Origin of the sequence: Fictibacillus solisalsi, assembly GCF_900103485.1 — a bacterium.
GTDB lineage: Bacteria > Bacillota > Bacilli > Bacillales > Fictibacillaceae > Fictibacillus_C > Fictibacillus_C solisalsi.
In genome coordinates, this window is record NZ_FNHW01000001.1 from 443810 (window position 1) to 500323 (window position 56514).

Below are 56514 nucleotides of genomic sequence, written 5' to 3' on the forward strand. Positions count from 1 at the left end.
AATAGTATATGGTATCACGGGAAAAAAGAAGGGTTGTGAACCAATGATTAAAGTAGGGCGTTCACGGTTTGGCAGAGGCATATTTGCAACCCGCGATATAAAAAAAGGAGAGCTGATTCATGAAGCTCCCGTCATAGCGAGTCCGAAAGAAGAATGCAAATATATGCTAAAAACGGTATTGGCAGACTACGTATTCAATTGGGATGACGGATACGCCATCGCATTGGGATATGGATCCCTGTTTAACCATTCGTTCAAACCAAATGCCAGGTATATCTTAAAAAAGAAGGACTTGGTTATACAGTTTTATGCCTATAAAGACATAGCAGACGGAGATGAAATCTTCGTCAACTACAATGGCGATCCAAAAGATAAACAGAAGTTATGGTTTAACCCGGAGTAAAGTTCTTCACACGAAAGCCCCTTGCGATCAAACGATCGAAGGGGCTGTTTCTTGTTTCTATTTCGTGTGGCTTTGGGACAAAGAAGGACTGTTCAGTTTTTTTTGTTTTTGATGGTTCGTATTTTGCCAATCCGACCGCCATGCCACCGCCATTGCAATCAGGAGAAATACCCCGGTCACAAGGAAGACGCTGTGAACGGTAAATATGCCTCCGATGAATCCGCCAAGAATTGGGCCAAGCATTCCGCCGATTTGGTTGGCCGTCTGGTTCAATCCGAAGGCTCTTCCTCTGAATTCATCAGGTGTTACTTTTACGACAAGGCCATTAATGGCCGGAAACACCGCACAGAAAAAAATACCGTAGACAAAGCGGATGATGGAAAATCCCCAGATGTCGTGAAACAGCAGCTGAGCGAGGGTTCCAATTCCGCCGCCAAACAGCCCAATGATCAATACGGTTCGAAAACCGATTCTGTCTCCGAGCTTGCCCCAAAAGGCTCCGAACAAGACACTGGCAATCCCGGGCAACGAAAAGATAACTCCCGCCAAAAAGGAGATATTGTGCTCAGCGCTTCCCAGTTTTTTAATATACAACGGAAGGACAGGTTCTATGGTCATAAGAGAACATACGGTGACCATCGTCAAAAGTAATACAATCATAAACGGCCGGTTAGAAGCTGCGGTTTTAATATCCTTAGTGACTGATCCCTTCACCTTACTGGGAGTAAAGTTGTCTTCGGTTACTAAAAAGATGACAAGCAGGGTAGAAATGAGCACCATGAAGCCACCGCTTGCAAAGGACCACCGATTTCCGGCGAGAGCTGATATACTTCCGCCAAGCAGCGGGCCAACAATACCGCCAGAGGCCGTTGCTGTAGAAATCATTGCTAAAGCGTAGCCGACATGTTTCTTAGGGGTATTGGTTCCGATCAATGCAATGGAACCAGGTATAAATCCGGTCAATAGCCCCTGCATGATTCTGAGGGCGAGGAGCTCATAGGCATTGGTAACAAAGGCAGTAAGCGTATAAATGACAAAAAGTGCAATCCCTGCGCGGATAATCATTGGCTTTCGCCCATACCGATCCGCAAGCAGACCCCAATAAGGGGAAGAGATGGCTCCGGCTAAAAAAGCGGCACTGAACAACACTCCTGACCACATCTCGGTGTTTTCATGAACGCCGATCTGCAGAAGGAAGAGAGGCAAAAACGGAATGACCATTGAATAACTGGCCGAGGTAAAGAATACACCGATCCATAACACCCACATATTTCTTTTCCAACGTTCCACTAAATTCACTTCTTTCGCTCATAATTAACATTTAGCTATTATAGCATTAAAGTTTATGAAATAACCTATAAAAATCTTACTCTTTTCTTTCAAGTGGAAGCGTGGTGGAATGCTTTATTTCTTTTAAAGCCAGGCTGGTCTGAATTCGGGAAATGCCAAGCTTGTTTAATTTTTTTATAAAGGCTTCCAAATCCTTTCGCCCTTTATTGGCAACTTTTAAAAGGTAATCATATTCTCCTGTCAGGCAATAACACTCCAATACTTCCGGCATGTCATGCAATGCCGCTTCCAGCACCTCCAGCTTGTCGGTTTGATGAAGGTTGGTGCTGATAAAAATAAAGCAGAGTAAGTCAAAACCAAGTTTCTCCTGATTGAGAATGGCGACTTGGCGTTCAATATAGCCTTCCTGGGTCAGCCGTTTAATCCTCATATGAACAGCCGGAGGGGATAAATTAATCCTCTTTGCAAGCTCGGCATTACTAATCCCGTCCACTGTTTGCAAAATATTTAAAATCTGCAGGTCCACGCTGTCCAAAGCTCTGATGTCATCCATTTTTATCACTTCCTAATTTTATTTAGCGGGAATAGCTATAGGTTAGATTGAAGTTAATTAATTTTTTTGATTCGCCTTATATGTTGAATTTTATTTCGATTATACCATATTATTTAAAATTTTATTATCCATTTTATTATTTCGTGTTAACATTTTAAATAAATATTTGCAGGGGGTGTTTCATTGTGCCAATGATCTATGTATTACTTCTTCTGTTAACAAGCTTGTTTTGGGGCGGCAACTTTGTAATCAGTAAATCGCTGATCGGGCATGCTTCGCCAATGACATTGACCAGTTTACGGTGGATGATTGCCATCGTATGTCTTTTTCCGATTGTATGGCGGAAAGAGAAGAGACTGCTGCCTCCCAAAGCGGCAATCCTTCCTGTTTTCTTGATGGGCATGACGGGCGTTGTTCTTTTTAACGTGTTTCAGTTTGTGGCACTTCATGAAACAACAGCTACCAATGCAGGGCTAATCTCTACGTTAAATGCCATTTCCATCGCCTTATTTTCTTCTGTGTTCTTAAAAGAACGATTGAACAAGCTGCAGTTACTGGCTATGCTTGTATCGCTTTCAGGCGTTCTTCTCGTTTTGACGAAAGGAGAGCTTCATTCTTTGCTATCTTTGACATTTAACAGGGGTGATCTATGGATGGTTGGAGCGGTATGCATCTGGGGAATCTATTCGGTATTTAGCAAGTGGGCCATGATGAAAGCTTCTCCACTAATCTGTACGCTGTATTCCGGTGTGTTCGGCTTAAGCATTTTGCTCCCGTTTAATGCCGGGGATTTTACGGTAACAGAGTGGGATGCTTCCTTTACCGTATCTCTGCTCTATACAGGTGTGGTCTCAACGGTTTTATGCATGCTTTTTTGGAATATTGGTGTGCAAAAACTCGGGGCTGGTTCATCGGGAATCTTCTTGAATTTCAATCCTGTATTTACGTCCGTACTTGCGTATTTTCTATTAGGTGAGCAACTGACATGGATGCAGGGAGCCGGCAGCTTGTTGGTTATCGGGGGCTGTCTTCTTTTTTCATTAGTTAAGAACGTTTCTATAGAAAAAATAAAGCAACAAGAGTCTTTGGCATAAGAAGGTTCCGTAAACGGACGTGTTTGCCTATAATAGGAACAAGCTACTTATTGAGTAAAGGGGCGTCCGCTTTTGGAATCGGAAAAACAATTAATGAGTTTAATCAATGCGGCACGTGTTCTGACGTCCACGCTGGATCTGGACAAGGTGTTGCATCAACTGATGCAGGAAGTCGTACGGGTGATTGAAGGAGCGAATTCCGGTATTCTGTTCATATATGATGAAAACAGGAATAAGCTCGTCGTAAAAAGCGGGATCGGCTTTGACCTGGAGTACTTGCAAAAAATTGCGCTGGATGTGCATGAGGGGATGACGGGTAAGACCTTCAGTACAAAAAAGGGTCAAATCTTCCGGCATATGAGGGATACAACGCGGGCGATGGAAAATATCCAAAGCGAGAATCAAAGTCTGTTCAATAAAGCAGTCGGTGCCCATCAATATCCGGTGAGCACCATTTGTGCACCGCTTTTGTCCAAGGAAGGCTGTATTGGTGTTTTGACCATCGACAGTTTTTCGGAAGAAGTCTATTTCAATTCACGAGATCTTCTGCTTTTGGAAACCTTTGCGGCACAGGCGACCATCGCGATTGAAAATGCCAGTCTGTTCGCCCATCAGGAGCGATCGGAACGCATTCACTCGGAAATGGCAGCTGCATCCCTGTCTCATACAGGGATGAAGGGAATCAACACGACCCTTTCCAGGCTCGTCCAAAAAGAGACCTGTGTGTATAATGAGCATCTTGAGATCACAGCAAGTTCTTCAGATGAAGCAGAAAACAGGGGCAATGGACTCAGAGTCCATCAAGAAGATGAGCTTAAAGATATCATGTATAATCTCCAAGGGATCTCCGCCCGGCATGAAGCAGACGGGGCTGCATTTTATTTGTTTCCGATACAAACCGATACCATCACCATCGGAATTCTCGTTGTATTCGCCAAGGAACTCGATACGCTCGATCAGCTGGCGATTGATTTGGGCTGCAGTTTGTTTGCCCGTGAGATGATGGGTCAGGAGCGCATCAGAACCGACCTCTATAATTATGAGGGGTATCTTCTTGAACAGCTGTTCGACCAAAGAATAGATATGTTTTCTCTCCCTCAGCGCAGTCTTGTGGGCATTTCGGAAAAAAGCCGGTTTTTGTGCATCAATCTGCTGATTTCCAATGATTTTCTTCCGTTCCATGAACTTAACCGAAAAAGACAGGTGTTCAATCGGCTGCTGTACCGGGAAGTCAAACATTCACATGATAAAGTTTTGATATTGGACCGGAACATGGAGTATGACTTGCTGGTGATTATTAATGACTCAAGAAGCGAAGGAGCAATTCTTGAGGAGTTTATCCGTTTTTTTAAAGACTTTAACGAAAAAGTCCAGGAACTTATGACGTTTGTCTTTCATGCCGGGCTTGGGAGGGTGTTCGGACAGATTTCTGAAATTCAGAGCTCTCACCGTGACGCCAAACGCTGTGCCCAGTACATCCGCTCACGGAATAACGACGAGATCATCTTTTCCTATAAAGACCTCGGAATCTATCGTCTTTTTTTAAAACATGAAAGAGATGAACTTCAGGAATTCGTCCACGATATGATTGGGCCGCTCTTGGCTTATGATGAAAAACATGACTCTGAGTTGTTCAAAACCTTAAAAACGTATATTGAATGCAATCAGAATATGACGTCAACTGCGAAAGCTTCATATGTTCACTTGAATACGATCAAATACAGGCTCCAGAATATCAGGGATTTGCTGGGGAAAGACAGTATGGAGGGCAAACGGATTTTCGAACTTCAGATGGCTATTTATATGAAAGAATACTTGGCATCTTCATAAATTGTCAACATTGGACAAAAAGGGACAATCCTTTTTGTCCTTTTTCTATATATTAATAGTTGACTGACTATTCTATACTTTCTAATAACCAAATCGAAGGAGTTTTCATATGGCCGTATTACAAAAAGGTACACTCAAAGAACGACTGTTGGAAAACTACTCGGGTGAGCTGGATCATTCGGGTGTTTCTGGGGAAAGGGTAGCAAGCCGTCTCTCTCTTTTATCAGAGATCGGAGCCACAGCAGACGGAGGATCCTGTAGAATCGGGTTTTCAAGAGAAGAGCGACAGGCGAAGGAGCTCGTAAAAAGCTGGATGCGGGAGGCTGGCCTAAAGGTGAGGGAGGACGCTGCAGGAAACGTCATCGCCGTTTTTGCCGGCAGCCACCCAAATGAGCCGGTGGTGTTGTCTGGATCCCATCTGGACAGTGTTCCAAACGGCGGGCATTTTGACGGGCCGCTGGGTGTCCTTTGTGCCCTGGAGGTGGCAGAGGCCTGGAAAGAAAGCGGGTACCAGCCGCATCGATCCTATGAAATGATTATCTTTTCAGACGAAGAGGGTGCCAGGTTTAACGGCGGATTGACAGGCAGCCAAGCATTTACGGGAGAGCTGGAACTGCAACAGCAGCTCAAGTTGAAAGACGGTGAAGGAAAGCCGTTTGAACAGGTGGTCAGGGAGTACGGGCTGGCGGCCGACCGTTTTTTAGATGCACAAAGAGATTTAACGGAGATTGCTGCATTCATAGAGGTACATATTGAGCAAGGAAAGGTCCTTGAGAATAAAGATGTTCCAGTCGGTGTGGTAACAGGTATCGCTGGACCCAAGTGGATAAAGTTTTCTTTTAAGGGGTCCGCAGACCATGCAGGGAACACACCCATGAATGACAGAAAGGATGCGCTTGTCGCTTCCAGCTGGTTTGTGTATGAGCTTTCGGGTATCCCGAAAGAGGTAAGTCCCACAGCAGTGGCAACAGCGGGGAAAGTGGAAGTGTTCCCAAACGGCATCAATGTAATTCCCGGCCAGGCAGACGTATACGTAGATATGCGGGATATCAGTGAAGCGTCCGTCACGACTTTAAGTGAGAAGATTATTCAAAAGGCACAAGAGGCAGCACAACTGCATGGAATGGCTGTTGAATACAACGAAACGCTTAATGTGGCCCCGGTCCCCATCCAAACGGAGATGCAGCATTTGCTCCTGCGGGCTGTGGAAGAGATGAAGCTGACGCCGGTCCTTCTGCCCAGTGGAGCGGCACACGACACCATGGTACTCGCACGGTATGTTCCTGCGGCCATGCTGTTTGTCAGAAGCCAAGAGGGCATCAGCCATCATCCGGATGAGTGGACCACTCTGGATGATTGCGTACAGGCGGTCCATGTATTGAAAAAAGCAATTGAATCGTTAGTATCCAGATAGATAAACAAGAAAAGATGGAGTGATCAGCATGGAAGTACAGACAAAATCAATGAATCTTTTAGTGGATGAAGTAAAAGAAAACGTAGTGAATTGGCGAAGGCATTTGCACCAGCACCCCGAGCTATCGTTTGAAGAAGTGAATACCTCGAATTTTGTATATGAAGTACTGAATTCATTTGGCAATATTGAACTTTCGCGTCCGACAAAGACGAGCGTGGTCGGCAGAATCATCGGTGCTAGGCCTGGAAAAGTGCTGGCCATACGAGCGGATATGGACGCACTTCCTATTCATGAAGAAGTAGAATCCGAGTTTTCTTCCGTTAATCCGGGAGTGATGCATGCCTGCGGCCACGATGGACACACTGCCATGCTGCTTGGAGCAGCTTCAGTATTTTCTCAATTAAAAGATCAGATTCAAGGAGAGATTCGTTTTCTTTTTCAGCATGGTGAAGAATTGTTCCCTGGAGGGGCAGAGGAAATGGTAGCAGCCGGGGTGATGGACGGTGTTGATACCGTGATCGGAGCACATCTTTGGGCCCCCCTGGAAATCGGCAAAATCGGAATTGTGTACGGAGCGATGATGGCTGCCCCGGATACCTTCACCATTACGGTCAAAGGAAAAGGGGGCCACGCTGCGCTGCCTCATCAGACCGTGGACAGCATTGCGGTTGCTTCACAAGTGGTGACGAACCTCCAGCATATTGTTTCAAGGAATACGGATCCGCTTGACCAGCTCGTGCTCTCTGTCACGAAATTCATCGGAGGCACAACACATAACGTGATTCCGGGAAGTGTTGATATTATGGGAACCGTTCGAAGTTTTGATGCCTCACTTCGGGAATCCGTGCCAGCTACCATGGAACGGGTGATTAAAGGCATTACGGAAGCACACGGTGCTGGATATGAGTTTGGTTATGAGTTTGGATATCGTCCAGTCATCAATGATGAGCAGGTGACAGCCGTTATGGAAGAAACGGTAAAAGAGCTTTATGGCGAAGAAGCTGTTGACCGTATGAAGCCGAATATGGGTGGAGAGGATTTCTCTGCGTTTCAACAAAAAGCAGCGGGGGCCTTTATTTATATCGGAGCCGGCAACGAGGAAAAAGAAGCGGTGTATCCTCATCATCATGCGAAATTTTCCATTGACGAAGATGCACTGGAAAAAGGGGTGCGCATCTTTGCCCACGCAGCAGTTAAACTGCTGAATTCATAAGAGAAAGAAGGAGAGATTGTTATGAGTTTAATCAAATGGCTGGCGCTCATTCCGTTTATCGGACTGCTCGGCGGTACGTATTTTGCCAACAAAGTGACACCGTATCTTTTCGGAATGCCCTTTTTACTTGGTTATTGCGTGATTTGGGTAGTAATTACAACTGTTATCATGGTGGTCATCTATAAATTGGATCCAAAAAACAGGGAGGGGGATGCATAATGAATGCAGCATTGATTATAATCTTTGCCGTGATGGTCATGTCGATTTTTCTTGGAATTCGGGCAAAGAAAGGAAAAGATATGGACCTGGAGCAATGGTCTGTTGGCGGCAGGGGATTTGGAACCATTTTTGTGTTCCTTTTGATGGCAGGAGAAATCTACACGACCTTCACGTTTTTAGGCGGAAGCGGATGGGCTTATGGAAAAGGGGGCCCAACCTATTATATTATCGGGTACGGGTGTCTGGCCTATATTATGTCCTACTTCCTTCTTCCAAAAATCTGGAAGTATGCCAAAGAGAATCAATTATTATCGCAATCTGACTTTTTTGTAAGCAAGTACAAGAGCCCTTATTTAGGCATACTCGTTTCGCTTGTTGGTGTAGTAGCTATGATTCCTTATTTTGTTCTTCAGCTGAAAGGGCTTGGCATCATCGTTTCAGAGTCTTCCTATGGGACGATTTCATCTACAGTCGCCATCTGGATCGGACTGGCGGTAGTGACCATTTATGTTATGGTTTCGGGAATTCACGGTTCTGCCTGGACAGCGGTTGCCAAGGATATTCTTATTCTGGTCGTTGTGCTATTTCTCGGAATTTATCTGCCTATACACTATTATGGCGGCATTCAGCCAATGTTTGAGGCGGTTGAAGCGGCCAAACCAGGATTCCTGGCACTTCCGGACAGCGGTATGAGTCCATCCTGGTTTGTGACGACTGTCCTTCTGACCGCGCTCGGATTTTACATGTGGCCGCATACGTTCGGCTCCATTTATTCAGCACAAAACGAAAAAGTGTTCAGAAAGAACGCAATTTTTATGCCGATTTACCAGCTTGTTCTGCTGTTTGTCTTCTTTGTTGGATTTGCAGCCATATTGCAGGTGAAAGGGTTGACTGGGGCCGATGCCGACCTTGCTCTTCTCAGGCTGTCCATTCAAACCTTCGATCCTTGGGTAATTGGCGTGATAGGAGCGGCGGGGATTTTAACAGCGCTAGTTCCGGGTTCAATGATCCTTATGGCCGCTTCTACTATTCTGGCCAAGAATGTGTATAAAGTGGTAAAACCAGATCTTTCCGATGCGCAAGTTACTCGAACGGCACGTTATCTTGTTCCTGTTGTTGCTCTTATCGCCGTTTTCTTTACCTTTAAAGGAGGCAATACACTTGTTGCCCTTCTGTTGATGGGATACAGTCTTGTTACTCAGCTTTTCCCAACTCTTATATTCAGCTTGATGAAAAATAATTTTGTGACTAAAGCGGGAGCCTTTGCGGGTATAGGTTCGGGTGTGGCAACAGTGGCTTATATCACCATCACGGGTAAAACGGTAGGTTCCATTTTTCCTTTTCTGCCACAGGCCATTCAGGACTTTAATGTAGGAATCATTGCCATGATCGTGAACTTGATTGTTTTGTTTGTCGTATCAGCAGTTACTAAATCCTCTGCAGTGGTGAATACAAAAACAGAAAAAGCATTATAGGATGGAGGGAGAATGACGTAATTCTTCAGTCATCTGTTCTACAAGATCGGGACGGCCATGGAATTGGGCAGGTGTATTTTGAAAAAGCTGGATTTTCCAGGTGTTATCCATTTTTACAGCAATAAGAGTTTGGTGGGCGTTGAGCGCAGGATTCAACGCCTTTTCGCCATGAGGAATCATCCCTGCTATGGCACGTAAAAGGGCGCTGTTTTCGCCTAACAGTTTGATCGCCTTGACCTTGCAGGTAAAGGGAGGAGTAGGGTGGTCATTGAAAATGGGTGACAGGTGAGAGCGGATGTCTTCCCGGCCGATGATCTGGCTGCCGTCAAATCCTATCATTTCCCCATCTTTTAAAAATTGTGCGGCCATTTCATCTGAATTACGATTGTTCCAGGATATAATCAGTGTTCGATAAAGCTTCATAATCTCTTGCAGGTTTGAAGAATTCATAGTTCTACCTCCTTCTTTTCTAATTCTAGCTTGCACTTCCATTAGGGTTATCGTCAAGAGCCTGCGTAAAAAAATGGACACCGCTTTTCTATTACAAAGGGTTTCTGCATAAGATGATTCTGATAGAATTGCATAAGATGTGGTATAAGGGTCCTCCTCGTCTATAAATCTTGTATCCATCGTTATTGCATTACTCCTTGTGCTTGCGTTGTTAGTGGCTGTGCTCCTGGGAACACATGAACAGCAAGCAATTATCCGGGATGCTTTAACAGCAATTCTTGGTGCTTAAATGTAACCATAGAATGATAGTGGTGCCCCTTATATGAATCTTCGGAGACTTGATCTTCCGAAGATTTTTTGTTTTGATTTCTTAATGCTTGTCATTGGAAAATCAACAGATAAAACGATAAAATAGGTTTCTACACGAAATGATGTTTATCGTTTTGTTTCCCTAATAACCCCTGATTCTGATGCAGTTTTTGATCGGAATCATCCGAAATAATACGAAAGGATTTTAAAGGAGTAAGGGCGCAGAACGTCAAACCTATCATGTGTAGTTGCCAACCTAAAAAATTTGGTGCAGGAGGGATCAGCATGAAACGCATTGTAACATACGAGCCCAACAAGCCCGATGCAACTGATATTGCAGATATTATTAGAGACGCTACGGAATATACGAACGATGATTCATACAGAACGGACTTGCTTTCAGTTAACCATATTAATATCCTGCTGCATGTGATTGAATTACTGCAAGAGGAGAAGCAGGAACAGGTTCAATACGCAGAGCGGCATTTAAAAAAATGGAACGAACAATGGGAAGAAGGTGACCTTCGCTTCATCCCCGAGGTGCTTACTATGCTGAATAGCATGGTAGAAAACCCTTCTCCGCTGTTGGAGCGGGTGGGCAGCCTGGCCTCCCATGAATAAAACGTTTAAAACAGCATTCCGTTTTTTGGAATGCTGCTTTATTATGCCGTAACATCCTCCGCATGTTTTGCATAGGCTGTAAAGACAATAGCCCAATCCATATTGGGAACAGAAGGAGCGGATCGGCATGGCAGAAGAAAAAAATCTCCCGATTCATCAGGAAGATGAGGCACTGGATGGAAGGAATGAAGCCTTCGACGCGAGCGGGTTCATGAATCTTGCTGGAAGCGTATTGAATAATAAAAAAGACGACGAGGTGCTGGATCTCGGGGGCATGATGATGATGGCGGCAAACCTCCTCAAAGATGAGAATCTTCTCGGAAATCTTGGTTTTGCTCAACAAACCGAACTGATGGGGGAAGATCAGTCAGACAGTGAAATGGAGTGGCTTTCCCGTCAACTTCATGATTTAACAGTTCAGAATGCAGAATTAAAGGGAGAACTGTTGGCGATTAAAGAACAGATTTCAGAAACGAAAGAAGCGATTTCCCGGTTGGTTGAGGCCTCTCAAAAGAAACGCTGGTGGCAATTGGGATGAACCTGACGAATGAAAGAAGGAAGACCAACATAAGGTCTTCCTTCTTTATTGTTTTTTAATCTCTTCATATTTTTGAAACCATTCAGGAAAAGCTTTGTTAAAAGGCACAGGCCTGAAGTTTGTGCCATGTACCACAATATGAGTCGTCGTCCCGGTTGCACAGATGTGTTCCTCTTCGCCGTTTCTTTTTACAATTTCAAAGCCATAGACCGTTTTCGACCGCTTATTTTCTTCCACCCATGTTTTCACAAACACCTGATCACCAAATCGAATCGGTTTTTTATATGTAATTTCAAGATTGTATACCGGGGCATAGTAGCCCAGTTTCTCCATCTCAAGATAATTAAAACCGGCATCAGCGATGAGAGCGGATCGGCCGAGTTCCAGAAATTTGACATAATTTCCGTGGTAAATGACACCCATCATGTCGGTGTCGGCATAAGTAAGTTGAATCTGTGCAGTTGATATGTACATCCTACTGTCTTTCCTTTCTCTATGAGTAACTTCTTTTTATATTGTATATCCTTAACCAAAAGAGAGGGAGCAGGGAGCAAATATACTCGTATAGCATTTTGTGCTAGGTCTTTTGGCATGTGCAGTCCGTGTTGTGGCATTTAGCCACAGATAATCATAGTGTAGTCAGTTATTATTAAAATAACTCTAAAAAAAATAGACGGTGAAATATATGCGGCATTGGTTAGGAAAACTAAGAAAAGATAAAGGATTTACACAGGCATATGTAGCCAGGGAGGCGTTTATTGACAGAAGCTACTATGCCCAGATAGAAAGCGGGAAACGAGATCCAAGCTACGAGGTATCATCTAAAATCTCAAATGTTCTTGGATTCCATCCAGCCGTTTTTTATTCCGAAAGTATAAGCGAACCCTTTAACAGTTCATTGGATAAATCTCCGGTGATTGTGGCACAATGCGACCTGGAATTACGGTATACCTGGCTGTTTAATTCACATAGTGATTTCAGCAATGAAGAAGCGATCGGCAAGTGTGATGATGAACTGGCAGTCAACCAGGGAACGGCAGAGTTAATGGAATTAAAGCAGCAGGTCATTTCAACAAACCAATCAGCAAGAAAGATTATATCCTTTCCTTCATCAAATGGGCTAATATCCTACGATATTTATTGTAAGCCATTATTAGGTGAAGATGGAAGCGTAATCGGCGCTGCCACTATTTCGACAGAAATTAGCGGGTATTATAAAGAGAAATAATAAGTGAGAACCTTAATTACAGGTTCTTTTTTTAAATGATTTAGTGAACCTGTTGTAAAACGATTGTTTAAGGATAAAATACCTGGTAAATCTAAAGGATTTTTACATAAATTGAAGAAGTGATAAAAGGTGAAGTATAAGCAGAAACCTTTGAATCAAAATCTTTTTCAGAGCATAAAAGAAGGTATTATATGTATCTGGTTTTTAGTAAAAAATATCTAGTAGTGGCTAATAGCCACGTCAAGCATGTAGAGGTTTTGCGTAAGATGGAATTAATACAAGATTAGATTAGATGGTGAGCAAATGAGAAAATGGTTAGTGAATTTGCGGAAAGAAAAGAACATGACACAGGCACAGGTAGCGGGAGCGGCTTTTATAGACAGGGGGTATTATGCTCAAATCGAAACGATGAAACGTCACCCGAGCCCTGAGGTTGCCCTTAAAATTTCCAAGGTACTGGGCTTTAACCCTGCAAATTTTTATTCCGAACACATTAGTGAGCCTTTTAATATTACCCTGGAAGATTCACCGGTAACAGTGGCTCAGTGCGACCTGGATTTACGATATACATGGATTTTTAATCCGCCACCTGATTTTGCGCCATTTTCAGCAATTGGAAAACGCGATGATGAATTGGGTTACCACCCCGGCTCTATGGAATTTATGGAATTAAAGCGTCAGGTTATTCAAACAAAGGCACCTTTAAGGAAGACCATTCACTACTCGTTATCAGACGGGCTTCATACGTATGATATATTTGGCAAGCCCTTGTTTGATGCAAAGGGGAACATTGTGGGGGCAGCCATGATTTGCACGGATCTGACCCAAATCTTAAAAGACAATGATAGAGATAGGGGAGATGCAAATGAGAAGGTTAAAAATCGATGAAGTGGCTCAATTGACGGGTCTTACAAAACGAACCATACGCTATTATGAAGAGATAGGCCTGTTTCGCACACCTGAGCGAAGCCATGGGAAAATACGGTTGTACACCGAAGAAGATGTGGAACATATCAAAAGGGTGATGGACGCAAAAGAAATCCTTGGTTTTTCCCTTCAGGAGCTTCAGGAGTTTTTATCCTTAAAGGAGCGGGTTACTTCTCATAAATTTCACTATCAGAAAGCATCGGAACAAAAGGATAAAGAACAGGATCTGGCTGAAATGGCTGCAGGCCTGACAGAGCAAGCCTCCATGCTTGAGGAGAAAATGAAAAAAATGCTTGCTTTTCATCAAGAACTGACAGAGCTTATTCAGAAAGTCGACCGGCTTTCTTCAAAAATGACGAATGAAAAGAATCTGGCGTGAGCCGGATTTTTTTCGTTCCCGGGAGAAAACTTCAACGATCAAAAAATGGAACAGAAGGCGGATATACGGTCAAGTTATCTTTTGCTAAAATTACGGTGAAACGTTTCGATAAAATCGAATTTGCAAAGGAGAACTCATGAAAAAAATTGTCTTCACTACTCTTGCCGTATTATTTGCCCTGTTTTCTGCTCTGCCTGTTGGTAATGTTCATGCCTCGGAACAAAGTAAGTCTTCTTTTCAGAAAGAATTGAAAACGATTGCAAAAGATACTTACAGCTTCTTTGAGCAGTATACCGATTCCAAAACAGGACTGACGAGCGACATTGTTCGATTAAATGATGGAAAAGTGGAAGAAGCAAAGCATACATCTCCAACCAATATTTCCATGTATATGCTCAGTACCATTTCAGCAGAAAAAATGCACATGATTTCAAGGAAGGAAGCGGTTCTGCGCCTGAAAACCACACTCCACACGCTTGATCAACTGAAAAAATGGAATGGCCTGTTCTATAATTGGTACAACACAGATGGCACATTAAAAACCGATTGGGGCCAATTTATTTCACAAGTGGATAACAGCTGGCTGACCGCCGGGCTTATCACAACTGGACAGGTTTATAAAGAGCTCTATCCCCAAACAAGCAGGCTTGTGAAAAAAATGGATTATTCGACTCTCTATGATCCTGAGGTAGGACAGTTCCGGGGGGGATATGATGTGGTGACCGGAAAGTTAACGGATCACCACTACGGAATGTTTTACACAGAACCGCGGCTGGGAAGCTATATCGCTATTGGGAAGGGAGATGTGCCGCGTGACCATTGGTGGAAAATGTACCGCACACTTCCTAAAGAATGGGACTGGCAATCACAAATTCCTGAAGGCCCGACTGTTGAGTATGATGGAGTTCCTGTTTTTGAAGGACATTACGAATACAAGGGAAAAAAGTATGTACCAAGCTGGGGCGGCAGCATGTTTGAAGGCCTGATGCCCGGACTTGTATTAAATGAAAAGAAATACAGCAAAAACGCTTTAGGACTAAACAACGCCCGCCATGTACAACTGCAAATTGCATTTGCCAAAGAAAAGGGATACCCGGTTTGGGGGTTCTCGCCGTCGGCCACTCCTGATGGCTATAGTGAGTTTGCGGCAACACCGCTTGGAACATCAGGATATAAGGATGATGGCACAGTTACGGCGCATGCGTCCTTTTTAGCCCTTGATTATGCTCCGGATGCAGTGGCGAAAAATATAAATCAACTTCGGAAAATGAAGGCCTATGGCAAGCATGGCTTCTACGATTCATTAAGTGTAAAGAGCGGAGAAGTGGCTAAAGCGTATTTGGCACTTGATCAGGGGATGATCATGGTATCCATTGCCAACCATGTCCAGCACGGTGTGATCCGTCATTATTTTCATAGCGACCCGATCGCCAGGAAACCTGTTGATCTGCTCAAGAATGAAGTCTTTTCCATAAAGTAATATTGAATAAAGCGCAAACCACATGAGGTTTGCGCTTTTTTTAACGTTATTTCATTCCCGAGATGGTGTAGCCCTCGATAATGTGCTTTTGGAACAGCATGAAAATGATAACAATAGGAACGACCATAAACGTTGAACCGGCCATCTGAAGGGCGAAATTTCCGCCATACTGTCCCTTGAGCAAGGAGAGCCCGACAGACAGGGTGTACAGGTTTTCGTCGTTGGCAATGATTAATGGCCATAAGAAGCTGTTCCATCCGGCAATAAAAGTAAGAATTCCCTGAACCGCCAAAATTGGTTTGGAGATCGGCAGAATGATTTGTAAAAACAGTCTGAATTCACTTGCTCCATCAAGTCTCGCTGCTTCGAGAAGCTCATCTGGGATGGTTGACATGAATTGGCGGAACAAGAAGATACTAAATGCTCCAACCAAACCGGGAAGTACAATCCCTGCCATGGTGTTGGTCAGGTGAAGCTGGTTTAAGATCAAATAGACAGGAATCATGGTCACCTGTCCTGGAATCATCATGGTTGCCAGTACGAGATAAAACAATTTTTCTCTGCCTTTAAATTTATACTTGGCAAATGCATAGCCGGCCATGGCATTTAAAAACAAGCCAACGAAGGAACAAAGCACCACGATAATGGTGTTGCGCAGATATATGGTAAAATTCATGTTTTCAAACAGGTTAACAAAGTTCTCCAGTGTAAATTCCTTTGGCAGGAAGGTTGGAGGAATCTGCATGACTTCCATTTCCGGTTTAAATGCGGAAAGGATCATCCAGATAAAAGGGATCGAAATAAGAAATCCGCCGAGGGCCAGAATAATTCCGGTAATCCATTGCTGCATCCTGTTTGTTCTGCGGGCTTTTACTGATGATTTCCTTTGCGGTTTTGCTTTTACAGAATTTAGCTTCATGGTTTCCATATTAATAGTCCACCTCTTTTTTCTGCAATCGGAACTGAAGCAGGGTTATGACGATAATGGCGATAAACAGGATGAATGAACCTGCTGCAGCATAGCCGAAATTGCTGAGCTGAAAACCGTTTCGATAGATGAATAAAGCGACGGATGTAGTGCTGTCCAATGGACCGCCCTTGGTCATAACAAGCGGCTCCTCGAAGAATTGAAGCCAGCCGATCATCGTTGTAATCGAGACGAAAAAGATGGCATAGCGCAGGAGCGGAATCGTAATTTTCGTCAGTTGTTTCCAGTTGGTAGCCCCGTCCAGCTGTGCGGCTTCATAGTAGGTCTTCGGAATACCTTGCAGAGCCGCCAAAAAGATAATCATGTTCACCCCGACGCCTCTCCAAACCGCGAGTGCGATCAATGAAACCTTGGACATGGTCGGATCGGTCAGCCATGGAACGGATGGCAGGTGAAGAAAATTCAGCACGTAATTAAACAGTCCAAGCTGTGGATTGTACAGATAGCTCCATACCACGGCCACAGCCACGACGTTTGTTATGGAAGGCATATAGAAGATGACTCGAAAGGCTCTGAATATACGGGCCTTTCCGAAATTGATCAAAAGCGCAATTGCCAACGAACAAATGATGACCAAAGGGACACCAATGATAACGTAAAACAGGGTGTTAAACAGGGATTTCATGAAAATAGGATCTTTAAAAACCTCGAGGTAATTTTCAAGGCCGACAAAGCGAATGCTCGACCAGTCCCCAAGGCTCTCAAGGCTGATATCGGTAAAACTGATGACAAGAGCCACCACAATGGGGAATAAGGAAAATAAACCTAAAAGAAGCAGGGCTGGGGCAATGAAAAAATAAGGCGTTTTAGTATTCAGAGCTTTCATAATGAGCTCCTTTCTTTACATTGTTTCTGTGGCAGTAAAGGGATAACTAGCAGAAGTTTCTGCTAGTTATCTGGTTTGAGGCTTTATTTATTTAATAGTTCTTCGGATTTTTTGTTAAAGGCATCCATTTCCTTTTTGGCAGTTGTTTTGCCCCGATAGATTTTCTCAAAAGAGCTCAAGTAGGCCTGAGCAATTGGCTCCCATTGCTTAATAACAGGCATAGGCTTTGATTCCTTCATCTGTTCTCCAAATGTGGTGTAAAAGTTATCTTCCTTCAATGACTTGTCTTCCCAGGCTTTTTTCGCAGCAGGCAGGGAATTGGTCATATTCATCCACTTAAGCTGGGTTTCGGGTTTGCTCATGAATGACAAGAATTTCAGTGATGCATCCTTTTGCTTCGTATACTTGAAAACAGAAAGGTTGGATCCTCCGAGTGATGACAGGTTATTTTCCTTTTTAGGGAGAACAGCAGTGGCCCATTTTCCTTTAAGGTCGGGCGCCTGGTCGTTAATCAGCTTAACCATCCACGGTCCGCTGATGAACATTGGCAGTATTCCATCGCCCCGGAAGCCTTGAACGATATCAAGTCCAGAATCTTTTGGTGCAGAACCGTTTTTAAAGAAGCTGTTTAAATAGTCCACTGCTTCAACAAATTTGGGATCATTAAAATGCGGTTTACCTTTGCTATCCAATAATTCTGCTCCGTTTTGGCGGGCAAACATGAAGCCTAAGCTTTGCTCCTTCGTATCGAGGCTGATGCCGTACTTGTTATCTCCACGTTCCGAAAGCTTTTTCGCAGCTGTACTAAGTTCTTCCCACGTTTTTGGAGCCTCATTAAAACCGGCTTTCTTTAACAGGTCAGTACGGTAAAATAGAACACGTGTATCAATATACCAGGGAACACCGACGGTTTGATCTTTGTATTTCGTTGTTTCCACAGAACCTTCATAGTAATTTACCGGATCAAGCTCCGGATACTTTTTCACATACGGTTTTAAATCCAACAGTGCATTAGCTGAACCAAACTCTGGAATCCACGTGGTTCCCATTTGCACAACATCCGGGCCTTTTTTCGCTGCAACTGCCGTCAAAAGCTTATCATGGGCGGTTTCCCAGGGAATTGCCTGTACCTTTACATCGATCTTGGGATTTTCCTTTTCAAATGCTTCGGCAATCTTTGGCAAGGACTTGGCTTCTTCACCCATTCCCCATACATTAATGACAGTTTTTCCACTGCTGGATGAACCGGACGAACAGCCTGTAAGTGCTCCAGTCAGCAGCAGGGTGCCGGCCAAGGAACCAACCATCAGCTTTTTGTTCAGTTTTGGTAACCAGTTTTTCATATTTTTGCTCCCCCTATATGGTTGTTTTTTTACGCCAAGGTCTTAAATGCTATTTTAAAAATGTTAACAATAAAGTGAAACGTTTCTATTAATGGTAAAAAAATATAGTTGCTTTTTTTAAGCTGAATTATTGAAACGTTTCGACAGGGATATTATAATCCAATATGTAATCGTTTACAACACAAATTTCATTTTTCGATTGAAAAAAATAAAAATTCAAATTATTTAGTGTAGACCATTCCTTATGTGGCAAGGGATTGGGCGATCCCATACGGTGAAACGTTTCAATTGGGTTATTGACGCTTATTCTTTATCACCGCTATAATCCACTATGAATGAACATCGAAACGTTTCTATCAAAGTTTTTCACTATATATATGGGAGAAGGAGGAACAAGGATGGCAGATCTGTCGTTGCATTCCATTCTGGAACAAATGACATTAGAGGAAAAGATCGCACAGTTTATGCAGCTGGCTACTCCTTTTTTTGAAGGAGCAGAAGAACAGGGAGAAATTACAGGCCCTATGGCAGAAATGGGGATTACAGAAGAAATTGTAAAAAACAGCGGTTCAGTTCTTGGTGCATCTGGTGCCAAAGAGGTTAGGAGCATACAGGAAGCTTATCTGAAGAACAACCGCCTTGGCATACCTCTCCTGATTATGGCAGACATCGTACACGGATTTAAGACGATCTTCCCTGTTCCACTTGGAATTGGTTGTTCCTGGGACACGGAACTAGCAGAAAAAAGTGCAGAAATCGCAGCAAGGGAGGCAGCGGTTTCCGGTGTCCATGTCACCTTTGCGCCAATGGTTGATCTAGTCCGGGACCCAAGATGGGGAAGGGTAATGGAATCAACGGGGGAAGACCCTTTTTTAAACAGTGAATTTGCAAGAGCATTCGTAAGAGGGTTTCAAGGAAGAAATCTTGCGGAAGACACGGACCGTGTTGCAGCGTGTGTGAAACATTTCGCCGCTTATGGGGCAGCAGAAGGAGGGCGTGACTATAATACGGTGGACATGTCCGAACGCCAGCTCCGTGAAATGTACCTTCCTGCGTATAAAGCGGCCCTGGATGAAGGCTGTGAAATGGTCATGACGGCATTTAATACAGTGGACGGAATTCCTGCATCAGGAAATAAAAAGCTGATGCGGGATATTTTACGCGAGGAATGGGGATTTGAGGGGATTCTCATCTCCGACTGGGGAGCCGTCAAAGAATTGATTCCTCATGGCGTGGCGAATGGTGAGAAGGAAGCTGCCGAGAAAGCAATGAAGGCAGGAGTCGACATTGAAATGATGACAACCTGCTACGTGCATCATCTGAAGGAACAGGTGGAAAGCGGAACCGTTTCCGAAAATCTTATCGATGAAGCAGTACTTCGAATATTAACACTTAAAAATAAGCTTGGCCTGTTTGATCATCCTCATCGAGGAACCGATGAAAAAAGAGAACAAGAAGTGATTATGAGTGAGGAGCACCGTCATGTGGCAAGACGGCTTGCTGCTAAGTCATGCGTCTTATTAAAGAACGACGATATTCTACCGCTGCAAGCGGACAAAAAAGTCGCTTTGATTGGTCCGTTTGCGCAAAACGGAGATATTCTTGGTCCATGGGCTTGGAAAGGATCAAGAGAAAAAGCGGTACAGCTTTATGACGGAATCGCCAAGAGAGAAGGGGCTGGCTCTATATCAGTTGCCAAAGGGTGTGATGTCGCTGCCGGGACTGAAGATGAGTTAAATGAAGCACTTGCGGTGGCAGCCGAAGCAGAGGTTATTATCCTTGCCCTCGGTGAGAGTTCGGAGATGAGCGGAGAAGCTGGAAGCAGAAGTGATATCAGACTGCCGGAGATTCAAAGGAAGCTTCTTGCAGCGATCAGCAAACTGGGTAAGCCAACAGTTGCGGTACTGTTTAACGGACGCCCGCTGGATCTGACAGATGTATCTCAGCAGACCGATGCCATACTCGAAGCCTGGTTCCCGGGAACAGAAGGAGGCCATGCCATAGCCGACCTGCTGTACGGAATTGAAAATCCGTCAGGAAGGCTGACCATGTCATTTCCACACTCCGCCGGACAGGTTCCAGTTTATTACAACTGTTTTAATACCGGCAGGCCGCAGGGAGCACCGGATGCCCAGGAACGCTATGTTTCACAGTATCTCGACATACCGAATGAAGCACTCTATCCATTTGGTTACGGGCTCAGTTACTCTTCTTTTACGTATGATGAGCCTGTTCTGTCGAGCGGTACGCTAAAAGTTGGAGAAACCATTGACGTAACGGTCAGGGTAACCAATACAAGTGAGCGCGAAGGTGAGGAGACCGTACAGCTTTACGTAAGAGATCTGTCCGGGGAAGTGGTTCGGCCACTGAAAGAACTGAAAGATTTCGCAAAGCTCACATTTAAACCTCGTGAAACGAAGGAAGTTACCTTTACGCTGAGAGAAGAACAGCTTCGTTATCATCATTCTGATTTGCAGTTTACGAGCGATCCCGGGGATTTTATCGTTTATGTCGGCCCGAACAGTGCGGAACTTAAAGAACAACCTTTTAAGCTAATCAACTAACTTTAGAAGATTTGAGGGGAACCCATGACCACCAAAACAAAGTCTACTTTTAAGATTCAGGCAGGAAACACTACTTTTACCTTTTGGAACAGCGGTGACTTGTTCGAAGCGGCTAACCAGGGGATTATGATTAACCAATGGCAGTCGAACCCCATTGACGGAGGATTGAACAACCTTTATTTACGGATTCATAAAACGGAAGGGATAACAGCATTTCCCCTGCTAGGCAGCCAGTCAAAGAGCAGGGTAAAGTATTCAAACTCCCAGGTTATTTGGGAAGGAACAGCGGACGGCATTGCTTATACCGTTACCTTTTCTCTGACCGAGAAGGGTATTTGGTTTTGGGAAGTTGAAACAAAAGGTGAAGCGGTTGAGATTGACGTGATATATGCGCAGGATATTGGTCTTGCCGATAAAGGAACTGTCCGGACAAACGAAGCTTATGCTTCGCAGTATGTGGACCACAGCGTATATCATGACGAGGAAAAAGGATTCGTTGTCTGCTCCCGCCAAAACCAGCCGAGTTCCACTGGCTTCCCTTATCTGCAGCAGGGTTCATTAACAAAAACAGCAGGCTATTCCACAGATGGCTTTCAATTCTTCGGCTTGTCCTATAAGGAGACCAATGAGCCTGAGGCATTAAAAGCAGAACAGTTGGCAAATGAAAACTATCAATATGAATTTGCCTATACCGCGCTTCAATCGGAACGAGTATCGCTTTCAGGAAAAGAGCGTTTTGTTTTTTACGGGCTTTTTAAAGAGAATCACGAAAACGCGGTAACACAACTGGAGTTCAAGGAAGAAATCGAAGGCATGTGGAGGAACGTTCAGTCGCTTCCCTTATTGACCTTTGAAGAGGCTGCAGATGTAAACCGGTCATCAGCGTTTGGCCGGCCACTGCAAACCTTGCCGTTGAGTGCTGCCGATATAGACGAACTCTTTCCAGAGCGGCAGATGGAAGAATACGAGGGGGACGAGCTGCTTTCCTTCTTTACGAAAACGCATGAACATGTTGTGTTTAAAGAAAAAGAGATGATGGTAGAACGCCCGCACGGCCATATTCTTGTTTCAGGAAACAACGTGGGGATTACTGAAGAAGTGATCACCTCCACTTCCTATATCTATGGTGTATTTAATTCTCATATTGTAAAGGGCAACACGTCTTTCAATAAAATGATGACAAATACAAGAAATCCATTGAATGTGATGAAAACATCCGGTCAGCGGATATATGTCGAACAAAACGGAGAGTTCCAGCTGCTTACCATGCCCTCCCTCTTCGAAATTGGGTTCAACTATGTGCGCTGGTATTACAAAACAGATAAGGATACGCTGAAGATAACCAATTATACAACTGTATCTTCCCCGGAAATTAACTTGGAAGTGCAGTCATTGAACGGAGAAGCTTACCGATATCTTGTTACTAACCAAATCTCCATGAATAATAATGAATATGTAGTGGAATACAGCATGGAAACACACGGAAATGTTCTTACGTTTAAGGCGGGAAGCGAAGCTGACAGCGCAACCGTTTATCCTGGGCTGAGGTATGATCTGCATGTCACGGGGACTGATTTTTCAGTGAGAGATGAACGAGTGTTTGGAGCTGACTTGGAGCCGGGTTGCAGCTCCCTGGTCGTACTGGAGCTTCAGAAGACAGCGAACTGGAAGCTATCTGTTCAGGGACAGCTTCATGACGGGGAGCCTGTGTTTGAAATTCGAGATATTGATGAAGAGATTCAAGCGTTCCGCGAATTTTATCAATCCATTAACAATGGCTTTAACTTAACCCTCACAGGGTATGACAGTGAAGAGATCCAAAAAGTCAATTCTATTTCCTGGTGGTACACGCACAATATGCTCATCCATTATTCTGTACCGCACGGTTTGGAACAATATGGTGGAGCGGCATGGGGAACACGGGATGTCTGCCAGGGACCGGCTGAATATTTCCTGGCGACACAAAACCATGAAGCGGTTCGGGAAATTATTCAAACGGTTTATTCACATCAGTATGAAAGTACAGGCACCTGGCCGCAGTGGTTTATGTTTGACCGCTATTCTCATATTCAGCAACATGAAAGCCATGGGGATATTATTGTCTGGCCGTTGAAAGCCCTCAGTGATTATTTAAAGGCTACCAACGATTTTGGACTGCTTGAAGAGTTGGTCCCGTATACAGCAGAGAACGGTAATTTTACAGAGACGGCAGTTCCGCTTTTTGACCATGTGAAAAAGCAAATTGCCTATATCAAAGATCATTTTCTCCATGGGACGTTCCTGTCGTCGTACGGAGATGGAGACTGGGATGATACCCTGCAGCCTGCCAATGCACAGTTGAAACAATACATGGTGAGCAGCTGGACCGTTTCTCTTACCTATCAGGTTCTTTCGCAATTCGCTTCCCAGCTTCGTTCTGTCAATGAGGAGGAGGCTGCCTTCTTGGAAAGCATGGCTAAAGGTATTAAACAAGACTTTAATACGCATATCCTTTCTGCTGGCACTATCCCTGGTTTCCTGTACATGGAGGAGCCGGGAAAAGTGGAATGGATGCTGCATCCAACGGATGAAAAAACAGGTATTCACTATCGTCTCCTCCCAATGACACGCAGCATGATCAGCGAATTGCTGAGTCCGGAGCAGGCTGCCCATCATTATGAGTTAATAGAAGCCAACATGCTCTGCCCGGATGGAGTGAGGCTGATGAATCGTCCTGCCCACTATGCAGGCGGTGTGAGCACCCGGTTTAAACGGGCCGAGCAGGCCGCGAACTTCGGGAGAGAAATTGGGTTACAGTATGTTCATGCTCACATTCGATTTGTGGAAGCCATGGCGAAGCTTGGCAAATCGGAGCATACATGGGATGGTTTGGCAATGATCAACCCGATTACGATTCAGCAAGTCGTCCCAAATGCAGAAAGACGGCAAAGCAATGCCTATTTCAGCAGCTCGGACGGCAAATTCAATACACGTTACGAAGCACAGGAGCGGTTTAACGAGCTGAAAGATGGTTCCGTTCCCGTAAAAGGCGGATGGCGAATCTATTCAAGCGGCCCGGGAATCTTTATGAACCAGCTTATTTCCAATTGTCTCGGCATCAGGCTGGAAGATTGCGCGGTTATTATGGATCCGGTGCTGCCTGACAGGCTGGATGGCCTGGTATTTGACTATCATGTCAACCATCTTCCTGTCTCCTTCCGTTATGATTTAAGCGGAAGCCAAAAGAGCGGTATTTGGATTAACGGAAAGGAAGCAAAGTCAGAAGTCCTTTCCAACCGTTATCGAACAGGTGGTTTTAAAATCAGTCTTGACGAATTCAATGCGGCTTGCGATTCAGCCAAAGAAATCAATATTATTGAGATAAGAATATAAGGTGCACCAGTGCTCCTCAATGACAAAAATGACCATAGGTGTGTGAACATTGTATAATAGAGATAACGTTTTCACGACAGATTGGAGTGTGCCCGGGTGGTCAGTATTAAAGATATTGCGAAACAAGCTGGCGTTTCCATTTCCACGGTTTCGTATGCGTTAAATGGAAGTCAGAAAGTAACACAAGAAACTACAGCGAAAATTTTAGCCATTGCAAAAGAATTGAATTATATCCCCAATGCAGCGGCACGGACACTGAAGAAACGGGAAACCAAGATTGCCGGGGTATATTTAACCAATTACAGCGGTGCCTTTTATGGCGAACTCCAGCAAGGCATGCTTGATCAGCTTGCTCACCACGGCTATGAACTGATCGTTTGCAGCGGAAAGGAATCCCACCGGTTTCTGCCGGAAGGTATGATCGATGGAGCTATTATTCTCGACGCCCATTTTTCCAACAAGGAATTGCTCAGTTACGCAGACCGTGGACATAAACTTGTTGTTCTTGACCGTGAGCTGCAGCATGAAAACATCACCCAGGTACTGTTGGATAATAAGACAGGAGCAAAGCTTGCGGTTGACCATGCGGCGGAACTTGGCCATAGAAAGCTCTATATCGTGACAGGTCCGAAGGGTTCCTTTGATTCCAGCCAGCGTCTTCAGCAGGCATTGCTGACGGCTGAAAAGAACGGCATGGAGTGTACGGTCATTCAGGGGGACTTTAATAAAGCTTCTGGAGAACAAGCGGGTAGAAAAATGATGGAAGAGTATTCCGGACCGGCCGCGGCATTTTGTCTGAATGATGAGATGGCCATCGGCATGTACAATGCCTTATCCGGCACAGCATACAACGTTGGAGAGCATGTTCATATTATCGGCTTTGATAACATTGAAGTTGCGCAGTATACTCATCCGCGCCTTACCACGATTGATTATTCCAAACGTGAATGGGGAGCAGCAGGAGCTGAACAGCTGATCAAACTGATTAAAAAGGAGTCATCTTCACATAAAAAAGTTGGGGTCACATTGTCAGAAGGAGAATCCATCCGCCGGCTTTAATGGGAAAAGGAAGGTACAAGTGAGTACCTTCCTTTTCATATTTAAAATTGGTTGGGAAACTGCTTGACGATTCCTTCGGTAATGGTGTCAGCCATTTTAATAATATGATCTTCGCCCAAGTCGTACGCTTTAATATCGCCTTCCCAGTTCTGTTGGTGTCTGGTGATCACCTGATCGGTTACAAATTTAAGGTGGGTGTATAACAGCTCCTTCAACCCGCTTTCTGTCCAGTTTGGATTGGCTGAACTTAAGAAGCGTGCAATGTCATCCGCATTTTTATACCATTCTGTGTTGTACTTTTTTGCATTGGCTTGATTCCCTGATTTGACGGCATCCACCAGCTTTCCAGCAATCAGAATATGATCTGTCAGAAGGCTGGCCAGCTTGTTGCCTGCCCTTTCACCATAATAGGGCTTAATCGCATTTCCAAGATCTTTCTGGTTTTGCAGGAGACGTTTCAGCACCAGGTCCTGATCTTTCAGTCCGGCAAGGGCGCTGACGATATAGCTTCTTGTCCAGGTGATATGGTCAATCCATAGCTTCCGCATATCCCCCTGCAGTTTGACGTGTTTCGGACTAAGACATTCCTGCTGGATGCGCTCAGGTGCTTTGGCCTGGGCTTGGATGGGTGAGAAGAATAACAGAGCAGCAAGCAAAGGAACTAACGGTTGAATAAAGGGTTTTTTCATGATTATTCCTCCTTTAATGTGTTTGTAAATTTATTTTGGGGAATTTCTCCTATTTTTATGAATGATTATTGAGTTTTTTACTATAATTGGATATTATGGAAGTAATTCAATTCGGAAGGGTGTAAAGGGCGATGAACAACTAATCTTATTCTTTAAAAAATTCGTATCAGTCATTACGTTAATTTTTTTTCTGGATAGGATTCAGTTTGGCCTTTTATTGTCTGCCCAAAAAGAAACATACGATGAACCCGTGTGTTCTCTGCCTTTTTGCGGCAAAAGAGCCTCCTGTCCAGAAAAACGGATCAGGAGGTTTTTTTATGAACGAAAATTCAGTCCAAGAAAAAGCGGGCATGGGTGCCCTGTTTCAAAATAGGGTTGTGCGCACCATTCTTCTGTCGGTGTTCTTTCTTCAGATTGGAATTTGGGTAAGGAACTATTCCATATTGCTATATGTCATTGAAAAGACCAATGAAAACCCAGTAGCCGTTTCTTTGATATCCGTGGCCGAGTTTGCCCCGATCTTTCTCTTTTCTTTTATCGGGGGAACATTTGCTGACCGATGGAAGCCGAAACGGACAATGGTATGGTGTGACCTGTTAAGTGCCATCTCTGTTTTCGTGGTTTTATTGACGCTGTTGTTCGGCAGCTGGAAGGTCATTTTCTTTGCGACACTTGTTTCTTCCATCCTCTCGCAGTTTTCCCAGCCATCCGGCATGAAGCTGTTTAAGATTCACGTGCCTACTGAGATGGTCCAAATGGGTATGTCGATGTATCAGACCATTTTTGCGTTGTTTATGATTCTTGGTCCCATTGTGGGAACGTTCGTCTACCAGCATTTTGGCATCATGACAGCCATAGGGGTGATGGGCGTGGCATTCTTGTTATCTGCTGCCATTCTTCTGATGCTTCCCGCCGACCGCACGGAAAAACAAAGCACCGTAAAAACAACATTGGTGCAGGAGATGAAAGACGGGTTTCGATATGTGCTGAAAAGCCGGCCGTTGACACTGCTTGGCGGATGTTTCGCGGCAGCCGGCTTAGCGATCGGCCTTACACAGCCGCTCGGTGTCTTTATCATCACTGAACGTCTTGGTCTTCCAAAGGAAGAGCTTCAATGGCTGATGGCCGCTTTTGGCATCGGTATGATTCTCGGTGGGGGAATCACCATGGCGCTTTCCAAAAAAATGCTGCCACAGGTATTGCTGGCAATCGGATTGGCTGCAAGCGCGATTGGTTTTATCGGGATGGGGTTGTCCACGTTCTTTTGGCTTACGCTGTTCGCCCAGTTCTTTTCCGGGTTGTTCATGCCGTGCATCCACATTGGAATCAACACCATGATTCTGCAGAATACGGAAGAAGCTTTTATCGGGCGTGTGAACGGAATACTAAACCCGCTGTTTATGGGGGCGATGGTCATTACCATGTCAGCCGCCGGCTGGATGAAAACGCATTTGTCCATTGTCCTGATCTACCAGCTGAGTGCGCTTCTTCTGTTTGTGGGAGTGGTAACTTTGCTTCCGATTATGAAAAAACGCATCATCCAGCAGGAAATCAAGGGAGAACTATAGAAAAATGGAACGCCTGGACCTTTGTCCGGGCGTTTTTTACCAATGCAGACGGTGAGATAAGGGGGGTTCGCGATGAAGCACGATCAGTTATATAAAGTATGGATTTGGCTGTTCGTTTCCACTATTATCATTGGATTGCTTACGGTATGGATTGATACACCTTGGATTAAAAAAGGGTTATGGGGAGTTCTCGTCCTTTTCAGTCTGGCAGCGAGCATCACGATATTTCGTAAATCAGAAAAGCGGTCTAAGGTAATTGATATAAAAGAAATTAAAAAAGAAAAGTAAATAAGGAGCTTGAATAATGCTGGAGAAACTACAATCCTTTGCAAAAAAAGATGAAGAGATCAGGGCGATGATCCTGAACGGCTCCCGGGTGGATGAAAAGGTGGAACCGGATATTTTCCAGGATTATGACGTGGTCTGTTTAACGACGGACGTAGCATTATATCGAGAAAACCGGCAATGGATCAATCAATTTGGCGAAATTATGATCATGCAAATACCCGATGAAATAAGCGGCTCAGAGGAAAAAACAGAAAAGTTCACTTTTCTGCTCCAGTTTGCGAATGGCCAGCGGCTGGACATCACTTTTTTTTCGGTGGGCAACCTGTCTAGCATGCAGCATGAAAGTTTAAGCAAGGTTTTGCTCGATAAGGACGGTCTGCTTGATGAATTGCCGCCTCCAAGCAACAAAGATTATGTTACCCTTCCTCCACTGGAAAAGGAATTTAGCGATTGCTGCAACGAATTCTGGTGGGTAAACACTTATATCGCGAAAGGGCTGTGGCGAAACGAGCTGCCGTACGCTAAAGCGATGTTTGAAGGTCCGGTGCGTGCTATGCTGATTCTTATGCTTCGCTGGCACATTGGCCAAAAGCACAATTTCTTGGTGGATTCAGGAAAGTCAGGCAAGTACTTTAAAAACTATCTCGAAAAAAAGATATGGAATCAATTTGTGAAGACCTATCCGGATGGCGACTATGAACACATGTGGGATGCTCTCTTTAATATGGGGAGCTTGTTTCGAAAGCTTGCCCGCGGGCTGGCAGACGATCTTGGCTTTACCTATAACGAGGAAGAGGATGCCAGGGTGACCGCTCATTTAGAGCATGTACGGAGACTCCCTTCAGATGCTAAATCCATTTATCCAAACAAATAATTTAAACATTCTGAACAAATATGATAGAACAGGAGTAAGAGGTGATAGCATGCAATATAAAAAACTGGGTAAAACAGGACTTGATGTGTCGTCCATTTGTTTGGGTACAATGGCTTTTGGACGCTGGATTGACGAGGAAGCGTCTCGTAACATCCTCTATCAGGCGATAGAAGAAGGGATTAATTTTATTGATACCGCCAACTATTACGGCAAGGGGCAGGACACGGAAGTACCCTATGGGACGGGCGAATCAGAAGAGATCATTGGCCGAGCACTGAAGGGAAGAAGAGAAGAGGTCGTATTGGCAACAAAGGTTGGCATACGCATGGGTCATGGCAAAAATGAATCAGGTCTCTCAAGGTCTCATATCCTGAAGGAAATTGACAGGTCCCTGATACGATTGCAGACCGATTATATCGATGTATATCAGGTTCATTTGTTCGATCCGAATACGCAGCTTGAAGAAACATTGCGAGCGCTGGATGATGTTGTCCGGAGCGGAAAAGTACGCTACATCGGCTGCTCCAACTATGCGGCATGGCAGATCATGAAAGCCCACGGAATCAGTGAAAAAATGAATCTTGAAAAATATGTTTCCGTGCAGCCGCAGTATAACTTGCTGTCAAGGGAGATTGAGCAGGAGCTGCTCCCGTTTTGCGAGTCTGAAGGAGTCGGGGTCATGGTATACAGTCCCTTGGCCAGAGGAATGCTTTCAGGCAAATACAAAAGCAAAGATGATGCTCCGTTGGACAGCCGTGCAGCCAAGGGAGAACGTCTCATCCAAAACTATTTCAACGAACGGAATTTCGAGCTTGTGAGCAAATACCGTGAACTGGCGGAAAAGAATGAGGTTAGCTTGTCTCAATTTGCTCTGTCCTGGGTGCTGAATCAGCCGGCAGTTACTTCCGCCATTGTCGGTGCTAGCAAACCGTACCATGTCACAGATGCAGTGAAAATCAGTGGCTGGAAGTGGTCAGCTGAATTATTAAATGAAGTAGAGAACATCAACTAGTTAAAGAGGAACATAGGCATGAAATTTAAAAAATTTCCCGAAATAGAAACCAGGCGGCTATACATGCGAAAGATGACAGTGGAAGATGCGCCGGCAGTTCTAAGTATTTATTCCGATCCATTGGTGGTAAAAGATATGGGGGAAGAGCCTCTCAAAAATATCGATGAGGCAGAAGAAATGATTACCTTCATGAATGATTTGTTTGATGTCAACAAAGGCTTCCGTTGGGGAATCATTTGCAAAGAAGATGATATTCTCATCGGTTCATGCGGCTACAACAGCTGGGAAACGGTCCGGGGTTCAAGGGGAGAGATCGCCTATGATCTGGGCAGGAAGTACTGGCGGCAGGGGTATATGACCGAGACACTGAAAAAAATGATAGAGTTTGGTTTTTATACAATGGATCTATATCGATTAGAAGCTTTTACGAATGTTGATGCGATACCATCCATGAATCTCCTTGAAAAGGCAGGGTTCAGGCAGGACGGTATTCTTCGCGGCTATGCATCGTTTCATGGCCAATTTTGTGATCAGCGGGTCTATTCCCTGATTAAACCCGATTGGGAAAAAACGAAATAGAAAGGTAAACAGCCCACTAGTTAAACTATAGTGGGCCGTTTAGATGCCTAAATTGTTATTATTGTTGTTTTTGGCTTGATGCAGAGCCCCTTCACGGATCGCATTTCCTTCGTCAGTGAGGTGATGATGGTTAGGAGTCATATTAAAGTTCTTTTTTCCTTTTCGTTCTAAGATCACGGCGAACAATAGGAGAATGACTGCTGGAGACAACACAATGATCCAAATCATCCAACTTTTCCTTCCTCTACATTTACTTATTCATCTTCTCACCATATTCGGAAACCGACAGGATTATTCCTTCTTTTTTTATCCTTTTATGTGAAAAACATCACATACAATGGTGTTAGCAATGTTTTAAGATCAAGATGTAACACAAGACAGAAGCGGAGGAGGAGTAACCAATGAAGCTGCAAATCCATGGTTCAAATCTTGAAGTTACAGACAGTATTCGAGCATATGCAGAGCAGAAGATCGGGGGAGCCGTTGAACATTTCTTTCCGGACCGTACTGGCATTAAATGTATCAAAGCAAAAACGAAATCACAGCATCCGAATTAAAGTCCATAAGGGACCATTATTTATTTCTGCCGAAGCGGTCACCGAAGATTATACTCTTCCATTGAGCTGACAGAAGAAAAATTGAAGAGGCAGTTTCGGAAATATAAAACAAAAATAAACAGAAAAACACGACGAGAAGTGCCGGAGAAAACTAACAAGGAATCAACCACAAAGCGCTAAAAAGATGAAGGTTAAGGAATTGCTTCTCATACCGATGAACGGTGATAAGGCAATTGACCAAATGAATCAGCAGGGCCACTCCTTTTTTGTTTTTTGTGATGAGAAGACTGATCAGGTTTGCGTCGCCTGCAAAATAAAAAATGAAGCTTACGGTATATTGGCTGCCAATACGGAATGAGGGGGATGTCTTATGAAGACCGTGTATAAACATATTCTCGTTGGATTGGATGGATCAAAGGCGTCAGAAAAAGCCTTTAAACATGCGGTAGAAGTGACGCTTGAACATAAAGGTGCAGAATTAATTTTGGCGCATGTGGTAGATACTAGAAACTTTTCTGCTAACGACTGGTATGTTTCCATGGCTGAACAGGCGCAGGAACATGGTGAAGAAATGCTGAGTGTTTTTGAAAAACAAGCGAAGGAGCTGGGGGTTTCATACGTGAAAAAGGTGCTGCAGCTCGGTTCACCTAAAGTAACACTTGCCAAGTCCATTGCACCTGAGGTTCATGCGGATTTAATTGTTTGCGGGGCAACGGGCATGAATGTCATTGACCGGGCATTTATAGGAAGCGTCTCTGAGCATACGACCCGATATGCCAAATGCGATGTGCACATCGTGAGGAATGATTGAAAAAACAGACGGCAAACCTGAGTGGAGTCTGCCGTCTTTCTATATTGCTTATCCATTCTTAGTATTCCGTGTTTGTCGTCTAAACTGAAAAATAAGGAAAATGAAAATAAGGAAATAGCTGCATAGGGTGGGCGCTAAAATTTTTGTAATGCTTTCGCCTGGCATCCATTTAGCAGCCAACTCAGGCAAATAGAGCATAGCGGGAATAATGATCGATAACCAGGTTTTGCTCCACACAGATATACCAATAAATATCAGGCAGGCGATAGCTGCACCAATCCCTTTTCCAATCATACCTTCGACCTCTACCACGGGGCTGCCTGCAAAGCGATCCAACCATAGAATTCCGATAAATAGGAGGGTAGACAGAAGACTTATTGCACCAAAAAGGCTCAACTCCACTTTTTTGCCAGGATTCTTTTTGGCGAGGAATTGAAAAAAGACCGTGATTAAAATGAACAACAGCAGATATGTGGCAGGATAGCCAATAAGTGCGTATAGCGAGTAGTTCAATGTTCCGTGAATGACATCACCAAGTAAGACATAGGCAAAAGCACCGGACATAACAAGAGGAAGCATTTTTGCCCAGCCTGCATAATCCGATGGCATTTCTTTCGCAATGGTTTCCATATAGGCTTGCGGAGATTGGCCAGTTATATTTTCGATCGACTTACCGTTCTTTTCTGCTTCTGTCAAATGGTCCTTCAGCTCTTGAACAATCTCCTCGATTTCAGCAGACTTTTTGCCGCATGAAAATAAATACAGCCGGAGGTTCTCTATAAACTCCTGGCTCTTTTGGGATAATGGCATTACGTTATTTCCTCCTTTACTTTGGTATGGTTTAACAGGTTGGAAACGCTGTTTGACAGCTGGAACCAACGTTCACGAAAATCTTTTAACTCCTTTACTCCTTTGGGTGTTAAGGAATAATATTTTCTTTTGGGTCCCGTCGGGGAAGGTTTCAAGGTAGTGGTAACAAGCTCCTCTTTTTTCATGCGAAGTAGAATCGGATAAATACTTCCTTCACTCACCATTGTAAATCCATAGGCTTCCAATTTTTCTATCATTTCGTAACCATAGATTTCTCCTTTTGAAATAACAGCCAAAAGGCACCCTTCCAAAACCCCTTTTAACATCTGGCTAGTAGACAACAGAGGGCCTCCTTTAAGACAAGGTATATTGCAATGCAAGATAGCAGAGGTAAAAAAAGAACGGTGCTATTATGTATGGCAAGATAGCTTCACTATATCATTCGTCCACTTCCAGTTCAACCTGTTTTTGGAAAAATAAAAAGATGAGGCACATTTTTCCTCATCTTTTTAGCTCTTGCTTTGTGATAAACTTCAAATCATATTTTACCGTAAATAAACCATCTGCTTTTAGAATTTTCAATGGAGTGTAGCCGCGTTGAATATCGGCATCTGTCCAGTCTAAGAAGGGTTTTTCAATTCCTTTGTTGTATACAATTAATTGGGAATACGAAACGGCTAGTTCATTTACCATTATAGAGAGGTGGAATTTATTAAGGCTGGATAAAGGAGAAGATACGATGGAAGTCCGAATACTTACTGCCGCAGATGCAGAAGAATATTGGAAATTAAGGCTAGAGGCACTGATGGTTTCGCCTGAGGCCTTTGCTTCAAGCTATGAAGATGCTGTGAAAAGGAAGAATGCGATTGAAAAGGTTAAGGAAAATTTTAAGGCAGAAGGCAGTTATACCTTTGGAGCATTCTCCGATGATGTCATGATTGGCATGGTGACACTCGTTAAGGAGAGTTACAAAAAGATGAGCCACAAAGCAAATATTTATGCCATGTATGTTACATCGCGCAGCCGGGGGCAGGGGACCGGAAAAGCCTTGATGCAAGCTGCAATCTCTAAAGCCATTGAAATGGAAGGCATTGAGAAGCTGAATCTTACCGTTGTATCAAGCAATGACCATGCAAAAAAATTGTATCAGCGTTTAGGATTTACCGTTTATGGAACGGAAACGAGAGCCCTGCAGGTAGATGGCGTATTCTATGATGAAGATCATATGGAATTGTTCGTTTAAATGAATAAGAGGCATCCGTGGTTAGCGGGATGCCTCTTTTCTTTGTATGGTGGTGATCGTTTCTTTATTTCTCTTTTTTTTGGAAGACAGGTATACTCCTGCAAAAATGATGAGCAATCCTACGATCAGGTTTGGCGTCACAGGCTCATTAAGAAGAACATATCCCCAGATCATAGCACTGGCCGGAATCAAATAGGTGACTGTAGCAGCGAACTCGGGACTGCCGTTTTTATTCAAATAAAAATAAATTAGCTGGCCGAGTCCGGAACCGAGACAACCGAGCCCCAGAACCGCGAGCATAGGTTTAGACTCAAGCAGTTGTTCAACATGGATGGGTTCTGTCAGCAAGACACCGACAAGGCCGGTAGCCGCTCCTGTAAGCAGCGTAAAAAACGTAATCGTAGCAACGCCGACACCGGATAAATATCGCTTTGTAAGTTGACCTGCTAAACCGTAGCAAATGGCAGCAAGGACCATGGTGCCAATTCCGACAAATTGAGTGCCGAACAGATGGCCGATTTGAAAATCCATAAGGACCAATATACCAAAGAAGCCAATTAGGATGCCGGTCCACTGCTGTTTATTCAATCGGTAGGAAAACAGAAAAAAACCAATCAATCCGGTCCAAATGGGAGTAGTGGCATTTAAGATGGATGCGGTATTGGACTGAATAACGGTCTCACTAAGGGAAATAAGCCCCCAAGCCAGCCCGCAGTTGAAAAATCCAGTAATCAAAAGCCATTTAATCGGAAGTTTTTTAGTAAAATCGGTTGTTTTTCTTAATACTACGGGTAAAAGGATAATGGCACCAGCCAGGGTGCGGATAAATACGACTCCCCATATTCCAGCTGGTTCCAGCAGCCATTTCATAAAGACAAAGGAGAGTCCCCAGATCAGGCTTAATCCAACCAGAGCTCCATACAAACGAATCATGTTTTACCTTCTCTCTTTTAGGTATTAATTTATATATCCTAATGGAAAATATTAAAAAAGGAAAGGACCCTGGTCTTTTTTACAAGAAACCTCATGGTGGTGTAAAATGGGAGGGCTTTTACCTGATTTACGACAAAAATGATATATAGGGGGCGGCTGAAGCATTGCCTTTCCTGTTTAGGTAATAAAATCCATAAAACAAACGAGTAGGCAAACGGTATCTTTTTTTGTTAAGATAAACAAAGTGAAATTTTAAAGTACTACTTTTTTTTCATGGAAATGAAGTAGTGGGGAACCATACTTTCATATGAAAGGGGTTTCTAAGAAAGGTGGAAAGAAGTTGGACGCTTATTTGCTTATTATTACTTTAGCAGCCATTGCCCTTGTTATTGTCGGGGTTTCTGTATTTAAGTGGCATGCGTTTATCAGTTTAACGGTTGCCAGTTTATTTTTGGCTTTAACAGCTGGTCTGTCACTTGACAAGATTGTAAGCGCGTACGAAACAGGGGTAGGAGGAGTCCTTGGACACCTTGTTGGAATTCTGGCGCTCGGAACCATTCTTGGAAAGATGATGGCTGAGTCTGGCGCGGGCATGCAAGTCGCCGATTTTTTTGTCCGCAAGTTCGGTGTGAAAAAATTGCCTTGGGCCATGTTATTCTCCGGCTTTATTATCGGAATCCCCGTTTTCTTTGAAGTAGGGATTCTGATTGTATTGCCGCTCGTAATTTCAATTCAAAAGACCACAAAACAAAACATTCTTCTGATTTCATTGCCTGTGATTGCAGGGTTGTCCATTGTTCACGGACTGGTTCCTCCGCATCCGGGTGCCCTTACTGCGATCAGCATTTATAAAGCAAACCTTGGTCATGTTTTAATTTACTCTCTTATTATCGCTATTCCCGCAGCCATCATCGCAGGGCCGCTTTTTGCGAAATGGGTGCACAAACGTGTGGTTCCGCAAGGGGAGCCTGAATTGATCCGTTTCAACACAAATTATAAAAAACTTCCGAGCACGGGCATTTCGTTTTTTATCATTTTGTTGCCTGTTCTCCTTATGGTCCTTGCGGCAGTGGCTCCTTACATGTCCATGCCAAAGGGATTTGAAAAGTTTTTAGCCTTTATCGGAAGTCCGGTGATTGCTCTCTTGATCTCAGTATTTGCGGCATTCTACTTCCTGGGCATTCGTCAGGGAATGGATAAAAATATGCTGAGAAAGTTTTCGGAAGAAAGCTTGATTCCTGTAGGTTCCATTATTTTGATCATTGGGGCTGGCGGCGGATTTAAACAAATTCTTATTGACAGCGGTGTCGGAGATACAATTGGCCAGATGTCTGAGAATTTATCACTTTCTCCGCTTGTTTTGGCTTTCTTGATTGCGGGACTGATCAGGATTGCAACCGGATCAGCGACCGTTGCACTGACCACTGCCGCCGGAATTGTATCACCAATTATTGAGCATATGTCCGGGGTTAATCTTGAGTTGCTTGTAATTGCAACGGGTGCAGGTTCCTTGATGTTCTCCCACGTCAACGATGCCGGTTTCTGGATGGTTAAGGAGTATCTTGGATTGACCGTTAATGAAACGTTCAAAACGTGGACAGTCCTTGAGACCCTGCTTTCTTTTGTCGCCTTTGCGGGTGCACTGATTCTCAATGCGTTTATCTAAATAACAGCAACAAGCCGTCAAAGATTTAGGCGGCTTGTTTTGTTTTTTACAGGTGTACGGGAAAGGATGAAAAAAACTGATGGCGCTGACCTCAGGATTTGTTATAATGTTCATCATATTATACTGCAAAGCGAGTGATAGAAATGGATGCAAAGGAACGGGAATTGCTGCAGCTTATTGAAAAAAACGGACGCCTTGAAAATTCCACCATTGCAAGATTAATGGGAATCTCTGAGGATGAAACGAAACAAATGATAGAAAAGCTTGAAAAAGAAAAAGTGATTCTTGGATATTCAGCCATCATCAATTGGACAAAGGGCACGGATGAGGGTGCGGTAACGGCAATGATCGATGTTAAAGTGACGCCCAAGCGGGGAGTAGGATTCGATAAAGTAGCCGAGAGAATCTATCGTTTTCCAGAAGTAAAAGCGGTCTATCTCATGTCCGGCGTTTATGATCTGTCCGTATCCATTGAAGGTAAGACAATGGCAGAGGTTGGAAGGTTTGTCTCTGAGAAATTGTCCACACTGGATTCTGTACTTTCGACGACCACCCATTTCATTTTGAAAAAGTACAAGCATGATGGTCTTGTGTTCAGCGAAAATGAAGAAGACAAACGAATTGTGGTGTCACCATGATTACCGAACAGCGATCCAAGTACTTGTCTGACTCTGTACAATCCATACAGCCTTCGGGAATTCGCCGTTTTTTCGATCTGGCTTCTTCTATGGAAAATGTCATTTCACTTGGTGTGGGTGAACCGGATTTTGTGACCCCCTGGAACGTAATCGAAGCAAGTTACCATTCATTGGAGCAGGGGTATACCGCATATACAGCCAATGCCGGGTTGTTTGAACTGCGAAAAGAAATCTCCCGCTACATGAGGCGGCGCTTTGGTGTGACATACAATGCGGAAAATGAGATGGTCGTCACGGTAGGGGCTTCACAGGCGATTGATATTGCACTGCGTGCAGTGGTCAATCCTGGTGAAGAGGTGATAGTTGTTGAACCGAGCTTTGTTTCCTATGCACCGACCGTAACGCTGGCTGGCGGTGTACCTGTGCCGGTGCACACATACAGCCAAAACGAGTTCAAGCTTCAGCCGGAACATATCGAGGAAGCTGTGACTGAAAAGACAAAGGCCATCCTGTTGTGCAGTCCGAACAACCCAACCGGCACCGTGCTATCCAAAGCTGATTTGCTAAAGATTGCGGAAGTGGTGGAAAAGCATGACCTGCTCGTAATTTCTGATGAAATTTATGCGGAGCTGACATATGACGAACCGTATACGAGTTTTCCTTCTGTAGGAAACATGCGGGAGAGAACCATTTTGATCTCCGGATTTTCAAAAGCATTTGCCATGACCGGCTGGCGTTTGGGCTTTGCCTGCGGACCTAAGGATATTCAGCAGGCCATGCTTAAAATCCATCAGTATACGATGATGTGCGCACCAACTATGGCCCAGCATGCCGCACTGGAAGCATTGGTCAATGGACAAAAGGATGTCATCAGGATGAAGGAGAGCTACCGCCAGAGAAGAAGCCTCGTAACCCATGCCCTAGAAGAGATGGGGCTCTCATGCCATACACCGGGCGGTGCCTTTTATGTATTTCCTTCTATTAAAAGCACAGGGCTTTCCTCAGAAGAATTTGCGGAACAGCTGTTAATGAAAGAACAGGTCGCCGTCGTTCCAGGGAGTGTGTTTGGGGAAAGTGGAGAAGGGCATATTCGATGTTCCTACGCCACATCCATCTCCAAGCTCGAAGAAGCCATGAAACGGATTAAGAGGTTTATTGAAAACATGGAATGAACGTAAGGAAAAGCACCGATCCAAGGAGGATCTGGTGCTTTTCGTTTTATTTATGCGGTGTTCGCAAAAATTCATAGATGGCGGAGAAATCCTCTTTCCCCAGTCCGTATTGATTAGCCAAACTATACATCTCTTTCGTGACATTTGCAATGGGCAGGGAGCTTCCGTTCTGATAAGCTTCGCCTGCAATGAGATTTAAGTCTTTTTGAATATGCTCCAGAGGAAATTCGGTATCATATTGATTGGTTAGGAGCTTGTTCTTTTTACCTCCGATAAAGGCACCTGTGGTCGGCCCTCCAATCAGTGTGTTGAGAATGGTTTCTTTTTCAAGTCCGAGAGACTCTCCGAAATTGAGAGCTTCTGCAAAAACAGCCATGGACTGGGCGAGTGTCAGATTCACCACAAGTTTCATCGCTGTTCCGCTTCCATGCTCTCCCTGATGATGAATCGCCTTGCCCAGTACATTCAGGTACGGACGAACTTCTTCCAAAACCCCGGCTTCTCCGCCAACATGGAATACCAATTCCCCATCTTCTGCAGGTTTCAAAGATCCGGCGACCGGAGCATCCAAAAATCGGATATCAAATTGGCGTGCTTCATCCGCCATCTGTCTTGAAAAACCAGGATTAACTGTGCTGCAGTCCACCCAGATGGAATTCTTGGGAAGGTGCTGCAAAAATCCTTCATCTCCCAAAGCTACACGTTCTACCGCCTTCGGATTGGTCAGCATAGTAAACAGTACGGTGGATTGCCTTGCCGTTTCAGCAGGGCTTTCTCCCCAAACTGCGCCTTTGTCGAGCAGGTCCAGGGCTTTTTCTTTGGTACGGTTATAAACGACCAGTTCGTTTCCAGCAGAAAGCAGGTTGGCTGCCATCCGGCTTCCCATAATGCCTAATCCAATAAATCCAATCATGAAATCCCTCCTTGTATGCCCCTATTTTAACGTTAGCGTTCATGGACTGCTAATAATCAGGCTCAAAAAAAAACACCGATTCAAGGGAATCGATGAACACAAATTCATATAGCATATATGATTTTAATGTGATGAAGGTTCCAATAAACAGTTTCTCCTTCGGCATTTACAAGGGCGAGTTTCTGTTCGAAAACATTTTTCAGTAATCCTGTTTTTTGCAAATGATCCCCTAAATCAAGAACGACCATTTGATCTTCAAGCTTTTTGCATTGTTCTTCAAAGCTTCTCGACAAAGGTAAGGAGTGATGGCTGACCGGCAGTCTTGCTTTGCTTAAGGTATAGGGGGTAACAGAGTCATTGTAGGGAATCAGCCATTTCAGGTGGCTGAGGGTGATAAACATAGTTTTATAAACAGGCGAGTAAAAAACAAAATAATCATTCATCACGCTGGTAATATAGCCATGAAGTGTTTTATCCCCCGTCACATATATTTTAACAAAACGTCCTTTTGCATTCATGAGTATTTTCCGGAAGGACACTCTGTCGGTATGATGATCGATGGGAGCCTGGATATCCACAGCATTTTCTTCTTGTATAAATGCATCTGTTTTTCGAAGATGGTGCACGTGAATGGAAGGAATATAAAGATAGTCCAGTCCGTTGAAGAGTACATAGATATCCGTGCCAATATCCACTAAAATTCCCAGATGAACCTTGCCACCTGACACTTCGATCAAAACAGGGGTATTTAAAAGCATCATATATTCAGTTGATAATTCATTTTTCATTCATTTTCCTCCATAACTAAAATAACCAATGAACCCAATAGTACAGGCAGATTAAGGTGAATACGAGGGTTGGCGGTATGACCACAATCGTTACTTTAAAATAGTGTTTCCAGCTTAGCTTCACATTTCCTTTTTTAAGCAGATGCATCCACATCAACGTGGCAAGCGTACCGATTGGAAGGAGCAGGGAGCCGATATCACTGCCAATCACGTTTGCCAGGTATGCAACTTTCAAGGTAAGCGGATCCAAATTCATGTTGGTAAGGGTTAGTGTGCCTACCATCAGTGCAGGATGATTATTGAACAGATTGGATAATACACTAAGGGTACCGCCCATCAAAAGGCTCGCATACAGGTGATGTTCGGAAACAAATGGCTTCAGAACGCCAACAAGTGCCTCCGTCAACCCTATATTATGGAGTCCATAAATGATCACATACATGCTAAAGGCAAAGATGAGAATGTGCCAGGGGGTTTTCTTGAGCATGTCCAGCGGATTGATTTTTAAATAGATCCACCGCCAGGCTAAGAGAACGAGGGAACCAAGCACAGCCATGACTTCAACCGGAATGCCGACAAAAGAAGCAGCAAACAGGCTGAGCCTGACACATAGCACAAACAGCAATATTTTGTACATGAACGCATTCTTATTTTGAATCGGTGATTCCTGAACAGGCTTCAGCGGGTGTGAGATGGGTTGCGAAAGATCGAACGTAACCTGCGGGAGGCGGCGGGGCAATGTTTTTCTGAAGTAGAGAAACAACAGCAGCACCAGAAAAGCCAGTCCAAGAGTTGCCGGAACAAACATCATTGCCGTATGCATATATAGGTCCATGTGTACAATCTTTAACGCAATCAGATTTACAATATTGCTTACGCCGATGGGGGCACTTGAGGCTGTGGCAATTAAAGCGCCTGAAAGTAAGTATGGAATTTTCTCGTGGTTTTTTAAGCGGAAATGATTCAAGAGCAGAATTAATATCGGGGTGGTAATGAGTATACTTCCATCGTTATTAAAGAAAAGGGTCATAAAAAAACAAAGCAAATTGACATTCCAGAAAAGCCGGACACCAGAGCCTTTTGACTTTTCCGCAAGCAGCTGTGCCATCCAGGTGAAAAAACCAAAACTTTCAAGAACGATCGCCATTACAATAGTAGCCATTATGGTGATGGCAGCCCCACTGATTGTTTCAGCGATTTTTCCGAGGTCGTGAAGGGAAACGGAACCACATGCCAACACGATGATGGCACCTATGGTCGCAGGTACAGCCTCGTTCATATTTAAAGGCCGCCAAAAAATAAATAGTAAGGTTAGGAGAAAGGAAAGAACAGTGACAGACACCATTATTTCAGTCAAAACTTCACTTCCTTTTAAGCAATCTTAGATGGAAAAACTAGTGAAGTTATATGCGGCAGCATGCATCACTAAGGTACATCTATACTTAAAGTATATGTGTCTAGCAAAAAACTTGTCCTAAGCCATTCACACATTTTGCTAGAAATGTGTAAATGCCCCTCAAAAAAAGAAGCTTGCAGGGAAGCTTCTTCATTACAGGGTATTGGTTTTTTCATTCTTTTTTAATAGACGTTCTAGGCTTCTGTCATGATCTCTTTTTAGCTCTGAGACTATTTCTTTAACAGTAGCCACTTCTTTAATGGAATTTACGCCTTGTCCGGCAGACCATATATCTTTCCACGCTTTGGCCTCTGAGGCATCAAGGTGCGAAACGTCCACGTGTTCCTTTCGTTTCAAGTGATCAGGATCAAGACCGGCATTTCGGATACTGGGGGTAAGATAATTGGCATTCACTCCGCTAAAAGCATCCGTGTAGACCAGGTCTTCAAAGGAAGAATTGATGAGCATGGTTTTGTAATCCATACTGGCAAAGCTTTCTTCTGACGCGATAAAACGGGTACCCATATAAACCATATCTGCTCCCAATGCTTCAGCAGCCAAAATATCCTGCCCATTGTTGATGCAGCCTGCCAAAATGGTGATGCCGTGCCAGAATTCTTTGACTGCCCCCATAAAGGCGATGGGATTGATGGTGCCAGCATGGCCGCCGGCACCATTGCAGACCAGGATTAATCCATCAACCCCTGTCTGTGCGGCTTTCCTGGCATGAACAAGGTGAATGACATCCGAGAATACAAGGCCCCCGTATTGGTGAACGGTTTCAACTACTTCTCCCGGATGGCCAAGCGAAGTAATAACAACGGGAGGCTGATATTTGCCAATCAGCTCCAAGTCCTGTTTATAGCGTTTGTTGCTTTTATGTACAATGATGTTTACAGCCCAGGGAGCAGCCTTTTTCGCCAATTCGAGTTCTCCGGTGATTCGTACCATCCATTCCTCTAGTATTTCACTTGTACGGGCATTCAGGAGCGGAAAGGAACCAATGATTCCTGATTTACAAGCCTCAATGACAAGCTCAGGACTTGATACAAGGAACATGGGTGCAGCGATAACAGGCAAACTCAATTTGTTAATAAACTCTTTTGTCATTTTATCCGGCATAACGATTCCTCCCTTGGCAATTTAAATGAATGAATTCTCATTCATTTTTTGGATGTTAAATTGCACTTCTTTCTTTAAAGGTACTTTACGGATTTTCGGCGGTCAAGAGAAAGCGCTATATTTCTATGATAGAATGGGAATATCTACTAATTTTGCGCTCCGTGTTTATTCCAGCCTCTTTAGAAATAACATGACATTTGTCACACCATTTTAATGACACATACGACTGAGCAACGAACTTTTTTCTTCGTACAATAAAACTATCAAGTGGAGGTGTACGAAGATGAATGAGGTCGTTTCATTAAAACATGTCTCAAAGTCTTTTAAAAATGAAAAAGCGGTTGCTGATGTATCCTTCAGTATTCAAGCGGGTGAGATTGTTGCCATTCTTGGTCCCAATGGTGCAGGTAAAACGACAACGATCCTGATGATGCTTGGTCTCATGGAACCGGAAACGGGTTTTTCCACTTTATTTGGAAACGATCCAAAAAGCAAAAAGGTTCGTGAAAAAATCGGGGCCATGCTTCAGGAAGTAAGCGTAATGGACGGTTTGACCTGCAGGGAAATCCTTACGCTTGTTCGTTCGTATTATCCAAACCCGCTTCCGGTAAACGAACTGATCAATTTGACCGGGCTGGAGGAAAAGGATTTAAAGAAGCGGGCGGAAAAACTGTCAGGCGGACAGAAACGAAGGTTGAATTTTGCTCTTGCTCTGGCGGGCGACCCGGATCTTTTGTTCTTTGATGAACCAACAGTGGGAATGGATATTTCTGCACGCAAATCGTTTTGGGATACAGTCCGACTGTTGAGGGAGCGGGGAAAAACCATCATTTTTACAACCCACTATCTGCAGGAAGCAGATGATGTAGCCGAACGGATCATCATGTTTCATAAAGGCAGAATCGTGGCCGATGGCAGGCCTGATGTGCTAAAAAGCAAGCTCGCCAGGCAAACCGTCTCATTTGTTGCAGAAAACAGGATGCCGCTTGACGAGTTTTGGAAGCTGCCAAACGTTCGGGATGTTTACCGCCTTGGAGACCGGATTTACGTTCTTTCGGACGACTCAGATCGCGTGCTCGAAGCTCTGTTTCAGAACAAATGGAACATCAGGAACATCCAGACGGAGCAAGGGAAGCTCGAAGAGGCGTTTGATCATCTGACACAAACCGGTAAAAGGGAGGTAGTGTGATGAACATGTGGATTGCCCAGTGTAAAGCAGAGATCACACGAATGCTCAGGAACAAGTATTTTGTTTTTTGGTCGCTCTTTATGCCCATCCTGTTTTACTATATCTTTACAAGGGTGGTCAATACAGGTGTTGCCGACCAGGAAGCCTGGCAGGCTCATTACCTGATGTCAATGACCACGTTCAGTGTCATGGGTTCCTCCATCATGTCGCTGGGCATCCGGCTTGTGCAGGAGCGGACGCAGGGGTGGACACTGTACATGAGAATCACGCCGCTTTCCCACACTGCCTACTTTTTTGCAAAAATGGCCAGCCAGACGCTGATCCATCTGTTCTCCATTCTTGTTATTTTTGTCGCTGGAATCTTACTTAATGGGGTCAGTTTGACTGTTGGCGTTTGGATCATGAGCGCTTCCTGGATACTGGTGGCCTCCACTCCATTTTTGGCATTGGGGACACTTGTGGGCACGATGAAGCGTGTGGATACAGCTTCCGGTGTCAGTAATGTGATCTACATGGTACTTGCGGTATGCGGCGGTATGTGGATGCCGGTTGAAGTTTTTCCTGATCTGATGCAACGCATTGTCAAATGGCTGCCATCCTATAATTTCGGAAACGGTGCCTGGGAAATCGCGGCCGGACACGTTCCGGCCGGAAACAGCATTTTCATTTTAATCGGTTATTCTATCATCTTTATGCTGGTATCCAACTACATTCGAAGGAAACAGGAAGTGGTGTGATATGAAATGAAGTGGAAAGGAAAAAAGGTGAGGATTTTTCCGGAAAGATACGGCTTTTTTCCATACATGTTTCTTGTATATGTCAGTCTGCCTGCGTTTTCCATTGCGGTCGAATCAGGTCTGAAACTTGTCATCGGATATTGCCTTTTGCTGCTGTTCCTGCTGACCTACCGCCAGCTTTATTGTTCGGAAGGGAAGAAGGCTTTTACGTACTGGCTTGCGGTACAAATGCTGATTATCTTAGTGATGAGTTTGTTTTACAGCCCGAACAATCTGTTTATGGGCTTTTTCCCTGCAAACTTTATTGGCTGGTACAAAAAGAGCCGTTCATTTTACCTGGCGCTTGCTGCCTTCGCTGTGATGCAGACAGTACCTCTTGTTCTGGGCATCTTGAATCAGGGCTTCACTGATCTTGTGTACTTTCTTCCCTTCTTCGTTATAATGCTGATGTCCCCGTTTGGAATCCGTTCCATGAATAAGCGGCAGGAGCTGGAGAAACAGCTGAGCCAGGCGAATGAACAAATCAAGAATTTAGTAAAGAGGGAAGAACGGATGAGAATTGCCAGAGACCTCCATGACACACTCGGCCACACACTTACACTAATTACCTTGAAAAGCCAGCTGGTAGAAAAGCTGGTGGCCAAACAGCCGGACAGAGCCCGGGCAGAAGCAAAAGAAATTGAAAAAACCTCAAGGACGGCATTAAAGCAGGTACGTGAGCTGGTTTCTGACATGCGCGCTGTGACGGTGGCTGAAGAACTTGTTAAAGTACAATCCATACTTGAAGCAGCGGGAATAGAGTATCAATTCAATGGAGACAGCGGTCTTGATGAAGTGCCCTATCTTTCCCAGAACATATTAAGCTTATGTATAAAAGAAGGAGTTACCAATGTGGTCAAACATTCGAAAGGGAAAAATTGTACCATTCACATCAGCCGGGATCCGGGAGAGGTGGTATTACTGATCAAGGATGACGGAGTCGGGCTGGATGAAAGAAAAAAGGATGGCAACGGCTTAAAAGGAATGGCTGAGAGGCTGGCATTGATTGAAGGAAAACTGGACGCTTATTCCAACAAAGGAACGGAACTCATCATTACCATCCCGGTTGTTGTAAAACAGAAGAAAGAAGAGGCTGCGCTGCTATGATACGAGTAATGATTGCCGAAGACCAGGGCATGCTGAGAGGAGCACTCGGTGCCCTTTTGGATCTTGAAGAAGATATTGAGGTAGTCGGTCAGGCGGAGAACGGAGAGAGAGCCTTGTCCCTGATTACTTCACTGAAACCGGATGTTTGTCTTTTGGACATTGAGATGCCCTTGATGAGCGGCTTGGAAGTCGCTGAAGAACTGAAGAAGAAGAAGCTGGATTGCCGAGTTATTATTGTCACGACATTTGCCCGTTCCGGATATTTTGAACGTGCGGTGAAGGCTGATGTGCATGGGTACTTATTAAAGGATGGATCAAGTGAAGATCTTGCGGCATCCATAAGGAATATCATGAAAGGCAAGCGGGAATATGCCTCTGAACTGGTGTTCGGAAGTATAGGAGGAGAAAGCAATCCACTGACCGAACGGGAACGGGAGGTATTAAGGCTTGTTGCCAAAGGAAAAACAACCAAGGAAATTTCGAATGAGCTGTTTTTATCTGCCGGAACGGTACGAAATTATATTTCTGAAATTCTTGCCAAGCTTCAGGTGAAAAGCAGAATTGAAGCCATAACATTGGCAGAGGAAAAAGGATGGATGTAAAAAGCAACCCGATGCTTGTTTTGGGTTGCTTTTTTCGTTACACCCGGGTCAGCAGGCTCTCAATTTTATTTTTGGCATTTTCCGGTGAGTCAAGCTCCAGAACGATCTTCTTGTATTCAAAATTATGCAGGTCGAGGATCAGCACGTTTTTGTGATTGGAAAAGGAAAGGAAGACCCACTCATTTTGATATAGGAAACGCCCGTGTTTCATGTTTCTCGTAATGCCTGAAGTACCTATACGGAAGGCGGCAGGGTTAATTTTAAAGTTTCCGACATGGACGGAGGAAATAGCGGTGGAGGGAACGGTAATTTCTTTTTTCAGTGCCGCAGCTGCTGTTAGACCTGTGAAGGTAATGATTAAGCGGTCGCTTGCGAATTCAATATGTCTGCTCATATGAAAAACTCCTTTTTGTAACTAAGACGAATGAGGCAGCAAAAAGGTTCAGTGAATCATAAAAAAAAGAGGTGCCCAAAAGGCACCCTTTTTTAATTGGCTTTTTTCAATTTCACCTGAACCACAACAGGGTCATGGTCACTCGCTCGTCCGTGCTGCTCCATGAACTGAGAGTTGATGTGCACGATGTCTACCTTTGTATTGTTCTTAAGGTTATTGGAAACAAGAATGTGATCCAGTACTTGAGCATTTCCCTGGTAGGAGTAGGAATAGCGCTCAAAGGAAGGAACTTCTTCAACCATGTTGGATAATTCTTTTCCTTTTACCTTTTCAAGAGTAGAGCTGAATTCGAAGTCATTAAAGTCACCAGTCAGAACCACATTCGCATTTGGATCGTCAGCTTTAATGCTTTTTACAAAATTGTTCACGATTTCTGCAATTTTATGCCGCTGAATTTCACTGCTTAATACAGGCGGCTGGTTCTTGCCAAACAATGGCTCATCTCCGCCTTTTGAGTTGAAGTGGTTGGCAATGACTACAATCTTTTCCCCGTTGAACTCAAATTGTGCTGCAAGTGGTTTTCGGCTGTTGGCAAATGCCGGATTTGCCGGATCGATGCGTCCCGGGTTTAGGGACAATTTGCCGTCTTTATATTCAACTGACTGGGTAGCTGTTCCTTTTTCTCCTGGGACAAGGGATACACGTTCCGGATTATAAATGAACGCCACGCGGATGTTCCCTCCTGGAATTCCGCCGTCTTTTCCGTTGACAGGGGCAATATCAGTGAATTTGTACGCTGGGCCGCCATTAGCATGGATGGCTTTAATTAGGCGCTCGGCGCTTTCCTTTGAATCGGTTTCTCCGTTGTTAACGGGGCCATTGCTGTCCTGGATCTCGGTAAGACCAATAATGTCAGGAGATTTTAAGTTATGGACAATGGAATCTGCAATTCGCTCTGCCTTTTCGTCGCTTGTCCCATCTGCCCCTTCTTTGTTAGCCGAGAAGTTTTCAACGTTAAAGCTAGCAATGGTAAGCTTTTTCTTTTTGCCCTTAAGCTTGGTGACTTCACGTTCTGTTTTTCCTTCAAAGAACGCCGGGAGTTCATTTTTGTTGGCAAGGACCTTATAGTTGCTGAAGCTGTAGCTTACAACACCGGTAATATTGCCTTTGAAGTAATCCCCGGACTTCGCCACAAAGCTGCTGTCGTCAATATCAACAAAAATCCGTTCTGGATTAAAATCCTTTTTTGTAATATTGATGGCTCCTGATGAATTGAGTGGAGAGTTGCCCTGATTCTTAACTACTACTGAAAGTTCACCATAACTCTGGGGAGCGATCACTCGTGGGTCTTTTAACTCGACCCTCATACCTTCGAGGCTTTCGTAAAAATCGATTCCGTCTTCTTCTGGATCAAACTTGCCAAAGTTATCATTATCAATTACCAGTGTCGGGATGTGTCTTCCGCCGAAACCAAGTAGAACAGGAGAAGGGAGTGCATGCCCGGTTTCTGTCACGGTTACCGATCCGCCGGTATCAGCATTAATTTCTGTTACAGGAAGGTCGGTTTTCAACTTTTCAGCATAACCGTCCAGCACCCATTCTTTTACTTGTCCTGTGGTTTTGACCACATCACCAGCTGATAATCCATGTCCCTTTTTATATACAAGAATTCCTTCTGATGTTTTTTCGTCTGTGTCAGGCTTTAGATCCTGCATGTAGAAGTTATTGCTGTCCACGACATGTGTAACGATTCCTTCTACGTTTGCTACTGACTTATTAGCGAATGGTGACTGCTGGGCGGCTCCCTGAATATCATGGATTCGCAACCCGGTGAGAGCGACTGTGTATGTAAAAGTAGATGTCTCACTGTTTTTTATGCCGTCCTTTACGGCTATTGCTTTGATGGTCGTGTCTTCATTGATCGTAATCGGCTCATTGTACTTTGTGCTATTGGAAGATGGATCGCTTCCATCGGCCGTATAATAAATGTCTGCATCTGGTGTGGCTGTAGAGAGTGTAACCTTTGAGCCGCCTGTCACAATTCCTTTATCTGGTGTTGCCGTGACAGGCTCTGCCTGAGGCTCCTGTGGAGTGTCGCCCACAAATGTATAGCTTTTGGCATTCTTATGTCCTGGTACCGCAAAATAGGCGGCCAAGTCACCCGTAATTTGAATTTTCTTTCCAAGGTTTTCAGGGTGATCTTTTAAATTCAGATCATCTCTTACAGCATTTGCTGGAAGTTGTACCGGCAAAATTTTGGTTTTCTCGGTTTCTGTTGGCGAATCAGCGATGGCCAGATTGGTATTTGCGGAAAAAGGAGCGTTAAATTGATAAGAGATTGATGTTCCGCTTCCTCCTTTGACTGTTCCTACAATATAGCCTTCCACGGTCTTATTACTGCCGCTGTTGTTGGCAATGGCATCCTTAACTGAAATAACATCGGCAGCAGTTGCTGTCTTTACAGCGACAGGGGATAACAAGCTGACAATAAAAAGGAGAACCATTGCCAGGCTGAAGCCCTTTTGGTACGCTTTCGTACGCATGTCCTTTCACCCTTTACATTAAAATTTTTCAAACTGAACCATTCCATCGTATCACCCATTTATTAAAGAAATGAGACGAATAATGTAAATATATCATGTAAAAACGGTTACAAAAGACTTATGTGGAAAAATGAGGAATTTTACCCTGAAATTCGTTTTTTCATAGTATAAACGTCCTGAAAATTTTAATCGCGCTAAATAATTTCTAGATATATCCATTTTTACGGAAAATTCAGAATTCTGCCATAAAATTACCTTGTAACTCACTCTATAGTCCTATATGCTAAGAGGAACTTGCAGTAAAGAAAGGGGACCTTTATATTAAAGACCTTCATTCGTTTGGGTGGTACGCTGCCCGCATTACACCTCATCTTTCAAAAAAAATGTTTAAGCCTGTTCCATCCCGGCTGTGGGGAGGTTTCGCCTATCTTCTCGTTGTCGTTGCCGGCTTTTTAGGGATTGGTTTCTTTGATCTTCATATTGTGTTCAATATATTGATTGCCGGCGTTTTGGGCGCTTGTTTTGCCGCCATGGGATTTCTAGGTCATGAAATCTTGCATGGAACGGTTGTGAAAACAGCCTGGCTGCGCAACTTTCTTGGTGCTGTTGCTTTTTGGCCGTTAAGTACAGGCCCCCGGCTATGGAGAAAATGGCATAACATGAATCATCACGTGCATACCCAGCACGAAGAAAAAGATCCTGATGCCTGGCCCGCTCTAGAGCGCCTTGTCCAAAATTCGTTTCTTCGGGTCATCTACCGGCTGCCTTTTGGGTTGCGTGCATGCTTCAGTTTTATATCCCTGAGCATTCAATTTACCATGCATGGGCTGAAAATGTTTTTTGAATATATAAAGGATTTCAATCCGCGAAATCGTCCGGCTGTTCTGCTGCAGACGGTTCTGCCATGGGCAACCTGGATTGGTTTGTTATTCTGGATTGGCCCGGTCAAATGGCTTTTCGCGTTTTTTATACCATTGCTGATCGCTAATTTTATTGTGATGAGCTATATTTCAACTAATCACAGATTGAACCCGTTGACACCGGTTAATGATCCGCTGGCTAACAGTCTGACAGTAACCGTTCCCAAATGGGTGGATGTCCTTCATTTCAATTTCTCTTATCATACTGAGCATCATTTGTTCCCAAGTATGAGCCCGAAATATTATCCAGTTGTGAAGCAGCATATTAAAAAAATGTGGCCGGAACGGTACCATGAGATGAAAATGAGCAAAGCGATGAAAGCCTTATGGAATACACCGAGAGTCTATTTTAAAGGCAATGAGCTGATTGATCCGTATAAGGAAACGCGTTTTGGAACGCTGGGGAATGGTTTACACCAAAAAGCGAGTGCAAACAGGTACAAAAAAACAATATAAGCTGATGGGATATCCTATTATTTCCTGGTGAATAATCGCTTGTTATGCCCTTTTTTGTCAATAGCTCAAAAAAATCCGCTTCCTTTACCGGCGGACAGAGAATCCGCCTCCTTACCGGCGGATTTTTTGATTGTCTTATTTTACAATCAATGCAACGAATGAATGTAAGATTTAAAAAAGCATACTGGGTTAAAGGACTTCTGGATGCAAAGGGGACTCCTCTTTTTGCAGCTCTTTTCCTTTTTTTAAAATATAAGCATTAAAACCGATATAATAGGTGCCCAGAACGAAGAATACAAAAGCGGTTAATGGATCTCTGGTAAAATGCTGTCCATATTGAAAACTCTCCAGTGATTGCCAATTGGTACTAGTTATTAAAAACAGATACCTGTACAAAAAACGGCCCAAAAATAGAATAAGGACGGTCGCTTCAATCCATTTATGAGTTCGATAATGGAGTTCATTGTTCTTCCACTGAAAGGTACTGTGTCTGGCTGCATTATGAACAAGCACAATACCTAGACATAACCCTGGTACTGCATAAAAAAGGGTACGCGGGTGCAGCGCAGCATTGGCGAGAAATCCGATGATAATTAGTGAAAAAACAATCATTCGAAAAATAAGCCTTCTGGGCTTAAAAAACTGAAAGCCGATGGTCTGACGGACTCTTCGGTAAACCACAAAAACCATAATTAGCAGGGGAATAGCCATTTGTTGGATGTGCATCGTGTTCACCTCTTTATTCTCCTTTCGTTAGTATAACACCTGCGGTAAAAAGGGGAACGGCGGGTGCCTATCCATTGATTTAGTTATGTTTGTAAGATAATAAAGACGGGTATATATAATAGTTTAGGAAAATTGTTATTTCATTGTAATGTTTTTATTATCCTCATGTCATATTGCCTTGTTAGAATGAGCAGGGAATTCAAATAGACAGGAGGATGTTATTTTGAAAAAATTAGTTTCAGGAATGATCGCAGCTGGCGTTCTTGCACTAAATCCCGTAGCAGGCCATGCAGCTCTCGGAGATGAGACACTTAAACCGGAAACCACAGATTCAGATGTTCAGGACCTTCAAGATTTATTGAAAGATAAAGGGTATTTTACATATCATAAAACCACAACTTATTATGGTTCATACACCACTTCAGCAGTAAAAAAACTTCAGAAGGAGGAAGGGCTTAAGGTTGATGGCATCGCTGGAAACTCAGTGTACAAAGCGTTGGGAGTGTTTAGCAAGCAGGCAATTGTGGATGAGGCAAAGAAATATACCGGCACACCTTATGAATGGGGTGGAGAAACACCGGACGGCTTTGATTGCAGCGGTTATTTAAACTATATTTTTGACAGGGCAGCGAACATTGACCTTCCGCGTGTCGTAAAAGATATCCATAAAGAAGGAACATCTGTGGATTCTCCTCAAGCCGGTGACATCGTTTTCTTTGATATTAACGGAAACGGAGAACTTTCCCACGCGGGAGTATATGTGGGTGACGGTAAATTCATGCATGCTTCTTCATCTAAAGGAGTCACTACATCCGAGTTGGACAGCTCGTATTGGTCTTCACGCTATGAAGGTGCAAAACGATATCGTTAATCTTTCATGAACCGACAGTTTATCTCATTTCGAGATAAGCTGTTGGTTTTTTTGTTTGTTTTTTTTTGAAGTCTGAACAGGAAATCAACCACTTTCAAGACCAACAAGCTTACGAAAAGCCTTTGTTTTTGCTTTAAGAAAAAGTTAAGGAACAGCCTGTATAGTAAAGAAGAAACCAGAAGTGGAAGAAGAGATTGGAAAACGGGGGTTCTATCCATTACACTGGTTATAAGTACAGTTACGGGAAAAGGGGTCGGCTGTTTTGCTCCGTATTTTAGTTGTAGAAGATAATTTGACATTACTGGATACGATTATTGAAATTTTGTCAGATGAATTTAAAGTGGATTCGGCTTCGAACGGTGATGACGGTTTATATGAAGCGATGCAAAATATCTATGATGCGATTGTCCTCGACGTTATGCTGCCGGGAATGAATGGCTTTGAGATTATTCAGCAAATGCGCAGGGAGAATGTAAATACACCTGTTCTGTTTTTGACCGCAAGGGATGCGCTCGAAGACCGGGTCAAAGGGCTCGACTTTGGCGGAGATGATTACCTGGTCAAGCCTTTCGAAGCCTCCGAATTAAAAGCGAGGCTTCGTGCGCTATTACGGCGAAGCGGCAGTCTTACCCTCAAGCAGACCCTCCAATACCGGGGCATTGAGTTGTTTGGTCCGGAACAGGATATTTTTGTCGAAGGTGAACCGGTAAAATTGACAATCAAGCAGTACGAGCTGCTGGAGTATATGATTCAAAACCGTGGTGCCATTTTAACGAAAGAGCAAATCTATGACCGGGTATGGGGATTTGACTCTGAAACAACGATTGCCATTGTAGAAGTATTCATGCACCATCTCCGTAAAAAGCTTGAACCGTATCATTATCATAAAGATATCAAGACGATCCGTGGCGTGGGCTACATGCTTAAGGAGCAATAAGGGGAAATTTTTATGTTTCAACGAACTCATCACAGGCTGACGCTCTTGAATTCGATTGTGTTTATTATTTTATTAAGCCTGCTTGGTGCACTTGTCTACTCCTATACCCGAGTCAGCTTATATAATGCGGCTGACCATTCGATCAATGAAGAGCTTCAGCGTCTCCCGGGCACAGGAGAGGACAGGGATCATCACGAAAAAGCACGGGATAAGGATTTTATGGCAAGAGACTCACGGGTCACTATCCTGGTCTGGGACGAAAATCACAATCTACTGGACCTGCCGCGCCCTCCTTTTTTTGTGATGGATAATGTGGATCAGTATAAACAGGTAAAGATGAACAAACTGGAGTTTATTCATACGGATGACGCAACTTTCCGATCCAAATCGATAAAGGAAGACATTCCTCTTGTCGGGACGGTAACCGTGCAGGCCATACGTAATGTGAAGACTGAAGAAGAATTACTGGAAAGACTGCTTATCGTCATTATTGCCGGCTGTTTGTTTGTTGCTGCCTGTGCCATAGGAGGAGGATACTTCCTTGCCGGAAGGGCCCTTGTTCCCATAAAAAAAGCGTGGGACAAGCAGCAGAAGTTTGTGTCTGACGCATCGCATGAACTGAGAACGCCGCTGTCAGTGATCCAGGCTAAAACGGATCTTTTGTTTCGTTCACCCTCGGCAACCATCGAGGAGAAAAGCAGGGATATCTCCGCGATTTCCATAGAAAGCCGGCGGCTTACAAAGCTGGTCAGCCAGCTTTTACTGCTCGCACGTTCAGATTCTAACCAGGTGGAATTGAAAAAGGAGACTTTTCAGCTGGATCAGCTGCTTCGGGAGATTGTCGAGCATTACGGAGAAATTGGTTCCTATCAGGGAAAAAATATCAGCCTTCAAGCGAATGGTCCAATTGCTATAAATGCGGATAGGGAGCGAATCCATCAGCTGGTGATTATTTTATTGGATAATGCTATGAAGCATACGGGAGATGGAGATCAGATCCTGTTATCGGTAAAGGAGTCGGCTTCTTCTGTAGAGCTGAAAGTAAAAGATAACGGTCCAGGGATAGCGGAATATGAGAAAGAACGGATCTTTGACCGTTTTTACCAAAGTGACCAGGCAAGAAGTGATGAGGGGGGACTGGGCCTTGGTTTATCCATAGCGAAATGGATCATGGAGAAGCATGAAGGCAAGATTAAAGTGGAAAGTGAAGGTGGCAAAGGAACTGCCTTTATCATGAATTTTCCAAAATAAAGACGAAGGGCTCTGCCCTTCGTCTTTTTATATTGCCCAATTTCCGTTGGTGAACAATGGAATTCGTTTGCCGTCATGATACTCGGCTTCAATTTCAAGATCGGCTGAGCCAATCATAAAGTCGGTGTGCCCGTGGCTTTGGTTGACGCCTTTGGCTTCCAGCTCTTCCTTGCTTAACTTGTCCGCTCCAGGAATATTCATGCTTATCGTCATGCCCAATGCCAGGTGACAGGAGGCATTTTCATCAAACAGTGTGTTGTTGAACACAATCCCAGAGTTGGAAATAGGGGAATCATACGGTACAAGTGCAACTTCCCCAAGGTATTTCATTCCTTCGTCGATGTTAAGAAGCTGTTTCAGCGTATCTTCACCTTTTTCCGCTTTAAGATCCACGACTTTTCCATCTTTAAAGGAAAGGGTAAAGTTTTCGATGATATTCCCCATGGCGGATAACGGTTTTTTGCTGGTTACGGTGCCGTTTACACCTTCTTTAAGGGGGGCGGTAAAAACTTCTTCTGTCGGCATATTGGGTATGTAAAAGGTGTTAAAGGCAGAGTGATGGCCTCCGCCAATCCAAACATGCTCTGGATGAAGGTCAATGCTTAAATCAGTGCCTTCGGATTTGTAATGAAGGGTTTTAAACTTCTGTTCGTTCAGATAGTTTACTTTTTCCACCAATGTCTGGCCGTGTTCTTGCCATGCTGCAACGGGATCAGGCTGATCGATGCGAACGGTTTTAAAGATAGCCTCCCAAAGTGCCTCTATGGCATCGGTTTCATTTTTTTCCGGAAAGACACTTTTGGCCCAGCCTGCTGTAGGTGCACCTGCAATCAACCAGGGAACTTCTCCTGCAAGCCTTGCTTTGGATACTTTCTCAAGGCGCTCGCCGGCGTTTTTTTGCACAAACATCAGACGTTCAGCTGGCACGCCTTTAAATCCATTCGGATCACTGCCTGTGACCATGAGCATGCAGTCATTGTTTTCAACTAAACTTTCATGCATGTCAATTTGCCACTGTGGAAGATTATCTTTCAATACTTCTTCTGAAGCGTTGTTTAAGTGGATCCGGTTCGTTTCTGTATCTGTCCACTCCACAAAAACACGCTTACAGCCATTTTTATAGGCATGCTCGGTTACCTTGCGGGTGAAAGGTGCCGCTTCAATTGGAGAATTGATCAATAATCGCTGGCCTTCCTGAAGGTTAAGTCCTACTTTGACTACGATTTCTGCGTATTGGTCGAGCTTTTCTTCAAACGTTTTCATGAAATATCCCTCCTATATTGTTCATTCTACTACAGTCATGACGGGAGGTGGTATTTTAAAGTATTCGGCTGAAACGTTATACTAGGCATAGAAAGGAGTGGACACGATGAAAATCGATCATACAGGTATTGCGGTCCGCCGTATTGATGAAGCCATCGAGTTTTACACTGAGATGCTTGGAGGAAAACTGCTTCACCGGTACACAAGCGAAAAGCCTGGTGTAGAGACTCATATTGCGGTGATAGAAATGGAAAATCAAATCATTGAACTCCTGGAGCCGACGAGCAAAACATCTCCTATTGAACGCTTTATCCGGCAAAAAGGGAAAGGTGTCCACCATATTGCCTACCAAGTGGACAACCTTGAAGAAGTGATCAAAGATTACGAGAATAAGGGGATCACTTTTTTAAAAGAAACTTACCGGATCAATCCTTATGGAAGAAGGCTTATTTATATCAACCCGGTACACACACAGGGAACGATCATTGAGCTGTGTGATTATAACAGCCAATAGTGCCCGTTTGGTGGATAGGGACGGATACTTTGGGAAAAGCAGAAAACATTATAAGGATCATATTCGGTTTTTACCTTGCGAAGCCTCTTATAGTTTGAACCATAGTAGGCACATGGCCATTTTTTTATGGCACGGTCCGGCCAATTCACATAGTCACCCTTGGTGTATGGCTTCAGTGCGTATCTTATGCCTTCTACCCAACAGATATTTTCCTGCTTCTGGTACTTGCACGTCCAGGAAGTGTTATACTCTTGTGCAATAATGGCCTTTCGGTGAAAAAAAGCGGTCTCTTCAGGGTTAAATTCCATAACGGCTCCGCCTAAGGCTTGCT

Annotated in this window: 59 protein-coding genes (1 of these 59 running past the window's edge); 37 read left to right on the forward strand and 22 right to left on the reverse strand. The window is 44.0% G+C overall.

Going from position 1 to position 56514, the window contains the following annotated elements:
• The first annotated feature begins 43 nt into the window (after window positions 1-43).
• On the forward strand, window positions 44-403 hold the full coding sequence (locus BLT53_RS02300; protein WP_090232469.1) for an SET domain-containing protein: 360 nt from the start codon (window positions 44-46) through the stop codon (window positions 401-403).
• A gap of 57 nt (window positions 404-460) precedes the next feature.
• Here BLT53_RS02300 and BLT53_RS02305 read toward each other — a convergent pair whose 3' ends face one another.
• Window positions 461-1693, reverse strand: coding sequence for an MFS transporter (locus BLT53_RS02305; RefSeq protein ID WP_090232471.1), 1233 nt, complete (start codon window positions 1691-1693; stop codon window positions 461-463).
• A gap of 76 nt (window positions 1694-1769) precedes the next feature.
• Window positions 1770-2246 carry an Lrp/AsnC family transcriptional regulator gene (locus BLT53_RS02310; protein WP_425284646.1) on the reverse strand — a complete coding sequence of 159 codons (477 nt, stop codon included), beginning with the start codon at window positions 2244-2246 and terminating at the stop codon, window positions 1770-1772.
• Between the two features lie 185 nt (window positions 2247-2431).
• Here BLT53_RS02310 and BLT53_RS02315 point away from each other — a divergent pair, with 185 nt between their 5' ends.
• The 6 genes from BLT53_RS02315 (at window position 2432) to BLT53_RS02340 (ending at window position 9491) form a co-directional block, all read left to right on the forward strand.
• Window positions 2432-3340, forward strand: a complete 909-nt coding sequence (locus BLT53_RS02315; protein ID WP_090232472.1) for a DMT family transporter — start codon at window positions 2432-2434, stop codon at window positions 3338-3340.
• Between the two features lie 72 nt (window positions 3341-3412).
• Window positions 3413-5170, forward strand: a complete 1758-nt coding sequence (locus BLT53_RS02320; protein WP_090232474.1) for a helix-turn-helix domain-containing protein — start codon at window positions 3413-3415, stop codon at window positions 5168-5170.
• Between the two features lie 109 nt (window positions 5171-5279).
• Window positions 5280-6584 (forward strand): Zn-dependent hydrolase, encoded by a 1305-nt coding sequence (locus BLT53_RS02325; protein ID WP_090232476.1) that lies wholly within the window; start codon window positions 5280-5282, stop codon window positions 6582-6584.
• 28 nt (window positions 6585-6612) lie between these two features.
• Window positions 6613-7797 (forward strand): amidohydrolase, encoded by a 1185-nt coding sequence (locus tag BLT53_RS02330; protein WP_280138789.1) that lies wholly within the window; start codon window positions 6613-6615, stop codon window positions 7795-7797.
• 21 nt (window positions 7798-7818) lie between these two features.
• Window positions 7819-8016 (forward strand): DUF3311 domain-containing protein, encoded by a 198-nt coding sequence (locus tag BLT53_RS02335; protein WP_090232478.1) that lies wholly within the window; start codon window positions 7819-7821, stop codon window positions 8014-8016.
• Window positions 8016-9491 (forward strand): sodium:solute symporter family protein, encoded by a 1476-nt coding sequence (locus tag BLT53_RS02340; protein WP_090232479.1) that lies wholly within the window; start codon window positions 8016-8018, stop codon window positions 9489-9491. The genes BLT53_RS02335 and BLT53_RS02340 overlap by 1 nt, the downstream gene beginning before the upstream one ends.
• Here the strand turns inward: BLT53_RS02340 and BLT53_RS02345 are convergent.
• On the reverse strand, window positions 9486-9941 hold the full coding sequence (locus tag BLT53_RS02345; protein WP_090232481.1) for an SgcJ/EcaC family oxidoreductase: 456 nt from the start codon (window positions 9939-9941) through the stop codon (window positions 9486-9488). The genes BLT53_RS02340 and BLT53_RS02345 overlap by 6 nt on opposite strands.
• Before the next feature lie 594 nt (window positions 9942-10535).
• Between BLT53_RS02345 and BLT53_RS02350 the strand changes: the two genes are divergently transcribed.
• On the forward strand, window positions 10536-10871 hold the full coding sequence (locus tag BLT53_RS02350) for a hypothetical protein (protein ID WP_090232483.1): 336 nt from the start codon (window positions 10536-10538) through the stop codon (window positions 10869-10871).
• 127 nt (window positions 10872-10998) lie between these two features.
• On the forward strand, window positions 10999-11409 hold the full coding sequence (locus tag BLT53_RS02355; RefSeq protein ID WP_090232484.1) for a hypothetical protein: 411 nt from the start codon (window positions 10999-11001) through the stop codon (window positions 11407-11409).
• Between the two features lie 45 nt (window positions 11410-11454).
• On the opposite strand, the gene BLT53_RS02360 is transcribed toward BLT53_RS02355, so the two are convergent.
• Window positions 11455-11883 carry an acyl-CoA thioesterase gene (locus BLT53_RS02360; protein WP_090232486.1) on the reverse strand — a complete coding sequence of 143 codons (429 nt, stop codon included), beginning with the start codon at window positions 11881-11883 and terminating at the stop codon, window positions 11455-11457.
• A 211-nt stretch (window positions 11884-12094) separates the two neighbouring features.
• On the opposite strand from BLT53_RS02360, the gene BLT53_RS02365 reads away from it, so the two are divergent.
• From BLT53_RS02365 to BLT53_RS02380, 4 genes are all read left to right on the forward strand, one after another.
• Window positions 12095-12637: a helix-turn-helix domain-containing protein gene (locus tag BLT53_RS02365; protein ID WP_090232487.1), complete on the forward strand. Its 543-nt coding sequence runs from the start codon at window positions 12095-12097 to the stop codon at window positions 12635-12637.
• Between the two features lie 303 nt (window positions 12638-12940).
• A complete protein-coding gene (locus BLT53_RS02370; protein ID WP_090232489.1) occupies window positions 12941-13525 on the forward strand; it encodes a helix-turn-helix domain-containing protein in 585 nt (194 codons plus the stop codon).
• On the forward strand, window positions 13503-13943 hold the full coding sequence (locus BLT53_RS02375; protein WP_090232490.1) for a MerR family transcriptional regulator: 441 nt from the start codon (window positions 13503-13505) through the stop codon (window positions 13941-13943). Before BLT53_RS02370 ends, BLT53_RS02375 begins: the two co-directional genes overlap by 23 nt.
• 136 nt (window positions 13944-14079) lie before the next feature.
• On the forward strand, window positions 14080-15423 hold the full coding sequence (locus BLT53_RS02380) for a glucoamylase family protein (RefSeq protein WP_090232492.1): 1344 nt from the start codon (window positions 14080-14082) through the stop codon (window positions 15421-15423).
• 46 nt (window positions 15424-15469) lie between these two features.
• Here BLT53_RS02380 and BLT53_RS02385 read toward each other — a convergent pair whose 3' ends face one another.
• The 3 genes from BLT53_RS02385 to BLT53_RS02395 form a co-directional block, all read right to left on the reverse strand.
• The gene (locus tag BLT53_RS02385) at window positions 15470-16273 is read right to left on the reverse strand and encodes a carbohydrate ABC transporter permease (protein WP_244520458.1); all 804 of its coding nucleotides are present in this window, start codon (window positions 16271-16273) and stop codon (window positions 15470-15472) included.
• Window positions 16274-16352: 79 nt separating this feature from the next.
• Window positions 16353-17237: a carbohydrate ABC transporter permease gene (locus tag BLT53_RS02390; RefSeq protein WP_090232495.1), complete on the reverse strand. Its 885-nt coding sequence runs from the start codon at window positions 17235-17237 to the stop codon at window positions 16353-16355.
• Between the two features lie 83 nt (window positions 17238-17320).
• Window positions 17321-18580: a sugar ABC transporter substrate-binding protein gene (locus BLT53_RS02395; RefSeq protein ID WP_170834201.1), complete on the reverse strand. Its 1260-nt coding sequence runs from the start codon at window positions 18578-18580 to the stop codon at window positions 17321-17323.
• A 398-nt stretch (window positions 18581-18978) separates the two neighbouring features.
• Here BLT53_RS02395 and BLT53_RS02400 point away from each other — a divergent pair, with 398 nt between their 5' ends.
• The 3 genes from BLT53_RS02400 to BLT53_RS02410 all read left to right on the forward strand — a co-directional run bounded on the left by BLT53_RS02400 (window position 18979) and on the right by BLT53_RS02410 (window position 25575).
• On the forward strand, window positions 18979-21144 hold the full coding sequence (locus tag BLT53_RS02400; RefSeq protein WP_090232496.1) for a glycoside hydrolase family 3 N-terminal domain-containing protein: 2166 nt from the start codon (window positions 18979-18981) through the stop codon (window positions 21142-21144).
• A 24-nt stretch (window positions 21145-21168) separates the two neighbouring features.
• Window positions 21169-24516: a GH36-type glycosyl hydrolase domain-containing protein gene (locus tag BLT53_RS02405; protein ID WP_090232498.1), complete on the forward strand. Its 3348-nt coding sequence runs from the start codon at window positions 21169-21171 to the stop codon at window positions 24514-24516.
• 96 nt (window positions 24517-24612) lie between these two features.
• Window positions 24613-25575 (forward strand): LacI family DNA-binding transcriptional regulator, encoded by a 963-nt coding sequence (locus BLT53_RS02410; RefSeq protein WP_090232500.1) that lies wholly within the window; start codon window positions 24613-24615, stop codon window positions 25573-25575.
• Window positions 25576-25616: 41 nt separating this feature from the next.
• Here BLT53_RS02410 and BLT53_RS02415 read toward each other — a convergent pair whose 3' ends face one another.
• Window positions 25617-26264, reverse strand: coding sequence for a glycosyltransferase (locus BLT53_RS02415; RefSeq protein ID WP_090232501.1), 648 nt, complete (start codon window positions 26262-26264; stop codon window positions 25617-25619).
• A 317-nt stretch (window positions 26265-26581) separates the two neighbouring features.
• On the opposite strand from BLT53_RS02415, the gene BLT53_RS02420 reads away from it, so the two are divergent.
• The 5 genes from BLT53_RS02420 (at window position 26582) to BLT53_RS02440 (ending at window position 30585) form a co-directional block, all read left to right on the forward strand.
• Window positions 26582-27832 (forward strand): MFS transporter, encoded by a 1251-nt coding sequence (locus BLT53_RS02420; RefSeq protein WP_090232502.1) that lies wholly within the window; start codon window positions 26582-26584, stop codon window positions 27830-27832.
• A gap of 72 nt (window positions 27833-27904) precedes the next feature.
• Window positions 27905-28120 carry a hypothetical protein gene (locus BLT53_RS02425; protein WP_090232504.1) on the forward strand — a complete coding sequence of 72 codons (216 nt, stop codon included), beginning with the start codon at window positions 27905-27907 and terminating at the stop codon, window positions 28118-28120.
• 16 nt (window positions 28121-28136) lie between these two features.
• A complete protein-coding gene (locus BLT53_RS02430) occupies window positions 28137-28994 on the forward strand; it encodes an aminoglycoside 6-adenylyltransferase (protein WP_090232505.1) in 858 nt (285 codons plus the stop codon).
• 49 nt (window positions 28995-29043) lie between these two features.
• The gene (locus BLT53_RS02435; protein WP_090232507.1) at window positions 29044-30006 is read left to right on the forward strand and encodes an aldo/keto reductase; all 963 of its coding nucleotides are present in this window, start codon (window positions 29044-29046) and stop codon (window positions 30004-30006) included.
• Window positions 30007-30024: 18 nt separating this feature from the next.
• Complete coding sequence (locus tag BLT53_RS02440; RefSeq protein WP_090232508.1) at window positions 30025-30585, forward strand: GNAT family N-acetyltransferase; 561 nt, start codon at window positions 30025-30027, stop codon at window positions 30583-30585.
• Between the two features lie 39 nt (window positions 30586-30624).
• Here the strand turns inward: BLT53_RS02440 and BLT53_RS02445 are convergent, their stop codons facing one another.
• The gene (locus BLT53_RS02445; protein ID WP_090232511.1) at window positions 30625-30813 is read right to left on the reverse strand and encodes a hypothetical protein; all 189 of its coding nucleotides are present in this window, start codon (window positions 30811-30813) and stop codon (window positions 30625-30627) included.
• Between the two features lie 173 nt (window positions 30814-30986).
• On the opposite strand from BLT53_RS02445, the gene BLT53_RS02450 reads away from it, so the two are divergent.
• From BLT53_RS02450 to BLT53_RS02460, 3 genes are all read left to right on the forward strand, one after another.
• Complete coding sequence (locus BLT53_RS02450; protein ID WP_090232512.1) at window positions 30987-31142, forward strand: HPF/RaiA family ribosome-associated protein; 156 nt, start codon at window positions 30987-30989, stop codon at window positions 31140-31142.
• A gap of 184 nt (window positions 31143-31326) precedes the next feature.
• Window positions 31327-31500: a sigma 54 modulation/S30EA ribosomal C-terminal domain-containing protein gene (locus BLT53_RS25750; protein WP_090232514.1), complete on the forward strand. Its 174-nt coding sequence runs from the start codon at window positions 31327-31329 to the stop codon at window positions 31498-31500.
• A 12-nt stretch (window positions 31501-31512) separates the two neighbouring features.
• Window positions 31513-31953, forward strand: coding sequence for a universal stress protein (locus tag BLT53_RS02460; RefSeq protein ID WP_090232515.1), 441 nt, complete (start codon window positions 31513-31515; stop codon window positions 31951-31953).
• Window positions 31954-32001: 48 nt separating this feature from the next.
• On the opposite strand, the gene BLT53_RS02465 is transcribed toward BLT53_RS02460, so the two are convergent.
• The 3 genes from BLT53_RS02465 to comJ all read right to left on the reverse strand — a co-directional run bounded on the left by BLT53_RS02465 (window position 32002) and on the right by comJ (window position 33456).
• Entirely contained in the window at window positions 32002-32763 is a 762-nt protein-coding gene (locus tag BLT53_RS02465; RefSeq protein WP_090232517.1) for an HAAS domain-containing protein, read from the reverse strand.
• Entirely contained in the window at window positions 32763-33104 is a 342-nt protein-coding gene (locus tag BLT53_RS02470; RefSeq protein ID WP_090232519.1) for a PadR family transcriptional regulator, read from the reverse strand. The genes BLT53_RS02465 and BLT53_RS02470 overlap by 1 nt, the downstream gene beginning before the upstream one ends.
• A 160-nt stretch (window positions 33105-33264) precedes the next feature.
• Entirely contained in the window at window positions 33265-33456 is a 192-nt protein-coding gene (comJ, locus tag BLT53_RS25755) for a competence protein ComJ (RefSeq protein WP_139168360.1), read from the reverse strand.
• Between the two features lie 46 nt (window positions 33457-33502).
• On the opposite strand from comJ, the gene BLT53_RS02475 reads away from it, so the two are divergent.
• Window positions 33503-34006, forward strand: a complete 504-nt coding sequence (locus BLT53_RS02475) for a GNAT family N-acetyltransferase (RefSeq protein WP_090232520.1) — start codon at window positions 33503-33505, stop codon at window positions 34004-34006.
• A gap of 21 nt (window positions 34007-34027) precedes the next feature.
• Here the strand turns inward: BLT53_RS02475 and BLT53_RS02480 are convergent, their stop codons facing one another.
• The gene (locus tag BLT53_RS02480) at window positions 34028-34939 is read right to left on the reverse strand and encodes a DMT family transporter (protein WP_090232522.1); all 912 of its coding nucleotides are present in this window, start codon (window positions 34937-34939) and stop codon (window positions 34028-34030) included.
• Between the two features lie 340 nt (window positions 34940-35279).
• Here BLT53_RS02480 and BLT53_RS02485 point away from each other — a divergent pair, with 340 nt between their 5' ends.
• The 3 genes from BLT53_RS02485 to BLT53_RS02495 all read left to right on the forward strand — a co-directional run bounded on the left by BLT53_RS02485 (window position 35280) and on the right by BLT53_RS02495 (window position 38415).
• Window positions 35280-36605, forward strand: coding sequence for a GntP family permease (locus tag BLT53_RS02485; RefSeq protein WP_090232523.1), 1326 nt, complete (start codon window positions 35280-35282; stop codon window positions 36603-36605).
• A 143-nt stretch (window positions 36606-36748) separates the two neighbouring features.
• Window positions 36749-37243: an Lrp/AsnC family transcriptional regulator gene (locus tag BLT53_RS02490; RefSeq protein ID WP_061968441.1), complete on the forward strand. Its 495-nt coding sequence runs from the start codon at window positions 36749-36751 to the stop codon at window positions 37241-37243.
• On the forward strand, window positions 37240-38415 hold the full coding sequence (locus BLT53_RS02495; protein WP_090232525.1) for an aminotransferase: 1176 nt from the start codon (window positions 37240-37242) through the stop codon (window positions 38413-38415). The genes BLT53_RS02490 and BLT53_RS02495 overlap by 4 nt, the downstream gene beginning before the upstream one ends.
• Before the next feature lie 46 nt (window positions 38416-38461).
• On the opposite strand, the gene BLT53_RS02500 is transcribed toward BLT53_RS02495, so the two are convergent.
• The 4 genes from BLT53_RS02500 to BLT53_RS02515 form a co-directional block, all read right to left on the reverse strand.
• A complete protein-coding gene (locus BLT53_RS02500) occupies window positions 38462-39328 on the reverse strand; it encodes an NAD(P)-dependent oxidoreductase (protein WP_090232527.1) in 867 nt (288 codons plus the stop codon).
• Between the two features lie 104 nt (window positions 39329-39432).
• Entirely contained in the window at window positions 39433-40116 is a 684-nt protein-coding gene (locus BLT53_RS02505; RefSeq protein ID WP_244520337.1) for a DUF2642 domain-containing protein, read from the reverse strand.
• Between the two features lie 16 nt (window positions 40117-40132).
• The gene (locus tag BLT53_RS02510; protein ID WP_090236654.1) at window positions 40133-41461 is read right to left on the reverse strand and encodes an arsenic transporter; all 1329 of its coding nucleotides are present in this window, start codon (window positions 41459-41461) and stop codon (window positions 40133-40135) included.
• Between the two features lie 204 nt (window positions 41462-41665).
• Window positions 41666-42634 carry an NAD(P)H-dependent flavin oxidoreductase gene (locus BLT53_RS02515; RefSeq protein ID WP_090232528.1) on the reverse strand — a complete coding sequence of 323 codons (969 nt, stop codon included), beginning with the start codon at window positions 42632-42634 and terminating at the stop codon, window positions 41666-41668.
• A gap of 283 nt (window positions 42635-42917) precedes the next feature.
• Between BLT53_RS02515 and BLT53_RS02520 the strand changes: the two genes are divergently transcribed.
• From BLT53_RS02520 to BLT53_RS02535, 4 genes are read left to right on the forward strand one after another with little or no spacing between them, the layout of a single operon-like run.
• Window positions 42918-43823, forward strand: coding sequence for an ABC transporter ATP-binding protein (locus BLT53_RS02520; protein ID WP_090232530.1), 906 nt, complete (start codon window positions 42918-42920; stop codon window positions 43821-43823).
• On the forward strand, window positions 43823-44560 hold the full coding sequence (locus BLT53_RS02525) for an ABC transporter permease (RefSeq protein WP_090232531.1): 738 nt from the start codon (window positions 43823-43825) through the stop codon (window positions 44558-44560). The genes BLT53_RS02520 and BLT53_RS02525 overlap by 1 nt, the downstream gene beginning before the upstream one ends.
• Window positions 44561-44566: 6 nt before the next feature.
• Window positions 44567-45706: a sensor histidine kinase gene (locus tag BLT53_RS02530; protein WP_090232533.1), complete on the forward strand. Its 1140-nt coding sequence runs from the start codon at window positions 44567-44569 to the stop codon at window positions 45704-45706.
• On the forward strand, window positions 45703-46308 hold the full coding sequence (locus BLT53_RS02535) for a response regulator transcription factor (protein ID WP_090232534.1): 606 nt from the start codon (window positions 45703-45705) through the stop codon (window positions 46306-46308). The genes BLT53_RS02530 and BLT53_RS02535 overlap by 4 nt, the downstream gene beginning before the upstream one ends.
• A 37-nt stretch (window positions 46309-46345) precedes the next feature.
• Here BLT53_RS02535 and BLT53_RS02540 read toward each other — a convergent pair whose 3' ends face one another.
• Together BLT53_RS02540 and BLT53_RS02545 are read right to left on the reverse strand one after the other, a co-directional pair.
• Complete coding sequence (locus tag BLT53_RS02540; RefSeq protein WP_090232536.1) at window positions 46346-46702, reverse strand: hypothetical protein; 357 nt, start codon at window positions 46700-46702, stop codon at window positions 46346-46348.
• 92 nt (window positions 46703-46794) lie between these two features.
• On the reverse strand, window positions 46795-49245 hold the full coding sequence (locus tag BLT53_RS02545; RefSeq protein ID WP_090232537.1) for a DUF6359 domain-containing protein: 2451 nt from the start codon (window positions 49243-49245) through the stop codon (window positions 46795-46797).
• A 320-nt stretch (window positions 49246-49565) separates the two neighbouring features.
• Here BLT53_RS02545 and desB point away from each other — a divergent pair, with 320 nt between their 5' ends.
• Complete coding sequence (gene desB, locus BLT53_RS02550) at window positions 49566-50621, forward strand: Delta(10) desaturase DesB (protein ID WP_090232539.1); 1056 nt, start codon at window positions 49566-49568, stop codon at window positions 50619-50621.
• Window positions 50622-50810: 189 nt separating this feature from the next.
• On the opposite strand, the gene BLT53_RS02555 is transcribed toward desB, so the two are convergent.
• Complete coding sequence (locus tag BLT53_RS02555) at window positions 50811-51347, reverse strand: CcdC protein domain-containing protein (protein ID WP_090232541.1); 537 nt, start codon at window positions 51345-51347, stop codon at window positions 50811-50813.
• A gap of 223 nt (window positions 51348-51570) precedes the next feature.
• On the opposite strand from BLT53_RS02555, the gene BLT53_RS02560 reads away from it, so the two are divergent.
• The 3 genes from BLT53_RS02560 to BLT53_RS02570 all read left to right on the forward strand — a co-directional run bounded on the left by BLT53_RS02560 (window position 51571) and on the right by BLT53_RS02570 (window position 54406).
• Window positions 51571-52218: a C40 family peptidase gene (locus BLT53_RS02560; protein ID WP_090232543.1), complete on the forward strand. Its 648-nt coding sequence runs from the start codon at window positions 51571-51573 to the stop codon at window positions 52216-52218.
• A gap of 262 nt (window positions 52219-52480) precedes the next feature.
• Complete coding sequence (locus BLT53_RS02565; protein ID WP_090232545.1) at window positions 52481-53155, forward strand: response regulator transcription factor; 675 nt, start codon at window positions 52481-52483, stop codon at window positions 53153-53155.
• A 12-nt stretch (window positions 53156-53167) separates the two neighbouring features.
• Window positions 53168-54406: a sensor histidine kinase gene (locus tag BLT53_RS02570; protein WP_090232547.1), complete on the forward strand. Its 1239-nt coding sequence runs from the start codon at window positions 53168-53170 to the stop codon at window positions 54404-54406.
• Window positions 54407-54433: 27 nt separating this feature from the next.
• Here the strand turns inward: BLT53_RS02570 and BLT53_RS02575 are convergent, their stop codons facing one another.
• Complete coding sequence (locus BLT53_RS02575; protein WP_090232548.1) at window positions 54434-55669, reverse strand: aminopeptidase; 1236 nt, start codon at window positions 55667-55669, stop codon at window positions 54434-54436.
• A gap of 106 nt (window positions 55670-55775) precedes the next feature.
• Between BLT53_RS02575 and BLT53_RS02580 the strand changes: the two genes are divergently transcribed.
• Window positions 55776-56183 (forward strand): VOC family protein, encoded by a 408-nt coding sequence (locus tag BLT53_RS02580; protein ID WP_090232550.1) that lies wholly within the window; start codon window positions 55776-55778, stop codon window positions 56181-56183.
• Here the strand turns inward: BLT53_RS02580 and BLT53_RS02585 are convergent.
• On the reverse strand, window positions 56168-56514 hold the 3' end of the coding sequence (locus tag BLT53_RS02585) for an FAD-binding oxidoreductase (RefSeq protein ID WP_090232552.1). It continues 1012 nt past the right edge of the window; 347 of the gene's 1359 nt are visible here — the last part of the coding sequence; its start codon lies beyond the right edge, outside the window; the stop codon is at window positions 56168-56170. The two genes, BLT53_RS02580 and BLT53_RS02585, sit on opposite strands and share 16 nt — an antisense overlap.

Bases quoted from the DNA above. Each gene is read 5' to 3' on its own strand.
- BLT53_RS02300 (WP_090232469.1), top strand. From the start codon at position 44: ATGATTAAAGTAGGGCGTTCACGGTTTGGCAGAGGCATATTTGCAACC.
- BLT53_RS02310 (WP_425284646.1), bottom strand. From the start codon at position 2,246: ATGGATGACATCAGAGCTTTGGACAGCGTGGACCTGCAGATTTTAAAT.
- BLT53_RS02325 (WP_090232476.1), top strand. From the start codon at position 5,280: ATGGCCGTATTACAAAAAGGTACACTCAAAGAACGACTGTTGGAAAAC.
- BLT53_RS02330 (WP_280138789.1), top strand. From the start codon at position 6,613: ATGGAAGTACAGACAAAATCAATGAATCTTTTAGTGGATGAAGTAAAA.
- BLT53_RS02335 (WP_090232478.1), top strand. From the start codon at position 7,819: ATGAGTTTAATCAAATGGCTGGCGCTCATTCCGTTTATCGGACTGCTC.
- BLT53_RS02340 (WP_090232479.1), top strand. From the start codon at position 8,016: ATGAATGCAGCATTGATTATAATCTTTGCCGTGATGGTCATGTCGATT.
- BLT53_RS02345 (WP_090232481.1), bottom strand. From the start codon at position 9,941: ATGAATTCTTCAAACCTGCAAGAGATTATGAAGCTTTATCGAACACTG.
- BLT53_RS02350 (WP_090232483.1), top strand. From the start codon at position 10,536: ATGAAACGCATTGTAACATACGAGCCCAACAAGCCCGATGCAACTGAT.
- BLT53_RS02355 (WP_090232484.1), top strand. From the start codon at position 10,999: ATGGCAGAAGAAAAAAATCTCCCGATTCATCAGGAAGATGAGGCACTG.
- BLT53_RS02360 (WP_090232486.1), bottom strand. From the start codon at position 11,883: ATGTACATATCAACTGCACAGATTCAACTTACTTATGCCGACACCGAC.
- BLT53_RS02365 (WP_090232487.1), top strand. From the start codon at position 12,095: ATGCGGCATTGGTTAGGAAAACTAAGAAAAGATAAAGGATTTACACAG.
- BLT53_RS02370 (WP_090232489.1), top strand. From the start codon at position 12,941: ATGAGAAAATGGTTAGTGAATTTGCGGAAAGAAAAGAACATGACACAG.
- BLT53_RS02375 (WP_090232490.1), top strand. From the start codon at position 13,503: ATGAGAAGGTTAAAAATCGATGAAGTGGCTCAATTGACGGGTCTTACA.
- BLT53_RS02380 (WP_090232492.1), top strand. From the start codon at position 14,080: ATGAAAAAAATTGTCTTCACTACTCTTGCCGTATTATTTGCCCTGTTT.
- BLT53_RS02385 (WP_244520458.1), bottom strand. From the start codon at position 16,273: ATGCAGCAATGGATTACCGGAATTATTCTGGCCCTCGGCGGATTTCTT.
- BLT53_RS02390 (WP_090232495.1), bottom strand. From the start codon at position 17,237: ATGAAAGCTCTGAATACTAAAACGCCTTATTTTTTCATTGCCCCAGCC.
- BLT53_RS02395 (WP_170834201.1), bottom strand. From the start codon at position 18,580: ATGAAAAACTGGTTACCAAAACTGAACAAAAAGCTGATGGTTGGTTCC.
- BLT53_RS02400 (WP_090232496.1), top strand. From the start codon at position 18,979: ATGGCAGATCTGTCGTTGCATTCCATTCTGGAACAAATGACATTAGAG.
- BLT53_RS02405 (WP_090232498.1), top strand. From the start codon at position 21,169: ATGACCACCAAAACAAAGTCTACTTTTAAGATTCAGGCAGGAAACACT.
- BLT53_RS02415 (WP_090232501.1), bottom strand. From the start codon at position 26,264: ATGAAAAAACCCTTTATTCAACCGTTAGTTCCTTTGCTTGCTGCTCTG.
- BLT53_RS02420 (WP_090232502.1), top strand. From the start codon at position 26,582: ATGAACGAAAATTCAGTCCAAGAAAAAGCGGGCATGGGTGCCCTGTTT.
- BLT53_RS02425 (WP_090232504.1), top strand. From the start codon at position 27,905: ATGAAGCACGATCAGTTATATAAAGTATGGATTTGGCTGTTCGTTTCC.
- BLT53_RS02430 (WP_090232505.1), top strand. From the start codon at position 28,137: ATGCTGGAGAAACTACAATCCTTTGCAAAAAAAGATGAAGAGATCAGG.
- BLT53_RS02435 (WP_090232507.1), top strand. From the start codon at position 29,044: ATGCAATATAAAAAACTGGGTAAAACAGGACTTGATGTGTCGTCCATT.
- BLT53_RS02440 (WP_090232508.1), top strand. From the start codon at position 30,025: ATGAAATTTAAAAAATTTCCCGAAATAGAAACCAGGCGGCTATACATG.
- BLT53_RS02445 (WP_090232511.1), bottom strand. From the start codon at position 30,813: ATGATTTGGATCATTGTGTTGTCTCCAGCAGTCATTCTCCTATTGTTC.
- BLT53_RS02450 (WP_090232512.1), top strand. From the start codon at position 30,987: ATGAAGCTGCAAATCCATGGTTCAAATCTTGAAGTTACAGACAGTATT.
- BLT53_RS25750 (WP_090232514.1), top strand. From the start codon at position 31,327: ATGAAGGTTAAGGAATTGCTTCTCATACCGATGAACGGTGATAAGGCA.
- BLT53_RS02460 (WP_090232515.1), top strand. From the start codon at position 31,513: ATGAAGACCGTGTATAAACATATTCTCGTTGGATTGGATGGATCAAAG.
- BLT53_RS02465 (WP_090232517.1), bottom strand. From the start codon at position 32,763: ATGCCATTATCCCAAAAGAGCCAGGAGTTTATAGAGAACCTCCGGCTG.
- comJ (WP_139168360.1), bottom strand. From the start codon at position 33,456: ATGGTAAATGAACTAGCCGTTTCGTATTCCCAATTAATTGTATACAAC.
- BLT53_RS02475 (WP_090232520.1), top strand. From the start codon at position 33,503: ATGGAAGTCCGAATACTTACTGCCGCAGATGCAGAAGAATATTGGAAA.
- BLT53_RS02480 (WP_090232522.1), bottom strand. From the start codon at position 34,939: ATGATTCGTTTGTATGGAGCTCTGGTTGGATTAAGCCTGATCTGGGGA.
- BLT53_RS02490 (WP_061968441.1), top strand. From the start codon at position 36,749: ATGGATGCAAAGGAACGGGAATTGCTGCAGCTTATTGAAAAAAACGGA.
- BLT53_RS02495 (WP_090232525.1), top strand. From the start codon at position 37,240: ATGATTACCGAACAGCGATCCAAGTACTTGTCTGACTCTGTACAATCC.
- BLT53_RS02500 (WP_090232527.1), bottom strand. From the start codon at position 39,328: ATGATTGGATTTATTGGATTAGGCATTATGGGAAGCCGGATGGCAGCC.
- BLT53_RS02505 (WP_244520337.1), bottom strand. From the start codon at position 40,116: ATGAAAAATGAATTATCAACTGAATATATGATGCTTTTAAATACCCCT.
- BLT53_RS02510 (WP_090236654.1), bottom strand. From the start codon at position 41,461: ATGGTGTCTGTCACTGTTCTTTCCTTTCTCCTAACCTTACTATTTATT.
- BLT53_RS02515 (WP_090232528.1), bottom strand. From the start codon at position 42,634: ATGCCGGATAAAATGACAAAAGAGTTTATTAACAAATTGAGTTTGCCT.
- BLT53_RS02520 (WP_090232530.1), top strand. From the start codon at position 42,918: ATGAATGAGGTCGTTTCATTAAAACATGTCTCAAAGTCTTTTAAAAAT.
- BLT53_RS02525 (WP_090232531.1), top strand. From the start codon at position 43,823: ATGAACATGTGGATTGCCCAGTGTAAAGCAGAGATCACACGAATGCTC.
- BLT53_RS02530 (WP_090232533.1), top strand. From the start codon at position 44,567: ATGAAGTGGAAAGGAAAAAAGGTGAGGATTTTTCCGGAAAGATACGGC.
- BLT53_RS02535 (WP_090232534.1), top strand. From the start codon at position 45,703: ATGATACGAGTAATGATTGCCGAAGACCAGGGCATGCTGAGAGGAGCA.
- BLT53_RS02540 (WP_090232536.1), bottom strand. From the start codon at position 46,702: ATGAGCAGACATATTGAATTCGCAAGCGACCGCTTAATCATTACCTTC.
- BLT53_RS02545 (WP_090232537.1), bottom strand. From the start codon at position 49,245: ATGCGTACGAAAGCGTACCAAAAGGGCTTCAGCCTGGCAATGGTTCTC.
- BLT53_RS02555 (WP_090232541.1), bottom strand. From the start codon at position 51,347: ATGCACATCCAACAAATGGCTATTCCCCTGCTAATTATGGTTTTTGTG.
- BLT53_RS02570 (WP_090232547.1), top strand. From the start codon at position 53,168: ATGTTTCAACGAACTCATCACAGGCTGACGCTCTTGAATTCGATTGTG.
- BLT53_RS02575 (WP_090232548.1), bottom strand. From the start codon at position 55,669: ATGAAAACGTTTGAAGAAAAGCTCGACCAATACGCAGAAATCGTAGTC.
- BLT53_RS02580 (WP_090232550.1), top strand. From the start codon at position 55,776: ATGAAAATCGATCATACAGGTATTGCGGTCCGCCGTATTGATGAAGCC.